This window comes from Fibrella aestuarina BUZ 2 (assembly GCF_000331105.1).
GTDB lineage: Bacteria > Bacteroidota > Bacteroidia > Cytophagales > Spirosomataceae > Fibrella > Fibrella aestuarina.
The window spans coordinates 1505069-1562739 of sequence record NC_020054.1; the positions used below are offsets into that span (position 1 = coordinate 1505069).

Annotated in this window: 52 protein-coding genes (1 of these 52 cut by a window edge); 32 read left to right on the forward strand and 20 right to left on the reverse strand. The window is 55.0% G+C overall.

Annotation, left to right across the window (positions count from 1 at the left end; genetic code table 11):
- Positions 1–74 precede the first annotated feature (74 nt).
- From FAES_RS06070 to gpmI, 3 genes are all read left to right on the forward strand, one after another.
- Positions 75–377 carry a hypothetical protein gene (locus tag FAES_RS06070; RefSeq protein ID WP_041257592.1) on the forward strand — a complete coding sequence of 101 codons (303 nt, stop codon included), beginning with the start codon at positions 75–77 and terminating at the stop codon, positions 375–377.
- 100 nt (positions 378–477) lie between these two features.
- Positions 478–966: a low molecular weight protein-tyrosine-phosphatase gene (locus FAES_RS06075; protein ID WP_015330322.1), complete on the forward strand. Its 489-nt coding sequence runs from the start codon at positions 478–480 to the stop codon at positions 964–966.
- Between the two features lie 99 nt (positions 967–1065).
- Positions 1066–2640 (forward strand): 2,3-bisphosphoglycerate-independent phosphoglycerate mutase, encoded by a 1575-nt coding sequence (gene gpmI / locus FAES_RS06080; protein ID WP_015330323.1) that lies wholly within the window; start codon positions 1066–1068, stop codon positions 2638–2640.
- An 86-nt stretch (positions 2641–2726) separates the two neighbouring features.
- Here gpmI and FAES_RS06085 read toward each other — a convergent pair whose 3' ends face one another.
- Both FAES_RS06085 and FAES_RS06090 read right to left on the reverse strand, forming a co-directional pair.
- Complete coding sequence (locus FAES_RS06085; protein WP_015330324.1) at positions 2727–3152, reverse strand: LytR/AlgR family response regulator transcription factor; 426 nt, start codon at positions 3150–3152, stop codon at positions 2727–2729.
- A 390-nt stretch (positions 3153–3542) separates the two neighbouring features.
- Positions 3543–5996 carry a TonB-dependent receptor gene (locus FAES_RS06090; protein WP_015330325.1) on the reverse strand — a complete coding sequence of 818 codons (2454 nt, stop codon included), beginning with the start codon at positions 5994–5996 and terminating at the stop codon, positions 3543–3545.
- Positions 5997–6301: 305 nt separating this feature from the next.
- On the opposite strand from FAES_RS06090, the gene cysM reads away from it, so the two are divergent.
- Together cysM and FAES_RS06100 are read left to right on the forward strand one after the other, a co-directional pair.
- Positions 6302–7195 (forward strand): cysteine synthase CysM, encoded by an 894-nt coding sequence (gene cysM / locus FAES_RS06095; RefSeq protein WP_041257593.1) that lies wholly within the window; start codon positions 6302–6304, stop codon positions 7193–7195.
- Between the two features lie 123 nt (positions 7196–7318).
- Positions 7319–8362 (forward strand): quinone-dependent dihydroorotate dehydrogenase, encoded by a 1044-nt coding sequence (locus FAES_RS06100; RefSeq protein ID WP_015330327.1) that lies wholly within the window; start codon positions 7319–7321, stop codon positions 8360–8362.
- 88 nt (positions 8363–8450) lie between these two features.
- Here the strand turns inward: FAES_RS06100 and FAES_RS06105 are convergent, their stop codons facing one another.
- Positions 8451–9554: a vWA domain-containing protein gene (locus tag FAES_RS06105; RefSeq protein ID WP_015330328.1), complete on the reverse strand. Its 1104-nt coding sequence runs from the start codon at positions 9552–9554 to the stop codon at positions 8451–8453.
- A 163-nt stretch (positions 9555–9717) separates the two neighbouring features.
- Here FAES_RS06105 and FAES_RS06110 point away from each other — a divergent pair, with 163 nt between their 5' ends.
- The 4 genes from FAES_RS06110 (at position 9718) to rdgB (ending at position 13552) form a co-directional block, all read left to right on the forward strand.
- Positions 9718–10764: a DHH family phosphoesterase gene (locus FAES_RS06110; protein WP_015330329.1), complete on the forward strand. Its 1047-nt coding sequence runs from the start codon at positions 9718–9720 to the stop codon at positions 10762–10764.
- Positions 10765–10823: 59 nt separating this feature from the next.
- The gene (locus FAES_RS06115; RefSeq protein WP_015330330.1) at positions 10824–11756 is read left to right on the forward strand and encodes an FKBP-type peptidyl-prolyl cis-trans isomerase; all 933 of its coding nucleotides are present in this window, start codon (positions 10824–10826) and stop codon (positions 11754–11756) included.
- Positions 11757–11906: 150 nt separating this feature from the next.
- Entirely contained in the window at positions 11907–12875 is a 969-nt protein-coding gene (locus FAES_RS06120) for an FKBP-type peptidyl-prolyl cis-trans isomerase (protein WP_015330331.1), read from the forward strand.
- Between the two features lie 74 nt (positions 12876–12949).
- A complete protein-coding gene (gene rdgB / locus FAES_RS06125; protein WP_015330332.1) occupies positions 12950–13552 on the forward strand; it encodes an RdgB/HAM1 family non-canonical purine NTP pyrophosphatase in 603 nt (200 codons plus the stop codon).
- 18 nt (positions 13553–13570) lie between these two features.
- Here the strand turns inward: rdgB and FAES_RS06130 are convergent, their stop codons facing one another.
- The 4 genes from FAES_RS06130 to purU form a co-directional block, all read right to left on the reverse strand.
- Positions 13571–13969, reverse strand: a complete 399-nt coding sequence (locus tag FAES_RS06130; RefSeq protein ID WP_015330333.1) for a nuclear transport factor 2 family protein — start codon at positions 13967–13969, stop codon at positions 13571–13573.
- Between the two features lie 9 nt (positions 13970–13978).
- Entirely contained in the window at positions 13979–16264 is a 2286-nt protein-coding gene (locus FAES_RS06135) for a GH92 family glycosyl hydrolase (protein ID WP_015330334.1), read from the reverse strand.
- A 63-nt stretch (positions 16265–16327) separates the two neighbouring features.
- Positions 16328–16684, reverse strand: a complete 357-nt coding sequence (locus FAES_RS06140) for a YraN family protein (protein WP_015330335.1) — start codon at positions 16682–16684, stop codon at positions 16328–16330.
- A 41-nt stretch (positions 16685–16725) separates the two neighbouring features.
- The gene (gene purU, locus FAES_RS06145) at positions 16726–17586 is read right to left on the reverse strand and encodes a formyltetrahydrofolate deformylase (RefSeq protein ID WP_015330336.1); all 861 of its coding nucleotides are present in this window, start codon (positions 17584–17586) and stop codon (positions 16726–16728) included.
- 211 nt (positions 17587–17797) lie between these two features.
- On the opposite strand from purU, the gene FAES_RS06150 reads away from it, so the two are divergent.
- Complete coding sequence (locus tag FAES_RS06150) at positions 17798–19612, forward strand: glycosyltransferase (RefSeq protein ID WP_015330337.1); 1815 nt, start codon at positions 17798–17800, stop codon at positions 19610–19612.
- A 102-nt stretch (positions 19613–19714) separates the two neighbouring features.
- Entirely contained in the window at positions 19715–21031 is a 1317-nt protein-coding gene (locus tag FAES_RS06155; RefSeq protein WP_015330338.1) for a DUF2851 family protein, read from the forward strand.
- Positions 21032–21033: 2 nt separating this feature from the next.
- On the opposite strand, the gene FAES_RS06160 is transcribed toward FAES_RS06155, so the two are convergent.
- The 4 genes from FAES_RS06160 to mutY all read right to left on the reverse strand — a co-directional run bounded on the left by FAES_RS06160 (position 21034) and on the right by mutY (position 25494).
- The gene (locus FAES_RS06160) at positions 21034–22308 is read right to left on the reverse strand and encodes a glycosyltransferase family 4 protein (protein ID WP_015330339.1); all 1275 of its coding nucleotides are present in this window, start codon (positions 22306–22308) and stop codon (positions 21034–21036) included.
- 50 nt (positions 22309–22358) lie between these two features.
- Positions 22359–23696, reverse strand: coding sequence for a gliding motility-associated protein GldE (gene gldE / locus FAES_RS06165; RefSeq protein WP_015330340.1), 1338 nt, complete (start codon positions 23694–23696; stop codon positions 22359–22361).
- Between the two features lie 65 nt (positions 23697–23761).
- A complete protein-coding gene (locus FAES_RS06170) occupies positions 23762–24295 on the reverse strand; it encodes a single-stranded DNA-binding protein (RefSeq protein ID WP_015330341.1) in 534 nt (177 codons plus the stop codon).
- A gap of 83 nt (positions 24296–24378) precedes the next feature.
- Positions 24379–25494 carry an A/G-specific adenine glycosylase gene (gene mutY / locus FAES_RS06175; protein ID WP_041257595.1) on the reverse strand — a complete coding sequence of 372 codons (1116 nt, stop codon included), beginning with the start codon at positions 25492–25494 and terminating at the stop codon, positions 24379–24381.
- 138 nt (positions 25495–25632) lie between these two features.
- Here mutY and FAES_RS06180 point away from each other — a divergent pair, with 138 nt between their 5' ends.
- The 3 genes from FAES_RS06180 (at position 25633) to FAES_RS06190 (ending at position 28831) form a co-directional block, all read left to right on the forward strand.
- On the forward strand, positions 25633–25935 hold the full coding sequence (locus tag FAES_RS06180) for an HU family DNA-binding protein (RefSeq protein WP_015330343.1): 303 nt from the start codon (positions 25633–25635) through the stop codon (positions 25933–25935).
- A 70-nt stretch (positions 25936–26005) separates the two neighbouring features.
- The gene (locus FAES_RS06185) at positions 26006–26872 is read left to right on the forward strand and encodes a tetratricopeptide repeat protein (protein WP_015330344.1); all 867 of its coding nucleotides are present in this window, start codon (positions 26006–26008) and stop codon (positions 26870–26872) included.
- 354 nt (positions 26873–27226) lie between these two features.
- Positions 27227–28831: an Rne/Rng family ribonuclease gene (locus tag FAES_RS06190; RefSeq protein ID WP_015330345.1), complete on the forward strand. Its 1605-nt coding sequence runs from the start codon at positions 27227–27229 to the stop codon at positions 28829–28831.
- A 208-nt stretch (positions 28832–29039) separates the two neighbouring features.
- Here FAES_RS06190 and FAES_RS06195 read toward each other — a convergent pair whose 3' ends face one another.
- Positions 29040–29435 carry a response regulator gene (locus FAES_RS06195; RefSeq protein WP_041257596.1) on the reverse strand — a complete coding sequence of 132 codons (396 nt, stop codon included), beginning with the start codon at positions 29433–29435 and terminating at the stop codon, positions 29040–29042.
- Between the two features lie 140 nt (positions 29436–29575).
- Here FAES_RS06195 and FAES_RS06200 point away from each other — a divergent pair, with 140 nt between their 5' ends.
- The 7 genes from FAES_RS06200 (at position 29576) to FAES_RS06230 (ending at position 38383) form a co-directional block, all read left to right on the forward strand.
- Positions 29576–32926, forward strand: a complete 3351-nt coding sequence (locus tag FAES_RS06200; RefSeq protein ID WP_015330346.1) for an ATP-binding response regulator — start codon at positions 29576–29578, stop codon at positions 32924–32926.
- A 276-nt stretch (positions 32927–33202) separates the two neighbouring features.
- Positions 33203–33526, forward strand: a complete 324-nt coding sequence (locus FAES_RS06205) for a DUF3467 domain-containing protein (RefSeq protein ID WP_015330347.1) — start codon at positions 33203–33205, stop codon at positions 33524–33526.
- A 157-nt stretch (positions 33527–33683) separates the two neighbouring features.
- Entirely contained in the window at positions 33684–34106 is a 423-nt protein-coding gene (gene rpsL, locus FAES_RS06210; protein WP_015330348.1) for a 30S ribosomal protein S12, read from the forward strand.
- A gap of 135 nt (positions 34107–34241) precedes the next feature.
- Positions 34242–34709 (forward strand): 30S ribosomal protein S7, encoded by a 468-nt coding sequence (gene rpsG / locus FAES_RS06215; RefSeq protein ID WP_015330349.1) that lies wholly within the window; start codon positions 34242–34244, stop codon positions 34707–34709.
- 252 nt (positions 34710–34961) lie between these two features.
- On the forward strand, positions 34962–36272 hold the full coding sequence (gene glyA / locus FAES_RS06220) for a serine hydroxymethyltransferase (RefSeq protein ID WP_015330350.1): 1311 nt from the start codon (positions 34962–34964) through the stop codon (positions 36270–36272).
- A 107-nt stretch (positions 36273–36379) separates the two neighbouring features.
- Positions 36380–37276, forward strand: coding sequence for a twin-arginine translocase subunit TatC (gene tatC / locus FAES_RS06225; protein ID WP_015330351.1), 897 nt, complete (start codon positions 36380–36382; stop codon positions 37274–37276).
- Positions 37277–37402: 126 nt separating this feature from the next.
- On the forward strand, positions 37403–38383 hold the full coding sequence (locus FAES_RS06230) for a M48 family metalloprotease (protein WP_015330352.1): 981 nt from the start codon (positions 37403–37405) through the stop codon (positions 38381–38383).
- Between the two features lie 112 nt (positions 38384–38495).
- On the opposite strand, the gene FAES_RS06235 is transcribed toward FAES_RS06230, so the two are convergent.
- The 4 genes from FAES_RS06235 to FAES_RS30720 all read right to left on the reverse strand — a co-directional run bounded on the left by FAES_RS06235 (position 38496) and on the right by FAES_RS30720 (position 40524).
- Positions 38496–39503: a lanthionine synthetase LanC family protein gene (locus FAES_RS06235; RefSeq protein WP_041257597.1), complete on the reverse strand. Its 1008-nt coding sequence runs from the start codon at positions 39501–39503 to the stop codon at positions 38496–38498.
- 322 nt (positions 39504–39825) lie between these two features.
- Positions 39826–39948 (reverse strand): hypothetical protein, encoded by a 123-nt coding sequence (locus FAES_RS30710; RefSeq protein ID WP_262493764.1) that lies wholly within the window; start codon positions 39946–39948, stop codon positions 39826–39828.
- A gap of 122 nt (positions 39949–40070) precedes the next feature.
- A complete protein-coding gene (locus FAES_RS30715; RefSeq protein ID WP_262493765.1) occupies positions 40071–40193 on the reverse strand; it encodes a hypothetical protein in 123 nt (40 codons plus the stop codon).
- Positions 40194–40401: 208 nt separating this feature from the next.
- Complete coding sequence (locus tag FAES_RS30720) at positions 40402–40524, reverse strand: hypothetical protein (RefSeq protein WP_262493765.1); 123 nt, start codon at positions 40522–40524, stop codon at positions 40402–40404.
- 288 nt (positions 40525–40812) lie between these two features.
- Between FAES_RS30720 and FAES_RS06240 the strand changes: the two genes are divergently transcribed.
- The 3 genes from FAES_RS06240 to FAES_RS06250 all read left to right on the forward strand — a co-directional run bounded on the left by FAES_RS06240 (position 40813) and on the right by FAES_RS06250 (position 45891).
- Positions 40813–41913, forward strand: coding sequence for a sensor histidine kinase (locus FAES_RS06240; RefSeq protein ID WP_041257598.1), 1101 nt, complete (start codon positions 40813–40815; stop codon positions 41911–41913).
- 108 nt (positions 41914–42021) lie between these two features.
- Entirely contained in the window at positions 42022–42756 is a 735-nt protein-coding gene (locus FAES_RS06245; RefSeq protein WP_015330355.1) for a LytR/AlgR family response regulator transcription factor, read from the forward strand.
- 69 nt (positions 42757–42825) lie between these two features.
- Complete coding sequence (locus FAES_RS06250; RefSeq protein ID WP_015330356.1) at positions 42826–45891, forward strand: lantibiotic dehydratase; 3066 nt, start codon at positions 42826–42828, stop codon at positions 45889–45891.
- Here the strand turns inward: FAES_RS06250 and rocD are convergent.
- Positions 45888–47138 carry an ornithine--oxo-acid transaminase gene (rocD, locus tag FAES_RS06255; protein WP_015330357.1) on the reverse strand — a complete coding sequence of 417 codons (1251 nt, stop codon included), beginning with the start codon at positions 47136–47138 and terminating at the stop codon, positions 45888–45890. The two genes, FAES_RS06250 and rocD, sit on opposite strands and share 4 nt — an antisense overlap.
- Positions 47139–47245: 107 nt before the next feature.
- Between rocD and FAES_RS06260 the strand changes: the two genes are divergently transcribed.
- Both FAES_RS06260 and rpmB read left to right on the forward strand, forming a co-directional pair.
- On the forward strand, positions 47246–47416 hold the full coding sequence (locus FAES_RS06260) for a C1orf53 family protein (RefSeq protein ID WP_158408817.1): 171 nt from the start codon (positions 47246–47248) through the stop codon (positions 47414–47416).
- Between the two features lie 60 nt (positions 47417–47476).
- Positions 47477–47716 carry a 50S ribosomal protein L28 gene (gene rpmB, locus FAES_RS06265; protein ID WP_015330358.1) on the forward strand — a complete coding sequence of 80 codons (240 nt, stop codon included), beginning with the start codon at positions 47477–47479 and terminating at the stop codon, positions 47714–47716.
- A gap of 86 nt (positions 47717–47802) precedes the next feature.
- On the opposite strand, the gene FAES_RS06270 is transcribed toward rpmB, so the two are convergent.
- Positions 47803–49062, reverse strand: coding sequence for an aspartyl protease family protein (locus FAES_RS06270; RefSeq protein WP_015330359.1), 1260 nt, complete (start codon positions 49060–49062; stop codon positions 47803–47805).
- 211 nt (positions 49063–49273) lie between these two features.
- On the opposite strand from FAES_RS06270, the gene tpiA reads away from it, so the two are divergent.
- Both tpiA and FAES_RS06280 read left to right on the forward strand, forming a co-directional pair.
- On the forward strand, positions 49274–50035 hold the full coding sequence (tpiA, locus tag FAES_RS06275) for a triose-phosphate isomerase (protein WP_015330360.1): 762 nt from the start codon (positions 49274–49276) through the stop codon (positions 50033–50035).
- 79 nt (positions 50036–50114) lie between these two features.
- A complete protein-coding gene (locus tag FAES_RS06280) occupies positions 50115–50621 on the forward strand; it encodes a cupin domain-containing protein (RefSeq protein WP_015330361.1) in 507 nt (168 codons plus the stop codon).
- 107 nt (positions 50622–50728) lie between these two features.
- Here FAES_RS06280 and FAES_RS06285 read toward each other — a convergent pair whose 3' ends face one another.
- Entirely contained in the window at positions 50729–51502 is a 774-nt protein-coding gene (locus FAES_RS06285; protein WP_015330362.1) for a 3-keto-disaccharide hydrolase, read from the reverse strand.
- Positions 51503–51583: 81 nt separating this feature from the next.
- Here FAES_RS06285 and FAES_RS06290 point away from each other — a divergent pair, with 81 nt between their 5' ends.
- From FAES_RS06290 to FAES_RS29965, 3 genes are read left to right on the forward strand one after another with little or no spacing between them, the layout of a single operon-like run.
- Complete coding sequence (locus tag FAES_RS06290; RefSeq protein WP_041257600.1) at positions 51584–52762, forward strand: hypothetical protein; 1179 nt, start codon at positions 51584–51586, stop codon at positions 52760–52762.
- A complete protein-coding gene (locus FAES_RS06295; protein WP_041257601.1) occupies positions 52755–53324 on the forward strand; it encodes an RNA polymerase sigma factor in 570 nt (189 codons plus the stop codon). Before FAES_RS06290 ends, FAES_RS06295 begins: the two co-directional genes overlap by 8 nt.
- Positions 53305–54504 (forward strand): hypothetical protein, encoded by a 1200-nt coding sequence (locus tag FAES_RS29965; protein ID WP_148289300.1) that lies wholly within the window; start codon positions 53305–53307, stop codon positions 54502–54504. The genes FAES_RS06295 and FAES_RS29965 overlap by 20 nt, the downstream gene beginning before the upstream one ends.
- Positions 54505–54558: 54 nt before the next feature.
- Here FAES_RS29965 and FAES_RS06310 read toward each other — a convergent pair whose 3' ends face one another.
- A complete protein-coding gene (locus FAES_RS06310) occupies positions 54559–56100 on the reverse strand; it encodes an MFS transporter (protein ID WP_041257604.1) in 1542 nt (513 codons plus the stop codon).
- A gap of 220 nt (positions 56101–56320) precedes the next feature.
- On the opposite strand from FAES_RS06310, the gene FAES_RS06315 reads away from it, so the two are divergent.
- Positions 56321–57671, forward strand: the 5' portion of a protein-coding gene (locus FAES_RS06315; RefSeq protein ID WP_015330367.1) for a BamA/TamA family outer membrane protein. It continues 95 nt past the right edge of the window; the window shows 1351 of its 1446 coding nt (coding positions 1–1351); its start codon is at positions 56321–56323; the stop codon falls past the right edge of the window.

Consider the following 57671-nt stretch of genomic DNA (forward strand, 5'->3'; position numbering starts at 1 on the left):
TGCACAATGACTGCGTTGGCTTGGCTTCAACCTCATCGTACATTGTGCATTGTACATCGTCCATTCCCTACTCCATGAACCTCCCTCGTCGCCACCGCTTTTATTGGTTCACGGGCCTCGGCTTTGTGGCCTGGATGCTGTTTTTTGATGCCAACGACCTGCGCTCGCAGTTGCGTAACTGGTGGAAACTGCGCGAGCTGGAAGGCGAAAAGACCTTTTATCAGGAACAGATCGAAGCCGTGAAAGCCGAGCGGCATGAAGTGCTGGGCAGTCAGCGGTTGCGCATCAAGTATGCCCGCGAGAAATACCTGATGAAGAAGCGCACCGAAGACGTCTACGTGCTGGTCGACGAGGCGGGGAAACCCATTGAGAAATGAATAATGTACACTGAATGATGCACAATGCACAATGGCCGTGTTGGTCTATTGAGTCGTGTCGCTCCATTGTACATTGTGCATTATTCAGTGTACATTCAGTATGATCTCCATTCTCTTCGTCTGTTTGGGCAATATTTGTCGGTCGCCGGTGGCGGAAGGCGTCTTCCGGCAGCAGGTCGATGAGGCGGGTTTGACCGGTGTCATTGAGTGCGATTCAGCAGGTACGTCGTCGTACCATATCGGGCAGCTGCCCGACATACGTACCCGGCAAAACGCCCTGACCCACGACCTGACGCTCACGCACCGCGCCCGCCGCATGATCGGCGAAGACCTCGCCCGCTTCACCTACATCATCACGATGGACGAGGCCAATTACGAGGCCGTCATGAAACTGACGCAGCGCAGCATTGGCCTCACCCACGACGATACCATCTTTTTGCTGCGGGAGTTCGACCCCGCCGTCAGTGACCAACCCAACGTACCTGATCCGTATTACGAAGGCCCCGAGGTCTTCGAGGAAGTTTACCAAATCACGCATCGCTGCTGCGGCGAACTGCTAACGTACCTGCGGAAGCGACACAACTTGTAGAAAGATAATGGATAATGCACGATGGACAATGTACAATGGGCTTGATCGTCTGATCATTATACATTGTCCATCGTACACTATCCATTACCGCCACTCTTTATGAATAAAAAAGTCATCCTCGTCATTATGGACGGGTGGGGCATGACCACCCAGAACGACCGGTCGGCGCTGGCGGCGGCAAAGACGCCGTTTGTTACCGAGGCCTGGAGTCGCTATACGCACAGCACGCTGGAGGCATCGGGCCTGAAAGTAGGGCTGCCGGTGGGGCAGATGGGCAACTCGGAAGTGGGGCACATGAACCTCGGTGCAGGGCGCATCGTCTACCAGGACCTGGTGAAAATCAACCTTGCCGTTGAAGAGCGCACGCTCGCTCACGAACCCGTGCTGGCCGAAGCCTTTGCCAGGGCTAAAGCGACGGGCAAAAACGTGCACCTGATTGGGCTGGTATCGGATGGCGGCGTTCATGCCCATATCGACCACCTCAAGGGTCTGTTGAGCATCGCGCATGAGCAGGGCCTGATCAACGTATTCGTCCACGCGTTCACCGACGGGCGCGACACCGACCCAAAAAGTGGGCTCGGTTACCTGACGGACCTGAAGGCGCACATGAACGGCACGACTGGCCAACTGGCCACAGTGATTGGCCGGTTCTACGCCATGGACCGCGACAACCGCTGGGAACGCGTAAAAGTAGCCTATGATGCCATGGTCAACGCCGTGGGGGACCGGGCGCAGGGCGATGGCGTATTCCAAGCCATTCGCGACTCCTACGACGCCGGCACGACGGATGAATTCATCACACCCATTGTGCTCGAAAACGCCGATCATACGCCCGTTGCTCAGATCAAAGACGGCGATATTGTCATCTGTTTTAACTTCCGCACCGACCGGGGCCGCGAAATCACGATTGCGCTGACGCAAAAAGATTTCCCCGAACAGCAGATGCACAAGCTCGACCTCGATTACATCACGATGACCAACTACGACTCGGATTTTAAGGGCGTGAAGGTCATTTACGAGAAAGACAACCTGGAAAAAACGCTGGGTGAAGTAGTCGCGGCAGCGGGCCGGAAACAGATTCGGATTGCCGAAACGGAGAAGTACCCGCACGTGACGTTCTTCTTCTCAGGTGGCCGCGAAGAGCCCTTCATTGGTGAAACCCGCCTCCTGATTCCATCGCCGAAAGAGACGACCATCGTCAACGAGGAAGGGCAGACCGTCACGATTCCGGTGAAAACCTACGATCAGAAACCGGAGATGTCGGCTCATGGTATCCGCGACGCCATCGTGGCTGAACTGAAAAAAGGCGAGGTCGATTTTGTGTGCCTCAACTTTGCCAATACCGACATGGTGGGCCATACGGGCGTGTTTGACGCCGTGGTGAAAGCCGCCGAAACCGTCGACGCCACTACCCGCGACGTGGTAACGACGGGCCTCGAACACGGCTACACCTCGATCATCATCGCCGACCACGGTAACGCCGATTATATGATCAACGACGACGGCACGCCCAACACGGCTCACACTACCAGCCTGGTGCCGTGTATTCTGGTGGATAATGAGTTCCAGCCCGCGCTCAAAGACGGTAAGCTGGGTGATATCGCCCCCACCGTGCTGGCACTGATGGGCATCCCCCAGCCTACCGAAATGACGGGTGAAAGTCTGCTGGCCTAGTCAGCAGCTGCGTCTGATTGATAAAAGGCCGCCGCCGTTAAGAGTCAGACTTTTAACGGCGGCGGCCTTTTATAGCTCATTGAGCGCTAATTTGCCAGTTCCTGCACTTTCTGCTGGAAGCCTTCGACCTGCCGGAAAAAATGGCTCGCTTTGCGGCGCGATACCTCGATCTTGTCGCCGTTGGCCAGTTGCACCGTGTGCTGATGGCGGTTGAGGCTCTGCTCTTCGAGATACAGCAGGTTCACGATGTTCTTTTTGTGCGGGCGGGCAAACAGGCCCGGCGAGAGACGACTTTCCATTTTCTTGAGCGTCAATGACACCATCAGGCGCGTGCCGTCGGAAAAATGGAACATGGTGTAATTGCCTTCGCCTTCGAGGCGCACAATCTTGTGCATGGGCATGGCTTTACGGTAACCCCAGAAAGGCAATGTCAGGTCAGATAGGTTAAAAAGACGGATAAGGTCCTCCGGGGCAAGGCCCGAGCAGGCAGACGCAAAGGCGTAGGGTTTCATGGTACATGGTTATTAATTGTGGATAGATAACAGAGTCGTGCAAGTTGACGTAAAACACGCTGGTTGTCAATACCCAAATTAGGGGATTGTGCGAACGGTAACTAATCGTATACTTCTGGCGGCTTCAAGAAAAATGAGAGAGGGTAACGTTGGCCTTTGCCGCCCATCGCTATAGATGAGTACCACAAGTAAATACCCAAAAACCCTATTATGTAACGGGTATGCCATAGCCATAACTCGTAGGAGTGTTGGCCGGATGCCATACAAATGAGTGCTGCCACCTGAAGCCTCAACAAGCTTAGGTGGCAGCACTCGTTCGTTGCGGTTGACGCTGCTGGACAAAGGGCCTATCGCTCCCACGCGCTGAGGGTTGGCCGAGCGGCAACGTACCTAGCGCCCGCCGCCTTTGCTGTCGTCGTTCTGAATCTTCTTGCTTTGCTTGCCGCCGCTGCTCATCTGCCCGAAGCGGTAGGCAAACGTCAGGCGCACGCTCCGGCTCACCCAGAACGACCGCATGTCGGTGGTGAAAGTGGACGCACTCTGGCTGCCCGTCTGGTATACGCCCTGGTTGAAGGGGTTATTCAGCGCGAGCGTCAGGTCAGCTTTTTTCTTCATCAGCTCTTTTTTGGCGGCCAGCGAATACCAGTAGTAGCCGCCGTAATTCCCCTGCAACGACACCCAGCCGGAGCCAAAATTGCCGTTGACCTGCAGCGTTACGTCCTTCGGCAGTTTGTACGAAGCGTTGGCGTTGGTCGACCAGACCCAACCGGCGTTGCTTTGCCGCAGGGCCACACTGACCAGGTCCAGGTACGTTAGGTCGGCGCCCACGCTAACGTTTAACTCTTTGGTTGGCTGGAGCGTCAGGTTCGTGTTTAGCCCGTAACTGGCGTTGCGGCCGATGTTTTCGGGGCGGGTAAGGGCTACGCCATCGGCCCCCACGGTCTGTAGCCATTCGATGCTGTTGTTGGTTTGCCGCCAGTAGGCCGTTGCGTTGAACGACATGCCTTTGTCGTTGTAGGTACTGTAGGCTAGCTCAGTCGCGTGGGTCAGCTCGGGGGCCAGAAAGGGGTTGCCCGTTTGCAGGTTTTTCGAGTCGCTGGCGTTCACGAACGGGTTCAGATACCAGACCAGCGGGCGCGAAATGCGCTGGGTGTAGCTGGCTTTGTAGGTGTGCTTACCCCACGATTTCGACACCGTCAGGCTCGGTACAATGTTGCCGTATTGGCTCGTAAACTGCGTTTTCGTCGTAATGAAATCGCCGTTGATGCCCGTGTATTCGTAGCGCAGGCCGCCCGTAGCGGTCCATTTTTTCTTCGATTCCAGCCGCATCGACACGTACCCGGCCGCGACCCGCTGCGTGTAGGCAAAATCGTTGGTACGGCTGGGGTCGAGCTGGTAATCGGTTGGCAAGCCGCTAAGCGACTGATCGACGGAAAATTCGCTGCCGATGCGGCGCATAATGCCTTTGGCACCCATTTCCAGCTTGTAGGTCAGCGTGTCTTTTCTGCCTTTATGCTCGAAGGGGCGCGAGTAGTCGGTCTGGACGGTGTACTCGTTGTTGCGGCTAAGGTTGGTGCTGCGTTCCAGGTACGTTGGCGCTTCGCTGCCCCGGTTCCGCTGCGTAATGTCGTAGTAGTAATTGTCGGGCATCCGGCTGTATTGGGTCAGGATCGAAAATTCCGCCGGTGCGGCGCTTGAGCCCGGTTTTTTGATGGTTTTTGTCCAGCCCAGGTTGAACTCACCATTGCCATAGGGGTTACGGAAGCGCACGTCGCGCACAAAATCCTGCGTGATGGCGCTGCCGACCGTCAGGCGGTTCTGCAAGGTGCTGTTCATGGGGAAATTACCGCCCCATACGTTGGCGGCAAAGTTGATGCGGTTGAGGGTGTCGGGGTCGTAATCGAGGCTCATCTCGCCGTACCCACCTACGCCACTATTGTCGCGGTCGCTGCGGGTAAACAGCACGCTCAGGGGCTGGCGCGTTTCCGGGTCGAGCGCCGTGCGGGTGGCTTCGTTCCAGCCGATGTTGCGATACGTGTACGTATTTGCCGATACCGACAGCCCCAGTTTTTCGCCTTTCACCCCCCACTTGATACCAACCGCCGAATTGAAATTACCCGCCGTCGCGTTCACTGAGCCGTTGGATCCTTTCAGGGCTTTTTTGGTGATGATGTTGATGACTCCCGCCGACCCTTCCGCGTCGTATTTGGCACCGGGGCTGGTGATAACCTCTACCGATTTGATCGTATTGGCAGGCATCTGTTTCAGCGCCTCGGCGAGGTTGCGGGCCATAATGCTCGACGGCTTTCCGTTGACGAGCACCTTAATGTTACTGCTGCCCCGCATTTTCAGGTTGCCGTCGAGATCGACGGTCAGCATCGGTACTTTGCGCATCACATCGACGGCCGTGCCGCCCACGTTGGCAATATCCTGCTCGGCGTTGTACACCAGCCGGTCGCCTTTGTCCTCCACCATCGGCTTCACGGCGGTCACCGTCACTTCGGCCAGGGCGTTGGTGCTCGTGCTGATCGACACGTTGCCCAGCTCCACCGTGGGCTTGTCGGCCGACAGCGTAATGGCGTCGATGCGTTTGGTTCGATAGCCCACAAACGAGACGACGAGTTTGTACGTACCGAAGCCGACTTTATCGAGCGTGAACGTACCTGAGTCGGAGGTGGCCACGCCCGTAATCACGTTGTCGGTGGGCCCCATCAGCGCCACGGTGGCATACGGAACGGGTTTGTGGGTGGTCGAATCGGTCAGGGTGCCGGTAATGCGGCCCGTCTGCCCGAAGGCGATCGTTGTGGTGAGGACGAAGAGGAAAGCGCCGTAGAGAAGATTCATAACGAGTGTATAGGTAATTGTGTGCCAACTCCGAAAAAGGCCCGTTGCTGCCTGCAAGCCCGGGTTTGCCCTGGTATTGCGTCCGTTTCTGGACAAGTCTTGTCCGGTTATGGGGCAGATGCACAAAGGTGATGGGCCGTTGCGTACACTCGTTGTTAAAAGTGGTTAAGGCTTGTTAAGGTGTGTTAAAGGGAATTAATGTACAATGAACGATGTACGATGTACAATGGGGCGAACGGCGTAGCGCTTGCCTGCTAATGCACCGCGCCTCATCGTACATCGTTCCTTATCCATTGTACATTCTTATGGCAACTCTGCTTGATCTCGTTGGCAACACGCCGCTGGTTGAATTGAACCGGCTCAATACCAATCCGGCTTATAAGCTTTACGGCAAACTCGAAGGCAACAATCCTGGTGGGAGCGTGAAAGACCGCGCCGCCTACAGCATGATTCGCGGCTACATCGACCGGGGCGAATGGCAACCCGGCATGAAACTGATCGAGGCAACAAGCGGCAACACGGGCATTGCGCTGGCGATGATTGCCCGCCTCTTCAACATCGATATCGAGCTGGCGCTGCCCGCCAATTCGACCAAGGAACGGGTGCAGACGATGGAAGCGTTTGGGGCCAAAGTCACCCTGACGGAGACCATCGAAGCGGGACGCGATTACGTCGAGGCCAAAGCCGCTACGGGTGAATACCTGCTGGTGGATCAGTTTGCCAACCCCGACAATTACCTGGCGCATTACCGCACTACCGGCCCCGAAATCTGGCGCGATACGGCGGGGCAGATCACGCATTTTGTCTCGTCGATGGGCACGACGGGCACCATCATGGGTACGTCGCGTTACCTGAAAGAGCAAAACCCCAATGTGCAGATTGTAGGTTGCCAGCCCACCGACGGCTCGTCGATCCCCGGTATCCGCAAATGGCCGGTAGAATACCTACCCAAGATTTTCGATCCCAGCCGTGTCGATCAGATTATCGACGTGTCGCAGGACGATGCCACGCAGATGACGCGCCAACTGGCGCGGGTTGAAGGCGTTTTTGCCGGAATGAGCAGTGGAGGCGGTGTTCACGCGGCCCTGCGCCTCATCGAGCAATTACAGGAGCAGGGCATCGAACAGGCCACCATCGTCTGTATTCTCTGCGATCGCGGGGATCGGTATCTGTCGTCGGGGCTGTTTGAAAACCTGTAGAGACCGCGGCGACGGACCGTGCCACCCTTTGCGTCTCAGAAGTCAATGAAATCCCCCTGGATTATTGCCGACGCCAGATGAGACGCAAAGGATGGCGTCTCTACGGATTGTACCTTTGTGCCCATGTACAAACGCTTGCTGTTGCCGCTCCTGTTTCGGTTCGATGCGGAGAAGGTCCACTATTTCGCCACGTCGACGCTTCAGGTTGCGCATAAGATTCCCGGTGTAGCGGCGCTGCTGCGCTGGCTGTTTACCTACCGGCATCCCAGCCTCGAACGCACGGTATTTGGCCTGACGTTTCCTAACCCGGTGGGGCTGGCGGCGGGCTTCGACAAAAACGGCGAGTGGGTCGAAGAACTGAGCAATCTGGGCTTTGGCTTTATTGAGATTGGCACCGTAACGCCCCGTCCGCAACCCGGCAACGATAAGCCGCGGCTGTTTCGCCTCAAGGCCGACAGTGGGTTGATCAACCGGATGGGCTTCAACAACAAAGGCGCTGGCCCGGCGGCGGGTCGGTTGCAGTTTCATCGGCAACGTACCCAGAACCCACGCGTGCTGATCGGCGGTAACATCGGCAAGAACAAAGACACGCCTAACGAAGAAGCGCTCACCGACTACCTGCTGTGTTTCCGTGACCTGTTCGATGCCGTCGATTATTTCGTCGTCAACGTATCGTCGCCCAACACGCCGGGTTTGCGGGCGTTGCAGGAAAAAGAACCGCTGAAAGCAATTCTGGGTCGGTTGCAGGGCGAGAACAGCCTGAAAAACAAGCCGAAACCAATCTTGCTCAAAATTGCCCCCGACCTGGCGGATAGTCAGCTCGACGACATCATCGAGATTGTTCGGGAAACGGGGATTGCGGGCGTGATCGCGACCAACACGACCATCAGCCGCGACGGGCTACGTACCCCGGCCGATGCCGTAACGAAGATGGGGGCGGGCGGCGTCAGTGGTAAACCCGTTCAGGTACGTTCCACCGAGGTGATTCGCTACCTGCACACTCAGTCAAACGGGGCATTCCCGATTATCGGGGTAGGGGGCATTCAGACCGCCGCCGATGCCAAAGAAAAACTCGACGCCGGGGCCACGCTCGTGCAGGTCTACACCGGCTTCATCTACGAAGGCCCCGCCCTGGCCAGCAAGATCTGCCGGGGGTTAGTACAATGAATAATGGACAATGCACGATGTATAATGGGCTGTAAAGCGTTTACTCTAGCGCCCGCCCATTATACATCGTGCATTATCCATTATTCATTCACTTGATATTCTTCCGCCGGTTGCGCTGGAAATCCTCGAACATCATGTTGCCGAGGCCCTGCAAGCCACTGTAATAGGCGCGGCCGTTGTTGACCTTCGTAAATTCCTGCACAAACTGCTTCAGATACGGGTCAGTGGCGATCATGAACGTCGTGACGGGGATGTCGAGGCGGCGGCACTGAGCGGCCAGCGTAAGGGTTTTGCTCACCACTTTCCGGTCGAGGCCAAACGAGTTTTTATAGTACCGGATGCCTTCCTTCAGACAGGTCGGTTTACCATCGGTAATCATAAAAATCTGCTTGTTTTTGTTCTTGCGGCGGCGCAGCAAATCCATCGCCAGTTCGAGGCCAGCTACCGTGTTGGTGTGGTACGGGCCCACTTCCAGATAGGGTAGGTCTTTAGCCTGAATCTGCCAGGCATCGTTGCCAAACACCACAATGTCGAGCGTGTCTTTGGGGTACTTCTGTTTGATCAGCTCCACCAGCGCCAGCGCTACTTTTTTAGCGGGCGTAATCCGGTCTTCGCCATACAGAATCATCGAGTGGCTGATGTCGATCATCAGCACCGTGCTCGTCTGGGTTTTCTGCTCTTTTTCAGTTACTTCCAGGTCTCGCTCCATCAGCGTGAATTCCTCCACGCCGCTGTTGATCTGCGCATTTTTGATCGACTCGGTCATCGAAATCTGTTCGAGCGTGTCGCCAAACTGGTAGGTACGCAGGTCGCTGCTCAGCTCATCGCCCGAGCCGGTGTAGGGCGTGTTGTGGTTGCCGCCTGATTTTGAGCGTTTCAGCTTGCCGAAAATCTCGTCGAGGGCCGAGCGCCGGATCGTCTGTTCGGTTTTTGGCGTAATCGAAATTTTACCTTCCTGATTCTCTTCCGTCAGATATCCTTTTTCTTTTAGCTCATCGAAAAAGTTGCCCATCCCATACTGATCGTCGGTGAGGCTATACTGCCGGTCGAGCTGATTCATCCAGGCCATTGCCTGCTCCACATCGCCCGACGTAATGAGCAGCAACTGCTGAAAAATGTTGAGCAGCTGATCAAATTTGCTGCCTCCCTTCTGTTCGGGAGGCACAAACTGAGAAAAGTTAAAGCCTTTCATGAGATGCCTTTGGTGTTTACTAGCTGGGGTTTGACGTTGTGCTACAGACAAACACGTAACAACAACCCGAGGGAAAACGTCAAACTGCAAACGTTAAACCTCAAACTAAATTTGTAAATTCGCCATTCGATTGCGCCATCCAGGCAAATTGCCTCGCAAACCGATGCAGTTTGCTCGGCTGGTGTTTTTAGTATATATGTTTGATATCGAAGCCATTGGCGAATTACTGCGGCATCCTCACCGCATCCTGATAACCACCCACCAAAACCCGGATGCCGACGCCATGGGGTCATCGCTGGGGCTGGCGGGCTATCTGCGGCAGAAGGGCCATTCGGTACTGGTCATTACCCCGACCGACTACCCGCAGAATCTGGCCTGGATGCCCGGCAACGACGAAGTGCTGGCGTTCGACGAAAAGCAACGTACCCAGGTCGAAGCCCTCATCGCCGAAGCTGATACGATTTTCTGTCTCGATTTCTCGGCCCTCGACCGCATCCGCGACTTAGGGCCGATGGTGCGGCAGGCGCGCGCCCGCAAGGTGATGATCGATCACCACCTGGAACCCGAAAATTTTGCCGATCTGGCCTATTGGGATACCAAAGCCGCCGCCACCGCCCAGCTGATTTTTAAGCTGATCGAGCAACTGGGCGATGGCGCCCTGATCGACGCCGACGTGGCTGCCTGCCTGTATGCCGGCCTGATGACCGACACCGGCTCGTTCCGCCACTCCAATACCACGCCCGAAGTCCACCGGATTGCCGCCGCCTTGCTCGAACGGGGCATCGACGTTAGCCAAATACACCGGCTGATCTTCGACGGCGTTTCGCTCGATAAACTCCGGCTGCTTGGCTATATTCTGAATGAAAAGTTGCGCGTCTTGCCGCAATACAAATTCGCGTACATCACGCTCTCGGTCGACGAACTGCGCCGGTTTCGGTCAAGAACGGGCGATACCGAGGGTATCGTCAACTACGCGCTGTCGGTCGAAGGTGTGGTCGCTGCGGCTATCCTGATCGATCGGGGCGAAGAGATTCGGCTGTCGTTCCGGTCGGTGGGCGATTTCTCGGTGCGCGATCTGGTGCATACCCATTTCAACGGTGGCGGCCACAAAAATGCCGCCGGGGGGCGCTCGCGCCTGTCGCTGGCCGATACCGAAGCCAAATTGCTGACCATCTTACCCGAGTACCAAACTGAATTAGCTGGTGTCTAGGCGCATACTTGTTGACGACGTGCTGCCGCGCCAAAACCGATAAACCGATTACAAAGACAATGCAGATTAAAACGCTTGGCAATGCCGCCCTGCTCGCAGCCGTTCTGATGGCCTGTGGCAAAGATCGCCTTCAGACCTCTGAAAGCGGCTTGAAATACCAGCTTCACGAGCAGAACGAAGACGCTCGCAAAGCCAAAATTGGGGATATCCTGACGCTCCATCTGGCGCTGAAAAACAGCAAGGATTCGGTGCTGCGCGATACGCATAAAGAAGGGGCGCCCCTCCAGCTCATGTTGCAGGTGCCGCCGTTCAAAGGGGCGTTTGAAGAAGGGCTGGCTATGCTGGCCAAAGGCGACAGCGCCACATTCTACGTAAAGGCCGACTCACTCTTTGCGCGCGCCAACCAGCCGTTTCCTCCGGGCATCACCAAGGGGTCTGACATCGTCTTCAACGTAAAACTGCTCGACGTACAAAACGAACAGGAGTTCCAGAAAGCACAGACGCAGGCGCGCGATAAGCAGAAAGGCATCGACGATAAAGCGATCGGTGATTTCCTGGCTAAGAACGGACAGGCGGGCAAGGCACAGAAAACGGCCAACGGCGTGTATTACGTTGTAACGCAACCCGGTGCCGGTGCGAAACCCAACCGTGGCGATAACGTGAAGGTGCACTACACGGGCAAGCTGATGAACGGTAAGGTGTTTGATAGCTCAATCGGCAACCAACAGACGGGTGGCCAGCCGCTTCAGTTCCAGGTTGGGACGGGCATGGTGATTCCGGGTTGGGATGAAGGTATCCTGCAACTGACCAAGGGCAGCAAAGCCACGCTCTATATCCCCTCGGGTATGGCGTACGGCGCTCAGGGTGCACCGCCGACGATTCCGGCCAACTCACCGCTGGTATTCGACGTTGAACTGGTTGACATCAGCAAAGGACAGGCGCCTGCCATGCCGGGTATGCCGCAGGGCGGCCCAGCAGCGGGCGGCCGTTAAAAATTAAGTTCAACCGTTCAACGTTTAAGGTGTAAAGTGGCTCCTGTAGAAAAGGAACCACTTGCCAGTAGACATTGAACCGCAGCGCACCGCCTGATCCGGTTGGGTCAGGCGGTGTATCGCTTTACACTTTGGACTTAAACTAATAAGATGCGCTTACAACTTAGTCTCTTTGGAATTGGCCTGCTGGCTGTAATTGGTGTCTGGCTAACCAGCTGTAGCCCCACCGGCGAGGCCCTGGCTGACCGAAAACAGCGCGAAAACGCAGAGGAAATTCAGCAGTACATCACGGCCAATAACCTGCAAGCCGAGCAATTGGGGTCGACGGGCGTGTATTACGTCAAAACGGCGTCGGCACCGGGCAACCAATCGGCTGTGACGGGCGATGAAGTGCGCTTCTTCGTGGTGTCGAGACGCTTCGACGGAACCGTTATCGACAGTACCGACGGCATTAACCCGGCTGTGTACACGTTTGGCACCAATGCCCCCCGGGCCCGGGCCATCACGAACGGCTCGTATCTGTACAACAACATCACCGACGGGATGCTTGCGGGGATCATCGTTGGCCGTGAAGGCGAAAAACTAACCTTGCTGGTGCCGTCGTATTACGACAACGGCCGGTATGGTACGCTAACCCTGCCGCAGTATTCGCCGATTCGCTACGACATGCGCATTGTATCGGTTCGGACCGAAGACGAACAGATTCGGGAATATATTGCTGCGAACAAAATCACCGTAACAGACACGGCGGCGGGTGGCATTCGGATTGCCAAGACGCTGGCCCGCCCCGATTCGGCCTTGATCAAAGCAGGCGAAACCGCGACGATTCGGTATACAGGCCGGTTGCTCAACGGTACTCAGTTCGACTCGAACGTACCCACGGCAGCGGCTATCGCCAGTGACCCGTCAAGCGCCACGGCTGGCTATGATGTAACGGTTGGGCAAACGGCTGTTGTGGCTGGTTGGACAACAGGGTTGCAACAGGTACGTCGGGGTGAGAAATTTTTGCTGATCTTTCCGTCGTCGCAGGGCTATGGCTCTTCAGGGGCACCCAACTCAACGGTAATTGGTCCGTTCAAGCCACTTTTGTTCGAAATGGAAATTCTGCGGGTGAGGTAAGCTCAACCGTGATCACGTAAGTTTGCAAAGCCGTTTGGGTACGTACCTGAACGGCTTTTTTTCGCCCAACAGCTATGGAACGAATGCTTTGCTTTGCGACGAATAACGCGTACAAACTGGAAGAAGTACAGGCTGCTCTGTCGGGCTCAGGTACGTTCGTGCTGCGCACACTCCGCGAGATTGGCTGCACCGACGAACTGCCCGAAACGACCGGCACCATTCCCGGCAATTCCCGCCAGAAAGCCAGGTACGTGTTTGACCACTTCAACGTGGCCTGCTTTGCCGACGATACGGGGCTGGAAGTGGAGGCGCTGGACGGTGAGCCCGGCGTCGACTCGGCCTACTACGCCGGTGAACCCCGCGACAATACGCGCAACCGGGCGTTGCTGCTCGCGAATCTGGCCGAGCACACCAACCGCCGGGCACAGTTCCGATCGGTGTTTACGCTGGTGGAACCCGGACCGAACGGCGAACCGATCGAGCATCAGTTCGAAGGGATCGTGATGGGCGTGATTATCGACGTGGAGCGCGGCGACGGTGGGTTTGGCTACGACCCGCTGTTTGTGCCCGACGGCTACGAGCAAACCTTTGCCGAGATGCCGCTCGCCGAGAAAAACAAAATCAGCCACCGGGCGCGCGCACTGGCGAAGCTGGTTGCATATCTGGGACAGGAATAGCCCCTAGACCTGTCACCCTTAAAACATCGTATTGTTGTTGGCCGACGTGGCGGGGACGAGTTGGAGTACATCCCAATGCTCCACGATTTTGCCGTTGTCGTCGAACCGAAAAATATCCATACCCGCCCACTCTTCGGTGCCGTTGCCATCGGCGGTGGGCCAGGTCTGGCGGCAATGTAGCACGACCAGATTCCCTTCGGCTATGGCCCGCTGCACGGCTACCTGCTTGCCAGGATAGTCGCGCGCCATCCGCTCAAAATAAGCGATGAAGGCGGCCTTACCATCGCCTACCTGTGGATTATGCTGGATGTATTCGTCGCCAACGTACCGGTCGACCGCTTCGGCGGGCCGACACTGGTTAAACATCAGGTCGTAGAAGGCGATGGCGTTGGCTTTGTGCTGGTCTGGTTGCGTCATGTAATACGTTTATTTTTTGGTGGGTTTGGCGCTCATGTAAAACGTGAGTGTACCGCCTTTCAGAATGTCAGCATGGTTCAGCATGGGCTGGGAGAGGGGCATGCCGTTGAGCAGCACCTTCGACACATACACGTTTTTGTCGCTCTGATTCACGGTTTCGATGGTAAATGTTTTGCCGTTTTCCAACGTCAATTTGGCGTTCTTGACGAGCGGGCTACCCAGCGAATACTCGGCTGAGCCGGGCGCAACGGGATAAAAACCCATCGATGAGAACATATACCACGCGCTCATCTGGCCGCAATCATCGTTACCGCCGAGGCCGTCGGGCGTGGGTTTGTACTGCATCCGCAGAATCTGCCGAATGCGTTCCTGCGTGCGCCAGGGCTGCCCAGCCCAGTTGTAGAGATAGGCAATGTGGTGGGCGGGCTCGTTGCCGTGAATGTAACCGCCAATGATGCCTTCGCGGGTGATGTCTTCCGTTTCGGCAAAAAACTTGTCGGGCAGGTGCATGCTGAACAGCGTATCGAGGCGGGCGGCGAATTTTTTGGCGCCGCCCATCGTCTCAACCAGCGCCGTTGGGTTCTGCGGTACGAAAAAGCTGAAGTTCCAGGAGTTGCCTTCGATGAAACCCTGCCCGTCGGTGGCATATACGTCGAAGGGTTTTTTGAACGTACCGTCGGCGAGGCGCGGGCGCATGAAGCCAATGGAGTTATCCCAGACATTGCGCCAGTTTTCGGCGCGTTTCAGGTACGTGTTATACACATCGGCGCGGTTCAGTTTTTTGGCCAGTTGGGCAATGCACCAGTCGTCGTAGGCATATTCGAGCGTATTGGACACCGACGTGCCGTTGGCTGTTGCCGGAATGTAGCCCCGGTCGATGTACTCGCCGATGCCTTCGTAAGAGCGGTGGTTCGAGGTGGCGATGCAGGCGTCCAGCACGGCCTGCGGGTCGCCGGTGTATGTGCCTTTGATAACGGCGTCGGCCAGCACCGACACGCTATGGTAGCCGCTCATGCACCAATTGTCGTTGGCGTAGTGCGACCAGACTGGCAGCATCTTCAACGGACTCTGGTTGTAATGCGCCATCATGGAGGCTACCATGTCGTTGTTGCGGCCGGGCTGCATGAGGTTGAAAAACGGGTGCAGGGCCCGGTACGTATCCCAGAGCGAAAAGGTGGTGTAGTTGGTGCCCTTTGCCTGATGCACGTCCTGATCCAGCCCTTTGTACTGCTCGTTTACGTCCATGTACACCGTCGGGTTGATGAAGGCGTGGTACATGGCCGTGTAGAAATTAACCTTGTCGGGCTCGGCAGCGTCGATCTGGATTTTGTTCAACTCGGTGTTCCAGGCGGCCTGCGCACGGGTTTTGGCCTGCTCAAAATTCCAGTGAGGGAGTTCGGCCCGCATGTTGGCCAGTGCGTTCTCCTGACTCACCGGCGACAGCGCCATTTTCACCTCAATGGCTTCGCCTTCGCTGGTGTCGAAATCGAAATACATCCGGATCTTCTTGCCCGCGATTTCGGGGAAGTTGTGCGCCTGATCGAATTTTCGCCAGAAGCCCCGGTACACCTGCGGCTTATCGAAATTCTTCTGGCCGTATGACTTAAACGGCTTGGAAAACGACAGCGCAAAATAGACCGTCCGGGTACGTGCCCAGCCGTTGGTTTGGCGGTAGCCCGTCACTAGGGTATCGTTCACGACGCGCACGTACGTCCAGACCACTTTATCGTCGTAATTATAGATGCCCGCCATCAGGTCGAGCAGGATGTGCGATTGGTCGGATTTGGGGAAGGTGTATCGGTGCAGGCCCACGCGCTGGGTGGCGGTCAGTTCGGCGGTGATGTTGTGGTCGTCGAGTTTGACTTTGTAATACCCCGCTTCGGCCACTTCGTTCGCATGTGAAAACGCCGACCGATAACCACTCTTCGGATCGCTCGCCGTACCCGGATTAAGTTGCAAGGTACCCTGCGTGGGCATGATGAGGAAATCGCCGAGGTCGGAGTGGCCGGTGCCGCTGAAGTGCGTGTGACTGAACCCGACAATCGTTTTGTCTTCGTATTTGTAGCCCGCGCAGTACCGATAGACGTCGCCGTTGTACTTCCCGTTGAATTCGTAGGAAAGGGTATCCGTGTCGGGGCTGAGTTGTACCGATCCAAACGGGACGGTGGCACCTGGGTACGTATGCCCCATCTTTTCAGTGCCAATCAGCGGATGAACGTAGGGGACAAGATTCTGTTGAGCAAAAGAGAGGGAAAGAACGCCTTGCAGCAAAAGGGTAACGCCAATCGTTTTCATGGATCAAGATTAACCCATTTAGCCGAAAAATTCTATGGTACACCGGGCATAGCCCGGTGTCAATCAACAAAAGGCGTCTTCGATATGCTTGATCTTGACCTCGCCGCGGGGCGTGATGGTTACGGCCACTACGTCGAAACGAATGTCATGTTGCCAGTCGCGGGCGTAGATGTAGTGCTCGGCGGCGCGCATCACGAGTTGGGCTTTGGCATAGGAGACAAAGGTTTCGGGTTCGCCAAAGCTCAGGTTAGAGCGTGTTTTCACCTCCACGAAAATCAGCAGCTTACCCCGCTGCACAATCAGGTCGATTTCGGCGTGCTGATGGCGGTAATTCGTTTCCAGCAGCTGATAGCCTTTATCCTGCAAATACTGCAGGGCGGCCGCTTCGCCTTGCTTGCCCGTATCGTTGTGCTGCGCCATTAGGAAAGGGAAGTTCACCGTAAACTCCAAACTGAAGATTGTTAAAGGATAATCGTTCGGTTCTGGTGGATGAAGACACGGTCGTTGAAGACCAGTTTTAAGGCCTGCGAGAGCACGATTTTCTCCACGTCGCGGCCCATCGTGGCCATGTCGGTGGCGGTGTGGCGATGGTCTACTTCCTGCACGTTCTGGGCGATAATCGGGCCTTCGTCGAGGTTGTTGTTCACGAAGTGCGCCGTTGCGCCAATGATCTTGACGCCTCGTTCATAGGCCTGCCGGTAGGGGCTAGCCCCGATAAAGGCGGGCAGGAACGAATGGTGAATATTGACGATCCGGTTGTTGTAATAGCCCACAAAATCGGGCGTAAGCACGCGCATGTATTTGGCCAGCACGAGGTAATCGGGCTGATAGATGGCTAACGTGCGCAGAATAGCGGCTTCGTGCTCCTCGCGGCTGCGGTTCTCGTGCGAGACGTAATGAAACGGAATACCAAACCGACTGACGAGCGGTTGCAGGGTATTGTAGTTGCTGACAACCGCCAGAATATCGGCATCCAATTCGTCGAAGCTGTAGCGGATGAGCAGCTCGCCCAGGCAATGGTGCTCTTTCGTTACGAAAACGACGATGTTCTTCTTGGCTTTCGGGTTGAGCCGCAGCTTGACGCCCTCCGGCAGCGTTTCGCGCAGCTCATTCAGTATTTGCTGTGGGTTCAGGTCGTCCGCTTCGGCACCCGCTGGTGCTGAACCCACTTCAAACTCCGTTCGCATGAAAAACTGCCCGTCGGGGCTTACGTATTCGTCGTTTCGGATGATGTTGAGGTTATGGCGAAACAACACGCCCGTTACGTGGTAAATCAGGCCAGGCATGTCGGGCCCGTCCATTAGCAGAATATGTTTAGTCATCACTGGCGGCAATAAGATGGCGGGCAAGATAGGCGGATTGCAGTAAATCTTATGCTAAAGACCATTTTGATACGAACGAATCTACTTACTTAGCGGTCATATCTGCCATTCGTTACTGGTTAGCTTCCTGAGCGGCTTTGCCAACACGACAGCTTGCTCCACACCAACCGACCGATGGCACTTGACCCTTGACTAATTCATTATATCCATCGTGGAAGCACTCTTCTCGACATCGAAGCGAAAACTCCTGCTCGAAGTAGCCTGGGAGGTTTGTAATCAGGTTGGCGGCATTTACACCGTTATTCGCTCGAAAGTACCCGCTATGGTTGAGAAGTGGGACGACAACTACGTGTTGCTGGGGCCTTACTTTCCGCAAAAAGCCGCTGCCGAGTATGAACCCATTACTGAACCCGACGAAACGGAAATTGGGCAGACTGTCCGCAAAATGCGCCAGCTTGGCTACGAAGTCGAGTATGGCTACTGGCTCGTAACGGGCCGCCCGCGGGTGGTGTTGTTCAACCTGCAAAGCATGACCAGCCAGCTCGACGCGCTCAAAGCTGGCCTTTGGGAACGCCATAAGCTGCCTACGCTGGGCGTAGAAGACCTCGTTAATCAGACGCTGGCCTTCGGCGAAATGGTGCGGGTATTTATCAAACTCCTGGCCGACGACCACGCTCGCCGCGTGGACATGGCGGCCCATTTTCACGAGTGGATGGCGGCATCGGGCCTACCCGAGCTGCGCCGCGAAAACGTGAAAGTCGCCACCGTATTTACCACGCACGCAACCATGCTGGGCCGCTACCTGGCACAGAACGAAACCAATTTTTACGGCCGGCTGGATTCGTTCGACTGGCAGAAAGAAGCCCGCCATTACGGGATTGAAGCGCAGGCTACCATCGAACGGCTGGCGGCTTTGCAGAGCCACGTGTTTACCACCGTCAGCGATGTTACAGCCCGCGAATGTGAAGTTTTCCTGGGACGGAATCCTGATCTGATTCTGCCCAACGGCTTGAACGTGACGCGCTTTGCCGCTGCCCATGAGTTCCAGAACCTGCACGTTCGGTACAAAGAGCGCATTCACGAATTTGTGATGGGCCACTTTTTCCAGAACTACTCGTTCGACCTCGACAAGACGCTGTACTTCTTCACGTCGGGGCGGTTTGAGTTCAGCAACAAAGGGTATGACCTGACGCTCGAAGCGCTGGCCCGGCTCAACTGGCGAATGCGCGAAGCCAACATGGATATCACGGTGGTGATGTTCATGGTGACGAAGCAGCCCTACCGCTCGATTAACCCCGAGGTGCTGCACACCCGCGCCCTGCTCGACGAAATCCGCGAGACCAGTCAGGCGATTGAGAAACAGGTGGGCGAGCGCCTTTTCCTGGCGTCGGCGTCGGGCAGCGAAACCAGCCTGCCCGATCTCAACAAATTTGTGGATGAATACTGGCGGCTGCGCCTGCGGCGGACGGTGCAAAGCTGGAAGACCAAGCAGTTACCCCGCTTTGTCACGCACGACCTGTTGCAGGAAGACGACATGACCCGCTTCATCCGGCAGGCCAACCTCGTCAACAATGAGTATGACCGGGTGAAAATCGTCTATCACCCCGATTTCATCGCGTCGACCAATCCGCTCTTTGGGCTCGATTACAGTCAGTTTGTGCGGGGGTGCCACCTCGGCATTTTTCCCAGCTATTACGAACCCTGGGGCTATACGCCGCTTGAATGTGTGGTACGCGGCATTCCGACCGTCACGAGCGACCAATCGGGCTTTGGCGATTTCATCATGCAGATCATGCGCGACTACGAAAACCGGGGCATCTACGTGGTGAATCGCAAGACGCAGAATTTCGACGAAGCTGCCAACCAGCTCGCCGACATTCTGTACCGATTTGTCAGAATGAGCATGCGCGACCGGATTCAGCAACGAAACCGGGTTGAGAGCATTTCCGACGTTTTTGACTGGACCAACCTCCGTTCGTACTACGATACGGCGCACGATCTGGCTCTAAAGCGGCGGAAACCGTAAAATCGTCGGGCAGATTGACCGGATTGGCAGGATAAGTAGGATTTATTTAGAATGTTGTGCACATTCAGGTAACCTATTCATCCTGCCATTCTGTTTATCGTTATGTCCGAAGAGATGCTGTACTTTCTTTGGCAGTTTCAGTACTTAGCCGCTCAACCCCTGATCACCACCGATGGCGACCGGGTTGAGGTGATCCACCCGGGGTACCGCAACGGCAACGCCGGCCCGGATTTCCTGAATGCCCGCTTACGGGTTGGCGGCGTCGAATGGGTCGGCACCGTGGAAGCACACGTAAAAACCTCGGATTGGCTGGCCCACCGGCATCAAAACGACCGGGCCTATGATAATGTGATTCTGCACATTGTCTGGCAACACGATCGCCCAGCGGACAGCCCCGTTCCGCGCCCTGATGGCACCGCATTGCCCACGCTCGAACTGGCCCCACTGGTGCTGGACGGTTCGCCACCTAATCTATTGCTGACCAACTACCAACGACTGATCGACAACCGTGATCCGATTCCCTGTGCCGGGCAGTTTCGGATGGTGAAACCGCTGCGCCAGACCGCCATGCTGGACAAATCCTTGCTCCAACGCCTTGAACACAAAGCAACGGCTGTCCGCGAGTTGTACGAGGCCACAGGCCACGATTGGGAAGAAACGGCTTATCGGCTGCTGGCAACGTACCTGGGCAGTAAGGTCAACGTGGAGCCGATGGAACAGCTCACGCGGGCGGTGCCGCTACGTGTCTTGCAAAAACACCGCAACAGCCTGTTACAAGTCGAAGCCCTGTTGCTGGGTACGTCGGGGCTGATCCCAACCCCAGATGACGAAAACGATGACTTTACGGTCGTGCTACGGCGCGAATATCAGTTTCTGGCTGCCAAATACAACCTGGCCGATCGACAACTGCCTGCTCATATCTGGAAATGGGGAAAACTACGCCCGGCCGGTTTCCCTACGATGCGGCTGGCTCAACTGGCGGCATTGGTGCAGCAGCATGCCAGCCTCTTCTCGGTGCTGGTCGATACGGCGGGCGATGTACCGGCGTTACTGAAAGCGCTTCAGGTACGTCCATCGGCCTATTGGCAAACGCATTTTCAGTTTGGGAAGGTGGGCAAAAAAAACTCCGCCGCCTTGGGGACGTCGACCGCGCAGGGCCTACTCATCAATACGGCGGCCCCCTTGCTGGCTGCATATGCACAGCACAGAGAGCAGCCCGATTTGCTCGACCGAGCCGTATCCCTGCTTGAACAGCTGCCCCCCGAAGACAACCGCATCACGCGCCTGTGGGATGAGCTTGGTCTGCACATTCGGTCGGCGTTCGATTCGCAGGCGGCGTTAGAACTGTACAACGGGTTTTGTCTGCCCAAACGCTGCCTCAACTGCCAAATCGGCATTGCCTTGGTACGAGCTTCGTAAGGCTAGGCGTGCACCATCGACTGACCAACGCCAACGCGCAAGAGGGCGTTTTCAAGCCGGTCGATAGCCGAAGTGGTGTCCCATTTGTCGGCGACCATCGCACGCCCCTGCTCCGACAGCCGTTGGTGCAGAGCCGAATCATGCAGCAGCCGATGAACACCCGCTGCCAGCTGGGCGGGATCACGCGGGAAGAGCAGGCCGTTCTGGCCATCGATTACCGTTTCGCGGATACCCCCTTCGGCTACGGCTACAACCGGCAAGCCACAGGCGTTAGCTTCCAGCGGCGCAAAACCGAAGGGCTCCAGTTCCGAGGTGTACAGCAGACAAGTCGCCGTATTGAGCAAGTGGGTCAGTTCATCCTGCGTCACGCGTTCGCGCGGCTGGAAATCGACCCCCAATTGCTGGCTGAGTTGAATCACTTCGTTCACATACAGGCTGTTGCCCATGTTACCAACCCAGATCAGGGGCGGGCGGCGTTCGGCCGGGAGTTGAGCCAGCGCGCGGATGGCTGTGTCGGGGCGTTTATGAGGGAAAAAGGCGCCGAGGCCTAGCACGAAAGGCTGGCGGGGCAGGTCCTGGAAGGGGAATAGGTGCGTATCAATGCCCAGATAACAGACCTCGCAACGTTGTGTACCGCCCTGATGATCGGCACCATAGGCCCGCACGACGCTTTCGTTGGTGAAATAGGAATTGACCAGCACCTTATCGAACGACTCGTAATTCAGCAACTCTTCGCGTACCCGCACTCGCGCCTGCCGTTGCTCAAACAGGTCGCGCCAAAACGCCTGCCGGTACGTGGCATCCTGCCAGCGACCACTAGCTGGCGGTAGTGCCGACCAGCGTTGGGTGGGGAACGCCTCGAACAGCGACCGATTCGGCTCACCCAGATAAAGTACTTTCGGTAGCTTCACAAAGCGCCCGATGTAAGGCATCATGAACGTCTGGCAGGAGTTGGCAAACAGGACATCATGCCCTCCCGCTTCAATCTGCGCGGCTGACTGTCGGCAGGCGTCCAGCATGCGTTCAACCTGCGTGTCGGGCAGATACGCAATAGACCGTAGGCGATCGCGGTACTGGTGCCGGATGCGGATGGTCATATCGAGTGGAACCACCTTGGGCGCACCCGCGTATTGATTCACATCGAGGTAATCGCTGTCGGCCATCGAGGTCGTATACACCGTCAACTGGTGACCGCGCTCGGCTAGCCCTTTAATGTGTTGGTGTAGTGCACGGCTGGCTCCGCCACTGGGTAGGTTATGCCAAATGGCAATATTCATGCGCTGTAAAGCTCTTGGTTCCGAATCCGACGCAAAGCTACGCCGTGATGCTACTTCTCCGTTAAGTTTTGCTGGGTAACACGCACTTCCCGAATGCGTTTGTCGTCGGCCAGCAAGACATGGAACGTGAAATCGTCGAAGGTAATCTCATCCCCCGCTTGGGGCAAACGGCTGAACAATTCGAGCAGCAAGCCACCCAGCGACTCACTATCGCCCCGAACAGCATCGAAAGCGGTTGGGTCCACGTCGAGCACGCGACATACGTCGGTCAGCGGGGTACGTCCTTCAAAAATCACCGTCTGCTCATCCACCCGGCGGTAACCCGTAGGCGTTTCGTCGTCGAACTCGTCGTTGATATCGCCGAAAATTTCTTCGATAATGTCTTCCAGCGTTACCAGGCCGCGCGTGCCGCCATATTCATCGATCACGACGGCCATGTGCACGCGTTTTCGTTGAAAATCCTGCATCAGGTCGTCGACCATTTTTGTCTCAGGAATGTAGAAGGCGGGCCGCAACAGCGGCTTCCAGTCGAACGACGCGTCGGCCTGAAGGTGCGGCAACAGGTCTTTGAGGTACAGAATGCCTTCGATCTGATCGATGGTTTCGTGGTAAATCGGTACCCGCGAATAGCCGGCGTCGTTGAGTTGAGCCAGTAATTGTGGAAAGGGCAGATCGTCGGGAAAGGCCGTGATATCCATGCGGGCGCGCATGACCTGCCGGGCCGTGAGGTTGCTGAAGTTAACAATGCCTTTCAGCAACTCCCGTTCCTCTTCGCTGGCATCGGAGCCGGTCAGTTCAACCGCATCGCTGAGCTCTTCGGCCGATAGTTTATAGCCTTTGCGCTGAATGCGCTTGTCGATCTGATTACTAAGGCTGACCAGCAGTTTGGCTACCGGCGCAAACACGAATAAGGCTATACGCGCGAGCCAGTAGGTACGTCCGGCCGTAGCTGGCGCATACTGGGCGGCGTAGATTTTGGGCACCATTTCGCCAAATACCACAATGCCGATGGTGGTCGTAACGGTCACAGCCGCCAGGACCCAGCCCGAGGTATGCGACAGCGCCGTGGCCACCCAGGTCATGTACGTGACGATGAGGACAATGGCAATATTGAGGAGGTTATTGAGAATGACCAGCGAGGCCAGCAGCCGCTTGGGCCGGTCGAGCAGGGTGGCGATGCGGCGTTGGGTAGGCTCGTTGCTTTCCCGGTAGCGCGCCCGATCCTGTGGGGTAAGCGCAAAAAAAGACGCTTCTGCGGCAGAGGCCATCGCGGCACCCAGCAGCAAAAGCAACACAACGGCGAAGTAGGGGCCGTAAAAACGAAGATAGGTGCTCCAATCGCTACCGACGGGAAGCACCTGTGTGGAAGAAGGGTCTCCTGGATCCATAGGGAAACGGGTTTAACGGATGTAGCAGCCCGTAGCTACTGGCTGCTACATCCGTTAAACTAAGTTTAGAACGGTAAATCGTCGTCGCCGCTGTTATCGAAAGCGGCTGGTGCCGGGGCTGGTTTAGGCTGACGAGCGGGGGCAGGGGCGGGTGCCGGTTGCGGAGCCGCCTGCTGACGCGGGGCTGGCGCCGGAGCCGGTTGGGGGGCGGCCTGCTGCTGCTGACGCGGCGCGGGCGCTGATTCGTACTGGCCACCACCATCGTCGTTGCGGCTACCCAGCAATTGCATGGTCGTAGCCCGTACGCGCAGCGAGAAGCGCTCTTTCCCTTCTTTATCGACCCAGGTTTCGGTGCGGAGGCGTCCTTCGATGTATACGGGGTTGCCTTTGCGCAGGTATTGCTCGGCTACCTTGGCCTGTTCATTCCAAAGCTCAACGCGGAACCATTCGGTTTGCTCGACACGCTCGCCATTCCGGTTGGTAAACTTCTCCGTCGTGGCCACATTGAACTGCGCCACCACGCCACCACCATCCAAATAACGAACTTCGGGGTCGGCCCCCAGATTCCCAATCAACGTTACTTTGTTTAAGCTTGCCATGTGTTAACTGTGTTTAAAAATCGGTCTTTACGGCGGTTTAGGCGTCCGGCGCAGAAGAATTAAAGTTACTGAAATCTACCGACTTATCCAAACTGTTTCTCAAAATAAGCGGTGATCAGAACGGGCTTCGGCAACTGCTCTACATCGGCTCTGGTAAACCAGCGGAGGCCCTCAGGCAGCGCCGTTTTGTCAGCCTCAGGCAGCGCAATTTCGTAGAAAAAAGCCTTCACCCGCTGGTGCGACAAAAGCTGCTGCTCGGCGATGGCCGGGCCAACCAAAACGCCCGCTTCGACCAAATTGTTCGCCTCGCCAGGTACGTCGACCGAGCGCCAGTTGGGGGCGGGTTCGTCGGTTTCGGTGCCATAAAATTCATACAGATTCTGCCAGATGTCGCGCTGGGTACGTTCCCGCAGGGCAAACTGGGCTGCCTCGCCCTCGCCCCGCCGAAAGACGAAGTAGGTGAAGAACCGCTCGCGCACGGGCGCTTTCTTTTTCTTGACGGGTAGTTTGTGCTGCCGCCCGGTCAGGTAGGCCCGGCACTGCTGCTGAACGGGGCAGAGCAGGCAGTCAGGCGCTACGGGCGTACACTGGATAGCCCCAAACTCCATAATAGCCTGGTTATACGTGGCCGGGTCGACGGCGTGGGCCATCAGGCGGGTGGCGAGCGCGGCAAACGTTTTCTTGGCCTGCGTGGTCGTGATGTCTTCTTCGATTCCAAACACGCGCGCCAGCACACGGTACACGTTGCCATCTACCACCGGCACCCGTTCGCCAAATGCGAAGGAGGCAACGGCGGCGGCGGTGTACGTACCGATTCCCTTGAGCGTCAATAATTCGTGGTACGTATCCGGAAATTGCCCCTGCTTGGTGTCGGCAATAAGCTTGGCTGTTTGGTGAAGATTGCGAGCCCGTGAGTAGTAGCCCAGCCCCTGCCAGAGGCGCAGTAATTCGCGTTCGTCGGCCCGGGCCAGATCAACCAGTGTGGGATAAGCCTCGATAAACCGAAGGTAATAGGGAAGTCCCTGTGCCACACGTGTTTGCTGAAGAATCACCTCCGACAGCCAAATGCGGTAAGGATCGGTTGTATGTCGCCAGGGTAAGTCGCGCCGGTGGCGTTCATACCACCGTTCGAGGGTAGGGCCAAAGTGGGTAACTTCGGGCGCTTCCTCAGCCGCGTTACCCGCTGATTGCCAGTTCAAAATAATCGTAAGATTTTCGCCGTTGACTGGTAATAAAGGAGCAAGGGGTTTCATTATCAACCGAAAAGACCTACCTTTGTACTCCTTTTTCAGTACCTTAAAATCAACAACCAAGTAATCGCTAAAGTTTAGTAAGTCGTGACGAAAGCAGACGTAATCGCTGAGATCTCGGATAAGACCGGAATCGATAAAGCAGATGTGACCGTTACCTTAGAGAAGTTCTTTTCGGTCGTTAAAGATTCATTGGCCGAAGGAGAAAACATCTATGTAAGAGGGTTCGGTAGCTTCATTAATAAGAAACGCGCCAAGAAAGTGGCTCGTAATATCTCGAAGAACACGGCTATGGTGATCGATGAGCATTTCATCCCCAGCTTTAAGCCGGCTAAGGTCTTCGTTGAGCAAGTTAAAACCAGCGACAAAGCCAAAGTTTCGGCTGAGTAAGCCTCAGTAATCAGCCTTGCGTCTCGCCTTCGGGTCATACGCAAGGCTGTTTGCTACGTCCCGGTTCTGTATGAAAGTATCGACCATACTTGTTGTTGTTGCCACAGCTGCCTTGAGTGCGGGACTGTACAGCCTGCCCAGAGTGGTGGTGCAGAACCAGACGAAGCAGTTGGGTAATGCACCCGGTGGGCGTTCGACCAACACGCCGGTAGCTGATTCGTTGAATGTTGTGGCCAATACCGGCGCCAAGTCGGAAGCAGACGTTCAGCACAATCAGCCCCTTACGCCCGATCAGCAGAAGCAGGTAGAAGGGTTGCAGAAGGCCTACGCCGTGGCTGCGCCTGATGCCCGCAAGTCAGCTGCTGAAAAGTTGATCACCTTTTTCCGCTCGGCAAACCGGTTCGATAGTGCCGCCCATTACACCGGTGAAATCGCCAAGATCGATCCGACCGTACAGGCTAACCTACGCGCTGGCGATCAGTACTTCGAAGCATATGGGTTTGCCGTAGCAGAACAGAAAGCAGCCTATTTGGGCGAGCAGGCCCGGGTTTTCTATCAGAAAGCCCTCGCGCAAAACCCAAATCTGCTGGCCGCCAAAGCCAATATGGCTATGACGTACGTGAGTACGCAAACACCGATGCAGGGAATTATGCTTTTGCGGGAGGTGTTGGAGCAAGACCCTACCAACGAGTTAGCCCTGTTTAACCTCGGGATGCTATCGATGCGGTCGGGACAGTACAACAAAGCCATTGGTCGTTTCCAGCAGATCCTGACCAACGACCCGGCTAACCGCAAGGCAAAGTTCTATCTGGCGGTTTGTCTGGTTGAGACGAATCAGAAAGCGGAGGCCAGCAAATTGCTGACAGACTTGAAAGCGAACGAAACAGATCCGCAGATCCAGGCGGCGATTCGGGAGTTGGAAGAGCGAGTAAAGTAGAGACGCACGATTTCGCATCTCTGCAAAAAATAGGGCCTGCCAGGTGGCGGGCCGACATTTGTAACACACATAAAACCTTACGCACTATGCCTTGCGGTAAAAAACGGAAGCGGCACAAGATCGCCACTCACAAGCGGAAAAAACGGCTCAGAAAGAATCGGCACAAGAAGAAATAGTGATGAGTGATGAACGGTGGACGGTGAGTTTGCTTACGCTAGCGTAACCGCAGCAGCCCGCACACTTACCGATCAGCACTCATCACTCACCGTTATTTTGAAAGAAGCCTCGCCGTTTTCCGCGTGCGTGGCTTCTTTGTTTATATCCTACACGCCATTTTAACCGTGCTAATCGCTTGTGAGCAACGAAATTGTAATCAGTTCCACTCAGAAAGGGGATCGGATTGCACTCCTGCAGGATAAACGCCTGCTGGAGTACCACCTCGATGAGTCGGAAAGCAGCTTTACGGTTGGCGATTTGTATTTAGGTACCGTTAAGAAGTTGTCGTCGGGCCTCAACGCGGCATTCGTCGATGTTGGGCACGAAAAAGACGGATTCCTGCATTATCAGGACCTCGGCCAGCACATCAACTCCCTAAACAAGTTAACTAAAGAGGTAATCGCCAAGCGTGTCAACACGGGTCGGTTGTCTGATTTCGAGATGGAGCCGGCCATCGAGAAAATCGGTAAAATCGACAAAGTGCTGACCAAAGGGCAGTCTATTCTGGTGCAGGTGGTGAAAGAACCCATCTCAACCAAAGGACCGCGCCTTTCCTGTGACATTTCCATTGCGGGCCGCTATCTCGTGCTCGTACCTTTCTCCAACGGGGTTAATCTGTCGAAGAAAATCACGGATCGGACCGAACGCAATCGGCTGATCAAATTGATGTCGGCTATTAAACCCAAAAACTTTGGGGTCATCGTTCGGACGGTGGCGCAGGGTAAAGAGGTCGAAGAACTCGACCGCGATCTGCAAAATTCCATTGACAAATGGGACCGCGCCCTGCAAAACCTACGCGATGCTAAACCCCGCGACCGTGTCCTGAGCGAAATGAACCGCGCCTCGTCTATTCTGCGCGATATGCTTAACGAGTCGTTTGACAGCATTACGGTCGATACCAAAGAAGGCTTTGACCAAATACGGGAGTTCATCCATACGATTGCCCCGGAGAAAGAGAAGATTGTAAAACTGTACAGCGGCAAGGCCAAGTTGTTTGAGTCGCTGGGATTAGAAAAGCAAATCAAGTCGCTGTTTGGGCGGTCGGTGAGCTTGCCGGGTGGTGGGTATCTCATCATCGAGCATACCGAAGCCCTGCACGTCATCGACGTAAACAGCGGGAATAAGTCGAACTCAGAGGAAGATCAGGAAGCTACGGCCATCAGCGTCAACCGCGAAGCGGCCCGCGAGATAGCCCGGCAACTGCGGCTGCGGGATATGGGCGGCATCATCGTTGTCGATTTTATCGACATGAAGAAGGCCGACAACAAGAAGCTGATCTTCGACATCATGCGCGACGAGATGAAGGGCGACCGGTCGAAGTTCACGATCCTGCCCCTCACCAAGTTTGGCCTGATGCAGATCACGCGGCAGCGGGTACGTCCTGAGTTGAACATCGTAACGCGGGAGGTATGCCCTACTTGTGGCGGTACGGGCACCATTCAGGCGAGCGTGCTGATCACGGACATTATCGAAGGCAACGTCGATTATATCCTGACCAAGCAGAACGAACGCGGCATTCAGATCGTGCTGCACCCCTTCCTGTATGCTTACTTCACAAAGGGCTTCCCGTCGCCACAACACAAGTGGTTTTTGAAGTACAAAACGTGGGTGAAGCTGACCAAAGACAGTTCGCTGGGTATCACTGATTTCCGGTTCCTCAACAAACATGGCGAGGAAATTGAACTAGCCACCAACCCGACGCCCAATAACCCGTCGGAGAAAGTGGTGGTGGTTGAAGCCTAGACAGACCAATGCATGTGAAAAAGCCGCCCGGAGCATTAGCTCCTGGCGGCTTTTTTTGCTAGCTCGATGCGGTGACGGCGGCTCGAAACGAACTGATCTACGACAAGATAATAACCAAAATAGACACGTACCTGCGGGTATAGATATTTACGAAATCTTGAAATAATTAATAAATTTATGCCGTACTAAAAATAGGATAAACAACGTGTTAGTTTGAGACTTTATCCAGAATCTGGGCTAGCATTTCACGAAGTAGCGTATGTGAGGCTGGTTTTGTCAGAAACTGCTCCGCGCCGTTGGCAAGGCAAAAGGCAGCGTCTTCGGGAGAGGACGACGTAGAGAGGACAAATATTCGGCGTGATGGTGCGGTAAGCGTATGTTTCAGCGCAAGCAGCACGTCTCGACCGTGCATGCGGGGCATATTCAAATCCAGAAAGATCAGGTCGGGCTGGGTAGGCGTTTCAGCTAAATAGTCGATTACTTCATCGCCGTCTGTGAGTGTGCTTAGACGGATCGGAAAAGAGTGGTCCCGAAGTGCTATCTCGAATAAGGCTATGTCATCCTCGTCATCGTCGATTAAAAGAATATGGATGGGTGAAGTCATAGCGTAACGGGCAATAAATCAATCTAATACCAAGTCAGGCGGCTCTGTAAGTACGTGTCTTTCGGATACCTTTGTTCTGGTTGGTGCAAAACTACTCAACGGTGATAACTAAGACTAATTTCCTGGCAGGCGGCGGGGAAATGGCTACCCTAATTGCAGACTTCGACTGGTCGTTAACGCCATTGGGTCCGATTGAGCAATGGCCACAAAGCCTGAAGACAGCCGTGACCCTGATGCTCAATGCCCGGCAACCCATGTGGATCGGTTGGGGCGATGCCATGACGTTCCTGTACAATGATGCCTACATTCCGGTGTTGAGCTTGGCAAAGCACCCTCAGGCGTTAGGGCAACCCGCGGCGGTGGTCTGGCAGGAAATCTGGGATTTCTGCGGGCCATTGGCCGATAAGGTATTCCAGCAGGGGGAATCGTCGTTTGTGGATGACGTGCAGTTATTCATGGACCGGGGCGGAATGCTGGAGGAAACGTTTTACTCATTCTCCTACAGCCCTATTCGGGGCGAATGTGGGCGGGTAGATGGGCTCTTCTGTCCTAATGTTGAAGTAACCGCTCAGAACCTCAACACGCGCCGGCTGGCCACCTTGTCGGCCCTGACGGCCAATGCCCTTGGCGAACGTACCGCGCAGGCCGCTTGCGAATCCATTGCCCAGACACTGGCCCAGAACACCGCCGATATACCGTTTGCTTTGTTGTACCTGACTCAGGCCGACAATCGATCGCTACGGCTTGAACAGGCCGTTCATGTCACACCCGCGGCGGATTGGCAACAGGTAACTCTGGACGGTTTATGGACCGCCCCGCTTGGGCTCCCCCTGGCGCAGGTACTGGAAGAAAACAAAGCGCTAACTGGGCACTGGGCTCCGACGCCGGAATTGCCGATGGGCCCGGCTGGTCAGGCGATCAGGCAGGCGATTGTATTGCCACTGGTAGCACCAGGTCAACACCATCCGCTGGGGGTGCTGGTCGCGGCTATTAACCCAACCCGGCAGCTGGACACCGACTACCGGACGTTTTACGAACTGATGGCCAATCAGGCCGCCGCAGCGATCCAGAACGCCCGGGCTGCCGAAGAAGAACGCCAGCACCTCGAACAACTGGCCGAGCTAAACCGCGCCAAGACCTTATTTTTTAGCAACATCAGCCACGAATTTCGCACGCCGCTGACGCTGATGCTCGGGCCCCTGGAAGAACTGTTGCGCGGAACGGATGGGGCACTAAGTAGAGCTCACCAAACGCACGTTCAGGCGGCTCACCGCAATGCCCGGCGGCTGTTGCGGCTGGTCAATACGCTGCTCGATTTTAGCCGCCTGGAAGCCGGACGGTTGCAGGCCAACTTCGCCCTGACCGATCTGGCAACGTTGACGGTTGATCTGGCCAGCAACTTTCGTTCTGCGGTGGAAAAAGCCGGGTTACAGCTAATCGTGGACGTCGGTACGCTGACTGGTCCGGTGGCCGTTGACCCCACGATGTGGGAAAAAATTGTGCTGAACCTCATTTCCAATGCATTCAAGTTTACGTTGGCCGGCAGCATCACCGTCCGATTGCGTCAACTGGATGATGCCGTCGAGCTGTCGGTGCAGGACACGGGCGTAGGTATTCCAGAAGCGGATTTGCCCCGCCTTTTCGAGCGATTCCACCGGGTCGAAGGGTCGCGGGGGCGTTCCTTTGAGGGGACAGGCATTGGCCTGGCCCTTGTGCACGAATTAATCGATCTGCACGCTGGCACCATTGACGTGCAGAGCGAAGTAAATGTAGGCAGTACGTTCACCGTGCGCTTACCCATGAAACAGGCCACCCTGGCAACTACGGCCAATGGGCCTTTGGGCAGCGCCAACTTATTTGTCGCTGATGCTGAATCGACAGAGAGTACAGCGACGGAGCCAAGCTCGAAAACAGCCACAAGTCAGGCTATTACGAAGCGCATTCTGCTCGCCGACGACAACGCCGATATGCGGGCCTATATTCATCGGTTGCTAAGCCCCCATTACGCCGTCGACGTGGTGACTGACGGGCAACAAGCCCTGGAGGCGATTCGGCGGCATCAGCCCGATCTGGTTTTGTCGGACATCATGATGCCCCACCTCGACGGCACTCAGTTGCTTAGCATCATCAAATCGGACCCCCAAACAGCGCAAATGCCGGTTATGTTATTGTCGGCGCGGGCGGGTGAAGAAGCTACGCTGGATGGCTATACGGCGGGGGCCGACGATTACCTGACCAAGCCGTTTTCGGCCAACGAGCTCCTGACTCGGGTACGTGCTCAGATCAACCTGGCCCAGAATCGGCAGGAGCAACAGCTCAAGCTACGCCACTTGTTTCAGCAGGCGCCCGTGGCGATTTCCACCGTCGAAGGGCCGCAGCATGTCTTTACGTTTGCTAATGATTTTTACATTCAGTTGGTCGACCGTTCACGCGATCAACTCATAGGTCGCCCCTTTCTCGACGCTTTCCCGGAACTGGTTGAGCAGGGATTTGGCCCGCAGTTAGACCAAATTCTTCAAACGGGCAAACCGTTCGTCATTACCGAAGGCAGCGTGACCGTGAAACGACATGGTCAGTTGGCAGAGGGGTACTTCAATTACTCCTTTCATCCCTTCACCGACATAAACGGGAATACGATGGGGGTCATTATGGCTGCTCAGGAAGTAACCGATTCGGTCTTGGCCCGGCAGCAGATTGAAGAAAGCGAACAACGGCTGGAGCGGTTAGTGGCAGAGCGCACGATGGCGCTCAATCAGCTAAACGCCGATCTGGAGCGGTCGAACCTGGACCTGATGCAGTTTGCGTCTGTGGCAAGCCATGACCTGAAGGAGCCCCTGCGGAAAGTAGAGGCGTTCAGTAACCTGCTGGCCATGTCGCTGGCCGGCAAGCTGGAAAAGGAAGAAGCGCAGCATTTTGAGCGCATCATCCGTGCCGTAGCCCGGATGCAGTCGCTGGTGGACGACGTGCTGCGGTTCTCAAAGCTCTCTAAGCAAGATGCCCAATTTGAACCGGTCGACCTGACGATTGTACTTAGTCGAATTCTGGAAGATCTCGACATTCGCATACAGGAGCGTAATGCGCAGGTACGTGTCGATACGCTGCCGGTCATCCAGGCCATACCGGGCCAAATGCATCAGCTATTCCAGAATCTGATTAGTAATGCCTTAAAATTTGCGGGCGATCGACCACCCCTCATCGCCATTCAGAACTGCCCGGTTACCGGTACGGTGCGGGAAACGTTCGGCCTTGCCGATTCGGTATCCTACGTCATGCTCAAGGTAACAGACAACGGGATTGGCTTCAGTATGAAATATGCCGACAAAATTTTCGGCATGTTCCAACGGCTCAATAACAAGGGCGACTACCCCGGGACGGGCATTGGCCTGGCGATTTGCCGACGGATTGTTGAGAATCACCATGGGTTTATAGTCGCTGACAGTCAGCCGAATCAGGGCGCATCCTTTACTATTCTTCTGCCTGTTGAGCAATGAGCAACGTACCTGGCTCGCTGCAGCATGCTCTGCAATAGGTTACCGGATGGACACAGCCGTTAGCTCAACGGTCCGTACGGGGTTTTGTCATTCTTTACCGTTTTTTTATTTTTGTAAACACGTCAATCAACCGGGCGTGTATGAGTTAAGCAAACGAGGACCCGGTTTAGACTGGGCTTGTTTATAGCTTCAACCTTTCCACTTGTAGAGGAAGACCTCGGTACCTTCGGTGCCGGGGTTTTTTATTGTCAGTGTCAAACCCGTATTTTTGACTATATGGAACAGCAGAATTTCAATAACGACGGATCGATCGATGTCGAACTGAGCGAGGAAGTGGCAGAGGGGGTTTACGCGAATTTGGCGATGATTGCCCACTCGAACAGCGAGTTTATTGTCGATTTTATCCGGCTGATGCCCGGTATTCCGAAAGCCAAAGTAAAATCACGGATTATCCTGACGCCCGAACACGCCAAGCGGTTGCTGGTTGCGCTGAAAGAGAACATCCGCAAGTTTGAAGATAATTTCGGGGCCATTAATCAACCCGACGATACCTTCCGTTTCCCCACCGGTGGCTTCGGCGGCCCCGTAGGCGAAGCCTAATGCGTGTTTGAGGGCCAAGATTTACCGCTGCCCGATCGGCGCAGCAACTTTAGGTTTAGACCTTGAACTTTGAACTCATTTTCATACCTTTGCACTCCGAATTTCGGGGAGACGTGCTTAGACGTCTCAGATTGCATAGCAAACAACCAATTAATTAATGCCTACCATACAACAATTAGTCCGCAAGGGCCGCGAAAAGCTGGAGTTTAAGTCGAAGTCTCCGGCTTTGGACGCTTGCCCGCAGCGTCGTGGTGTATGTACTCGTGTATATACGACCACCCCGAAGAAGCCAAACTCGGCTCTTCGTAAAGTTGCCCGTGTTCGTTTGTCGAACGGGAAAGAAGTCAACGCCTACATTCCGGGCGAAGGCCACAACCTGCAAGAGCACTCAATCGTGCTGATTCGCGGTGGCCGGGTGAAAGACCTGCCGGGTGTACGTTACCACATCGTGCGCGGTGCGCTCGATACGGCTGGTGTAAGCGGCCGTCTGCAAAGCCGGTCGAAATACGGTGCGAAACGTCCGAAACCAGGTCAGGCTCCGGCAGCTGGTAAAGGTGCGCCCGCTAAGAAGAAAAAATAATTAATGTATACCAAAGAGTGCCTACTGTACAATGAGCCGTTCTGGAACTCATTCTACATCAACCATTCTGTAGTATACATGCCCAACACTGCCCGTTGAAAGACTACGGCAGAGTAAGAGAAATCTGAAGACACAATGAGAAAGTCGAAACCCCCCAAGCGGTATGTGTTGCCCGACCCCAAATACAAAGAGGTACTGGTAACCAAGTTTGTGAACAATTTGATGTACGAAGGCAAAAAGTCGTTGTCGTACTCCATCTTCTATGATGCCCTCGATATCGTGGCTAAGCGCACGAGCGAAAGCGGCCTTGATGTATGGCGGAAAGCATTGAACAACGTAATGCCATCGGTTGAAGTAAAAAGCCGCCGCGTCGGTGGGGCTACCTTCCAGGTGCCGACCGAAGTACGCGCAGACCGGAAGGTCTCGGTAGGCATGAAATGGCTGATCCGGTATGCTCGTTCACGCGGCGAGAAAACGATGGTAGATCGGTTAGCCGCCGAAATCATCGCAGCATCAAAAGGCGAAGGCGCCGCCGTTAAAAAGAAAGACGATACGCACCGTATGGCCGAAGCCAACAAGGCGTTCTCTCACTTCCGGTTCTAACACAGACCGCTTATAAACCGACAAGGTTTTCAAAACCTTATAGGTTTAACAAGGAAAGCCCCCCGCCCAAAGCAGGGGGCTTTTTTAATGCACGGTCAATCGCATCTGCCTGAAACGCCGTACCTTTGAGGGGTATAAAAAGCGGTTTGCCGTTTGGCCTTTTTGGGCAAGCGTTGTTTCCCGGAAAGTTAGCTGACTGGTTCAGGCAGTAACGCCCACCGAGAAACGCCAAACGACAAACTTACCTTCAACATGACCGCTGCAACGACAACCACCCGCACACGTGACGCGCAGATTTTCGATCTGATTGCCAAAGAACAACACCGTCAGGAGTCAGGCATTGAACTGATTGCTTCTGAGAATTTCGTATCGCCGCAGGTGATGGAAGCCGCCGGTAGCGTTTTGACCAACAAATATGCCGAGGGCCTGCCCGGCAAACGGTATTATGGTGGTTGCGAAGTGGTTGATCAGGTGGAGCAGATTGCCATCGACCGGGCCAAAGAATTGTTTGGCGCGACCTGGGCCAACGTACAGCCGCACTCCGGTGCCCAGGCCAACACGGCTGTGTTCCTGGCCACGCTCAAACCCGGCGATACTATCCTCGGTTTTGACTTAAGCCATGGCGGCCACCTCACCCACGGTTCGCCGGTTAATATTTCCGGTAAATATTTCCGCCCGACGTTCTACGGCGTTGAGCAGGAAACGGGCGTAATTAATTACGATGTCGTTGAAGAAACAGCGCAACGCGAGAAGCCCAAAATGCTCATCTGTGGTGCCTCGGCCTACAGCCGCGACTGGGACTACGCCCGCCTGCGCGCCATTGCCGATTCGGTAGGGGCACTGATGCTGGCCGACGTGTCGCACCCCGCCGGGCTCATTGCCAAAGGGCTGCTGAATGATCCCCTCGAACATGCCCACATCGTCACGACCACCACGCACAAGACCTTGCGCGGTACGCGGGGCGGGATGATCATGATGCGGAACGATTTCGAGAATCCGTTTGGGCTGAAAACGCCGAAGGGCGACCTGCGCATGATGTCGTCGCTGCTCGACTCGGGCGTGTTTCCGGGCACGCAGGGTGGGCCGCTTGAGCATATCATTGCGGCAAAAGCCGTTGCGTTTGGGGAGGCCCTCACCGACGATTTCTACGATTACGCCGTTCAGGTACGTGCCAATGCGCTCGCTATGGCGAAAGCCTTTACCGAAAAAGGCTACCGGATTATCTCGGGCGGTACGGATAACCACTTGATGTTGATCGATTTGCGCACCAAAGGGGGCGCCGCTACCAGCCTGACGGGCAAGCTGGCCGAAAACACCCTGATTAAGGCTGATATTACCATTAACAAAAACATGGTTCCGTTCGATGACAAGTCGCCGATGGTAACGTCGGGGATGCGGGTTGGTACGGCGGCCATGACAACGCGCGGTCTGAAAGAAGCGGATATGGAGTTGATTGTGGATTACATCGATGAAGTGTTGATGAACCACGACAACGACGTTAAAATCAGCGCCGTTCGGGAGAAAATTAACGCCTGGATGAAGGCGTTTCCGTTATACGCATAACTAATTGCGACTGCGTGAATGAATGACTAGTTGCCAGCCTATCGGCAACGACTCGGGCGTTAGTTGCTAGTCGTACATTCACGCATTCACTCGTTCACTTCTTAGAGATGGCTTTAGATCAGTCGTTTGACGACAAATTTTACAATTACGACGAAGACAGCGAGAGCGCACTGCCTGATCCTGACAGTGATGGCACCGAAATGAGCTTCCTCGAACACCTGGAAGAACTTCGGTGGCATTTGCTGCGGGCCTTTGCGTCGATCTTTGTGTTCGCCGTCATTGCCTTTATCTTCATCAAAGACATCTTTGCGGTTGTAGTGTTGGGTCCGGCGAAAGCGGATTTCTGGACGTACAAGCAGATGTGTAAGTTGTCTGACTACACGGGCTATGCCGATCTCTGCGTAAAGAAACTTGACTTCGAATTGCAGGCGCTGGGCGTGTCGGATCAGTTCACGATGTCGCTGACGTCGTCATTTATCATCGGCCTGTGCTTTGCGTTCCCGTATGCGTTCTGGGAGATTTGGCGGTTTATCAAACCGGGGCTGCGTACTTCGGAAACGAAAGCGGCCCGTGGGGCCGTATTCTACGTGTCGTCATTGTTTCTGATGGGGCTGCTGTTTGGCTACTTCATTGTGTCACCGCTGGCGATCAACTTTCTGGCCAATTACCAACTCACGCCGGAGATTAAGAACCAATTTGACATTACCTCATACATGGGGGTGATTGCCACCTTGTCGTTGGGTTGCGCCCTGATGTTTCAGATGCCAATTGTGGCGTTTGTACTCTCGAAAGTGGGCATCTTGACGCCTGGTTTCATGCGCGAATACCGGAAACACGCCTGGATTGTTATTCTGGTGATCGCCGGGGTCATTACACCATCGCCTGACATATACAGCCAGGTACTGGTTGCGCTGCCACTGGCTTTGCTCTATGAAGTAAGTATTCTGGTTTCACGCTCTATTCAGCGCGCCCGCCTGAAAGACGCTCAGGAGCTGGCTAACTAATTCCTGATTTACTCAACCCCAAAAAGCCGCTGGAAGCAATTCGGGCGGCTTTTTTCGTGCAGCAGGTGGCGATAAAATGAATGGGCTTACTTTATCGTTTTAGTGGGTGTGTTAACCCACTTACCCATGAAGATCACCGCGCCGCTGCTCGTTGTAGCCACGTTAGGCGTTGGCTCGGCACTGGCCCAATCGCAGACTGCCGAGGCTTTCGTTTGTAATTACTCGGGCAATGCTGCCCCTACTGTTCGCTGTACCGACCGGGCCAGCGGGTCGAACCGTCACGCTGAAAAAGTGGTCGACCGGATTCTTCGGCCCATCGGGCTGATGCGCAATTTCAAGATTATGGAGTGCCCCGAGACACGTAACTGTTTTGCGGCGGTGATGAACGGGCAGCGGTTCATCCTGTATGATGGCGTGTTTATGCAACAGCTGGAAGATGAAACCGAAACCGACTGGTCGGCAGTCAGCATCATGGCGCATGAAATTGGCCATCACCTGCAAGGACATACCCTGAATTCGGGGGGAAGCTCGCATCAGAAAGAGTTGGAAGCTGATCGGTTTTCGGGCTTTGTGTTGCATCAGCTCGGCGCCACGTTGAGTGAGGCTACCGTAGCGATTCGTACGATTGGCAGCTATAGTGCGTCGACCTCGCACCCCGGCCGCTCGTCTCGCCTAGAGGCAATCACCAAAGGCTGGACTGAGGCCGACGCGATTTATCCCCGCACGAAATCGGTAGCACCCAGTCGGCCAGCTTCGCCGGTGGTAGCTAGTGCCCCGAAACCAACCTCCGAAGCTGCACCAGCGCCGGCGGGAGTGACCCCTACGCTGGTTACCCAAACGTACCCAGGTGGTAAACTGAAATACAAAGGAGGCGTGCTGATGGGGCTACGTACAGGATACGGTGTCTACTACTATCCCAATGGCGACCGGTATGCAGGTCAGTTTGCTTATGATCAGCCCCACGGAAAAGGCACCTACTACTTTTCGGACGGTGACCGCTTCGTAGGTACGTTCCGAAACGGGAAGCGGAGCGGTCCAGGTACGTTGTACGATGCAGAAGGGGGCGTTGAAGAGGAAGGTACCTACGCCAATGACGTACTACGCTGACACCTGTACAACGAAGACGGCCCCAACTCTAGAGCCGGGGCCGTCTTCGCTATCATTCGATAGGTATAAGGTCGATGTTCGTAATTCCTTCGCTTCGGGATCAAGATCAGCGTTACAGCAACAGGCTACGAAGCGGCAAGTCGCTGCCGTCGTATCTGGTCTGCATGGCACCGTAGAGGCCCAGTAAGCCGTCAAATAAGGAGTAATCGGGTGCTGTTGCTCCTTCCAAAGTCGGTAACAGCGTATGCAGTTGTTGGCGCCAGAGTTGGGCTTCGAGTTCGATGGTTGGCTCGCCAGTGAGTTCGTATACCCGCTGATAGAGCCGCATCATGCCAGCCATACCATATCGAATGCCCGGAGTGTCAATCTGCATTTGCCCGATCTTCCGACGGTGGATCGTATACGCCGCCACGCGGATGGCCCATTTGAGCAAATCGGGCTGGTTGAGCCAGCGGCCGCACTGAGCCAGCAACATGGCCTGCCCCAGATCACCTTCGGCCCAGCCCCCGTGTTCGGGCTCTTCCCAAAGGTTATCGGTTTTCGAAATCAGGTTCGGGAATTGGACGAATTGCTCCAGGCTGGCATCAATCGGTAGCCGGCTTTGTTGCAACAGTCGTATATATTGGCGCAGTAACCGGTCAATTTCGGGCATGACCGGGTGCGAAAAATTGTCGAAGAGTTCGTTGTCATACACACTACCCACGCTAAGCAATTTGCCCGTCAGGCCTGTCGCCAATGACAGATCAATGGTAGCCGCGTCCAAAGCCGTGCTGAGATACGCAAGCGCGCCTTCGATCAGCGGTTTTTCGTAGGTGTCGTATTGGAGGTGTCCCCGGGTACGTCGGCTGGCGAAATGGCCAATCAGCGGCGCAGTGCCATCGGCAACAGCCCATTGGTTATTCGCAATCGGGCCTTGTACCGTGCTGAACAGGTAGGCATCGAGCGCCTGTTGCTCGGGAGTAAAGCGGGATGTGCTGGTGATTTCTTCACCCAACAGCAGCAAAAGCCGGTTGGTTGGATCTTGCCCCAAATCATCGGTTATCGCCTGCTTGCGTACTTGATACCAAGCCGCATAACTTCCCTGCCATGCCTGCATCAGTGCTGCTTCAAGCAGAGGCATCGTAGAAATAGGATACTTGGGGGAACCAACAGTTGGAACCATAAGTGCAAAACAACAAAAAGTTTAACCAATTACAGTAGCAATAGCAGGCCAAGTTGACGACCGACCACTGTTAATGCGTTGACAGACGTTGAGGCTAACCACTTGACGTTTGCTGAAAGATAAACGGGCAAAGGCGGTCAACGTTGTCATCCTATTCAGTTGTTTTAACTTTTATGGGTTACTTGGGGGAATGCCTTCGGTGTCACAGTAATCGTACCAAGTATTCTGGTAGATGAATAAACTGTTAACCAATCAATGGATAAAGCTTTTAAGCGGTAACTTAACCAATGACAGTGGCGACGGTAGGCCAGGTCGATGAGCGACCATTGGCGCGCTGACGGACGTTGAGGGTCGCTACCTGACGCTTGTTAAACTGAAGACGGGGTGCATTGATCGTTGCCATATTGGTCAATTGATGGAAATTTATTATCGGGTTACTTAAGGCTGGTGAAATTTTTGTTGTCGCAGACAATTAGTTTTATATCCGTAAGTTGGCTGCTGACGCGGATAAAGCCGATGGCTGAACTAGCCGATAACGGTAGCGACGGTAGGCCAAGTCGATGAGCGGCCGTTGGCGCGCTGACGGACGTTGAGGGTCGCTACTTGGCGTTTGTTGAACTGGAGACGGGGTGATGCAGACGTTGTCATGAGGTGTACTAATGCTAGAGTGATGGACTGAATATGAATGAATTAACCGATAACCGTGGCGACAGTGGGCCAAGTCGATGAGCGGCCGTTGGCACGCTGACGAGTGTTGAGGGTAGCGACTTGACGCTTGTTAAACTGAAGCCGGGGTGTGTTGATCGTTGTCATGATGATTGCTGTCTTTGGGGTGAACGTGTCAGTGTGTGGAAAATTAGCCGATAACGGTAGCAACGGTAGGCCAGGTCGATGAGCGGCCATTGGCGCGCTGACGGACGTTGAGGGTCGCTACTTGGCGTTTGTTGAACTGGAGACGGGGTGATGCAGACGTTGTCATGAGGTGTACTAATGCTAGAGTGATGGACTGAATATGAATGAATTAACCGATAACCGTGGCGACAGTGGGCCAAGTCGATGAGCGGCCGTTGGCACGCTGACGAGTGTTAAGGGTAGCGACTTGACGCTTGTTAAACTGAAGCCGGGGTGTGTTGATCGTTGTCATGATGATTGCTTGTTTATGGGTGTCGTTAAACTTGACAATGCAAAGTTGAGCGTGAAAATCAGAGCTGTGAAATCAATTATACCAGGGTCAGATTGGCCTATACGAATCCCGCACTTGCCCCGTATGTTGGCTTGGTTCCAGCGTTACGGGCGGACGATTCTACTGCATTTATTAGCCTGGTTTCTGCATTTCACGGTTAATAATCTGCTGCTCTTTATCGGTGATTATCATCAAATCACCCCTCAGCGAACTCTATTTACTTATTCGTTAGCAGCCCTGCTTTTTTATGCAAATACTTATCTGGTCGTTCAGCCACAAGTAGCTCGTAAGCAGTATATCAGGCTTTTACTATACACCGTGGTCCTGTTGGCCGTATTTATCGGGCTACGGTATCTGTTGTTTTACTATTACTTCCCGGCGGTGGGGTACGTGAACGAATACAGCAGTTTCAGTACCATGTTCTCCAAATTTTTGCCTGACTCAATCTGGATTGCGCTACAATATTTGCTGTTCAGTTACGGCTACTGGTTCGCGCTCGATACCATCCGTCTTGAACGGCAGAAACAGCGGATGCAGCACGACATGCTTCAACTCGAACAGGCCAAAGTTCAGTCAGAATTAGCCTTTCTTCGGGTACAGCTAAATCCACATTTTATATTCAATACGTTGAATTTTTTTTACTCCGAAGCGCTGAACACTTCCACGCGGCTAGCCGACGCTATTTTTGAATTGGCCACGATGATGCGTACGGTAATGCAGTTAAGTAGCAAGTCGTTAGTAACGGTTGAGCACGAGTTGAATTACATACGGCATTACATCAACCTGCAACGACTACGCTTTGGCGATCAGATGAACCTTGAACTGACGGTCGAAGGTGATGAACTGGAGGCACACTTGTCGATTCTGCCGTTAATCCTGATTTCGCTTATTGAAAATATATTTAAATACGGTGACCTCTCCGACGTGAACAACCCGGCCACCGTTCGCATTGTGCTGGACGACAACTCGTTATCGTATTATGGGAATAATGCTAAAAAAGAGTTTCCAACCTATTCGCAGGGAGGCGTTGGCATGAAGAACATCGAAAAGCAGTTAACAATTTTTTACGATGATATGTATGACCTTAAGGTGCAGGAAACGAAGAATTTCTACGCTGTTGAGATTCATATAAATTTTACAGAAGTAGATAAAAAAGTAGCCAAACACCAAGTCGTGCATGAGTGATATTATGCAAAAAGAGCGATAATTGTAGTCAATTCGCCAGCTCATCGTCTAAACGCCTCTATACGCATCACCTGCGTAGTCAATTTTCACGTTACCTACTCGTTGGTTATGATCAATTGCCTGATTCTGGATGACGAACACGCTGCAATCAACATCCTCAAGCGTTATGTGAACGATACCCCTTATCTTAAACTGGTTGGGGCAACGACCAACGTATTTGAGGCGGCTGATATGCTGGAATGGGGCGGTATTGATCTGTTATTCCTTGATATTCAGATGCCGCGGCTGACAGGCCTGCAATTTCTGGATCTATATAGTGGTAATTACCGGGTAATTATGACTACTGCCTACAGTGAGTATGCACTGGAAGGATTTGAAAGAAACGTAGTTGATTATCTGCTTAAACCAATTCCATACCAGCGGTTCCTGAAGGCCACTGAAAAGGTATTTAATCAGATTGCCCGCCCGGTCCCTGCTTCCGTAGCGGCGGAAAAAGACGAAGAGCCCGATTTCATTCTGGTCAAAACTGAACATAAGGGGAAATACCGTAAAATCGATTTAGCCGAAATCGTGTACGTTGAGGGTTTGAAAAATTACGTGTCGATTTATACGGACAAGAAAGAGCGTATAGTCACGTACATTGGCATTTCGGATCTGGAAGAGCGATTACCCGACCGGCTCTTTACCCGCGTTCACCGGTCCTATATCGTAGCTACCCGCATGATCACGGCTATCGACGGGAACGAGATCCTGATGAAAGGAGCGCCGCGGATTCCCACGTCTGGCAAGTATAAGGAAGACTTGCTGCTGAAGTTTAGTAAACAGCTTATCCAGACTAAATAGCCCTTGCCGATCAGGGGTTTACCCGATTGATGGCTGCCGCTTCTGGCAATACGTCAGCCGATTGTTTCCATGCAACTGCATCCGTTCTATGTGCTGCGTCGGCCACTGTTGCCTGTTGAGACCTATTTTCAGGTCCAACACCGACTACGGCAAGGACACGCACTGATTGATGTGCTGAAAGCCTATTATCAACACCCATACGCTCAACAAGCCCTTTTTTTTGCGTCCAGTGATGTGTACCAACAATGCCAGCAATGGTTAGCAGGTACGTTATCGCCGTCGGATAAGGTGCAAAAGACCCTGTACCGCTACCTGATTCGGATGTCGACCCGCGCCACGCCCTTTGGCTTGTGTTCAGGGATTTCGCTGGGAAAATGGGGGACCGTATCGGGCGTTACGTTTGATGAAGCTGCACCAGTACGAACGTACCTGCGACTCGATGCAATGGCTATGCAGCAACTGTTGCACTACGTCAGTCAACTACCCGCTATCTGGCCGACGGTGCGCTACCGATCCAACACCACGACCTATGCCATTGGCGCCGATCTGCGCTACGTAGAGGCCAATCAGCAGGGGGGATTGCCCGGAAGTTACGCGTTGAGTGTCACCGACAATACGGAGTATCTGCAACAAATTCTGGAAAGAGCCCGCCACGGCGCTACGCTTCCTGACCTGATTACCCTGTTGATGCAAGACGGGATCGAGGCGGAAGACGCCCAAGGTTTTCTTGACAATCTGATTGATAATCAGCTAATCCAGTCTGAATTCGATCCGAGTCTGACGGCCCAGGATGAATTGGGACGCCTATTAGAGCGACTACGTCCATTTGCTGAGCAGCAGCCCGCCATCGACTTACTGACTGATGTCCACGAGACGCTACGCCGCGCCAGCCCAGCCAGCAACGTACCTGACTGCCAGCGGTTAGATGAATTGCTGGCCCCCATTCTCGCTATCGAAAACCGGCTGCTGGTGCAGTGCGACACGTACTTCCCCGCCAGTCAGAACACGATTGGGGAAGCCGTGCGTGAGCAGTTGAGCCAGACACTACAGCAGATTCTGCGCCTTAGCCCAGCCGAGCAAACGTACCTGCCCACCTTCCGGGAGCGTTTCTACGAACGCTACGAAGAGCAGGAAGTGCCGCTGCTATTGGCACTTGACCCGGATATCGGCGTTGGTTACGGGGGGAGTTCGCTCACAGCCGCCTTGTTGGACGGTATCGACTGGCCCGAAATGGCCGCGGGTGACGTTCCGTTCACGGTGGCGCAACAGACGATGCTCCGGCTTTTTACCGAAGCAATGCGCCTTGACGAACCCCGGCTGGACCTGTTGGATGCTGATCTGGCCACCCTGACCGACGGGCAACCTGAGCCTGCTTTACCGGCCAGTGGTTACTGGATGGGCCACTTGCTGGCCAGCTCAGCCGAGGCGCTCGACGCGGGCGACTGGCAGTTTCATCTGGTAGCGGGCGGGGGGCCGTCGGCGGCCAACCTGCTGGGCCGTATGGCTCACCTGGACGATGAACTGAAAGCCCAACTGCAAGCAAGCCTGCAACAGGAAGAGGCCTCGGAAGCCGACGCCATTTGGGCCGAAATCGTCCATCTGCCCGAAGCCAAACTCGCCAACGTGCTGACCCGCCCGGCGCTGCGTTCTTACGAAATTCCGATTCTATCCGTTAGTGGCGTACCTGACGCCTATCAAATCCCGCTCGATGATCTGCTGATTTCGGCCCCGCGTGGACAACGTATTGTGCTGCGATCGAGGCGGCTGAATAAGCGGGTTATCCCCCGGCTATCGACGGCGCACAATTTCTCGATGGGGCTGGCCCACTACCGGTTTCTCTGTGATCTGCAAAAGCAGGAGGGCACCCTGCGCGTTGGCTGGGATTGGGGACCCTTGTCCTCACAGCCGTATTTGCCGCAGGTTCGTTACCGCAACGTCATCCTGAGCCGAGCGGCCTGGCAACTGACGAAAGGCGTGGCGCCAACCAGCCAAGCCGATTGGCTGGCTAGTTGGCGGAGTCGTTACCACGTGCCCCGGTATGTCGTTATGATGAATGCCGACAACGAACTACCGCTTGACCTGGAAAACGGCCTGAATGTTGAGTTGTTGGTTGACGAGTTGACTAAGCACGGCACCGTCAAACTGAAAGAGTGGCTGTTGAACGAACAGACGTGCTGGGTGGGTGGCCCAACGCAGCATTGGGTCGGTGAATTGATTCTTCCCGCCAGTTTCACCTCCAAGCGATCCGCGACAAACACGTACGCCCGAGCAACCAGCGACGTGCAACGCATTTTTGCGCCGGGTAGCGAGTGGGTTTATCTGAAGATTGTAACGGGCGAACAGGCGAGTGAGCGGTTGCTCCTCACCGAACTACCCATCCTGACTGAAGACCTGCGCGAAGCCGGCAGCCTGAGCCAATGGTTTTACGTTCGGTACAATCATCCCGAACCGCAGCTACGGGTACGTTTTCAGAGCTTTCCCGGTCAGGATGGGCAATTGCTGGGTCAGGTGCTGGCCTGGGTGCAACGCCTGACGGCCGACTACGGCACGCTGTATCGGGTGCAACTTGATACGTATCAGCGGGAAGTGGAGCGGTATGGAGCCGCCCGCATAGCGCTTTGCGAAGCCTGGTTCTGCACAGAAAGCGAGATGCTGCTGCCCGTGTTGCAGCTCGTCAGTCAGGAAGGCGAAACGAGTCGGCTCTTCTATGCCTGCGCACTGGTCGATCGCCTCTTCGAAGCCTGGCAACTGCCCCTCGACCAGCGAGATGGCCTCATCACCCGACTGCGGGATGCATTCAGCCGGGAGTTTCGGGCCGATACGGCGCTGCTCGTGCAACTGGACAAGAGTTATCGGCTATACCGCCCGGTCGTCCATGACGCGCTGTCGGCGTTCGACGCCCCGGCTGAACTCGCGTCATTTGCCCCTCAGTTCCGGCAGCTGGCTAGTGAGTTACAGACTACCCTCGCCGATCAGAACGAGCGTGACGACTTGCTAGCCTCGCTGATTCACATGCTCCTGAACCGCATATTCCCGACCGAGAACCGTCGACACGAGTACCTACTGTATCACCTGCTGAAGAAAGAATACACGTCGTTACTGAAGCGGAACCGCCCAGCGCCAAACCGAGCTTAGAAAGCCCGGATGGTTTGCTCGATAATGTCGCAGGCCTCGTTCATCTGGGCTTCGGTAATCACGAGCGGTGGGGCAAAACGGATCTTGTCACCATGGGTGGGTTTGCAAAGCAGCCCGTTGTCGCGGAAGCGGAGGCAAAGCTCCCAGGCCGTTTCTTCCCCAAACTCGGGGCGCTCACTGATGACAATGGCGTTGAGCAACCCTTTGCCACGTACCTGACGGATCAGATCGGTTTCGGCCGCCAGCGCGTTTAGTCGGCTGCGGAAGAGTTGGCCCATCGCCTCGGCATTCTCCGCCAATCGCTCGTCGCGCACCACGTCGAGCGCCGCTACGGCTACCGCACAGCCCAGCGGGTTGCCGCCAAAGGTGCTGCCGTGTTCACCAGGCCGGATCGTCAGCATGATTTCGTCAGACGCCAGCACGGCCGATACGGGCATAACCCCACCCGACAGTGCTTTCCCCAGTACCAGAATATCGGGTTTCACGTCTTCGTGGTCGCAGGCAAGGCGGCGTCCCGTACGGCCGATGCCCGTTTGCACCTCGTCGGCAATGAAAAGGACATTGTATTGGGTGCAAAGGGCCCGTACCCCGCGCAGGTAACCATCGGAGGGTACCAATACGCCCGCTTCGCCCTGAATGGGCTCGACCATGAAACCGGCAATGTTCGGGTCGGCAGCAAACGTAGCTTCCAGCGCAGCGAGGTCATCATAAGGCACCAAGACGTACCCAGGCAACAGGGGGCCGTAGTCGTTGGTGCTGCTGGGATCGGTCGACGACGAAATGGCGGCGAGCGTACGTCCCCAGAAATTGCCGGTTGCGTAAACCGTTTTGGCCTGGTCCTGCGCGATACCTTTCACTTTGTAGGCCCATTTTCGCGTCAGTTTCAGGGCCGTTTCGCCAGCTTCCACGCCTGAGTTCATCATTAGCACCTTATCAAAGCCAAAATACTCGCAGAGGTATTTCTCGGCCTTGCCCAACTGATCGTTATGAAACGCCCGCGACGTGAGCGTCAGCCGCCCGGCCTGTTCAATCAGGGCCTTGATAATACGTGGATGGCAATGGCCCTGACTAACAGCACTGTAGGCCGACAGGAAATCGTAATAACGCCGCCCGTCCACATCCCACACAAACACTCCCTCGCCCCGCGTCAAGACAACGGGTAGCGGATGGTAGTTGTGAGCGCCATACTGGTCTTCAAGTTGAATGGCCTGTTCGGCGAGTGAGGTTATCAGCGTGGTGGTGGTCATAATTTAACTCTGTTTTAATGTCGCTCCGTGTGTATACGTCAAAACCATAAGCGTAAACACGGCGTTTGTTTTTCAAAGCTATTCAAAAAAGTAGCCGCCGTACTAGTATGCAGGGAGAAGGAAGCAAGAAACGAAAAATCGTCGGTTTGGCCGATGAAGACTACTACTTTACCGAGGAAGGCTTCGTTGTTTTCACGGCAGCTTACCACCTGAAGCGGGGCTATTGCTGCAAAAACGGGTGTCGCCATTGCCCTTACGGCTTTAAAAAGGAAAAATAATTTGCACATCCCCAGGCTTTTCACCAATTTTGCACCCTCATACGGAAAACGAGTACGGTCATGGCCAGAGTTTGTCAAATTACAGGAAAGCGGACGCAGGTTGGTAACAATGTATCGCACGCCAACAATAGAACGAAACGTAAATTCTATCCCAACCTTCAGACGAAGCGGTTCTTTGTTGAATCGACGGGCGAGTGGATTACGTTGAAAGTTTCTACGTCGGCCATCAAGACCATCAATAAAAAAGGTCTGGAAGCGACTTTGCTCGATGCCTACAAGAAAGGCACACTGTCGGCGTAACCGACCGGAGCACTCAATCTGTGCCCGTCCGACATAGCCTCTCTCCTGATGGAGGGAGGCTTCTTTTTTGCCGGTAAACCAATGGCTTAGATAATACGCTTGAGGGCAAACTGAGCCACGACAATACTGCCATTTCGGCGCACCACGAGCGTTACTTCTTTGCCTTCGCCCCGTTGCAGCGTTTTATAGATATCACTGATGTTGAGCGTATTCACGCTGTCGTTGTTGACAAAGACGAGTTCGTCGCCTTCCAGCAGCCCCGCCTGATCGGCGGGTGATTCGGCCACAATTTTCTCGATGTAATACGTCCGGAAATTTTGCCCCTTGGCGCGGAGTTCCATACCACTCATGTCGTGCTCAAAACGCTCACGTAGCAATCGTTTCACGGGCTTCAGCACGATATATTGCTCCGGGTAATTGAACGTCACGGTAAATCGGCGGAGCAGTTCGCACCCAATATTGCCCTGCCGGTCGGAGGCGTTGACGAGCTTCATACCAAACGAGGTACTATCGGGAAAAGAGGCTATGATCTGTTGCAACTCGTGCCGCCCCACCTTCAGGCCCTGTATGCGGCCCAAACTACCGTTGATAACGCCGTTGAGCCCGCGCCCCAGCTGCGCCCGGATCACTTTTTCGGGTAGGGGCAGGGCGCAGGTACTGGGTTGCCCGTCGAGCATCAAGGCATGGCCCGCGCCGGTATCGAGTACCACGCGCAGGGGCACGCTGCGTTCGCCGGGCAGCATGGCCACCACGTCCAAGTAAGGCTTAGTGTTCTGAATGACGATCGGATAGCGATCGCCAAAGCGGCGTTTGTAGGTGTATTTCTTCGGCTTGGTAAGGGTCAGTTCGCGGTTGATGAAATCGATCGAGACCACGAAATTGTTGAAGAGGTCGTAGCCGAAGATGCCGTGTACGGGCACACCCACATACTCCGAAAGTTTGAGGATGTCATCGTCGAGCAAAACCAGGTTCTGATGCGAGGCGCGCATGTGTCCCATCGACAGTTCATTATCGATCGCGATTGAAGCCGTCAGTTGGGCGCCCTCGCCCACACCTGATAGTTTCACTTTGCGCGACAGTTGAAGCCGCTGCCGATTTAGTGCCTTAGGGTCGGTAATGATGGTATTACTGACACCGGTGTCCAGAATGAAATTCAGCGTATCGGAATTATTAACCTGCATCTTCACCAGGATGAGGTTGGAGTGCAGTTGAAAAGGCAGACGCGTAAACGACCGGCCGCCGGCCAGATAAAAACCGAAGTGGTCTTTTTCGGGCTTTGGTTTGTCGGTAGCCCACGCCGACCCACTCACGTAGAGGATAGCAATCAATAGGCTCAGCGTTTTCATGATGAGTGTGTAGAATGTACCAGTAAATTATTATAAAAAAACCATATAATCTACAAAAAGTTAGCGATGAAGCGACTGATTGCCAACCGGTTCGGCGGTTTAGGCGAAAGGTTTTAGTTTTGGGCTCCGAAACAGTGATTTGGCCTCCCTGAGACAACGTACCCAGGTGCTACAGACCCGGTTTCTGTTCGGTAGTTCAAACCAAAGATGTATGCGTAAGAAGATTGTTGCAGGCAACTGGAAAATGAATAAGACGGCCGACGAAGGCCTTGCCCTGGTGTCGGAAGTGGTCAACATGGTCAATGCTGAAGTGACCGGCGACGTAACGGTTGTGCTGTGCCCCCCCGCCCTTTACCTAACCACCTACAAGCCGTACCTGACAGGCAATAAGCTGGCCCTGGGTGCGCAGAACTGCCACGAGAAAGCGTCGGGTGCTTATACCGGTGAGATTTCGGCCCCCATGCTCAAATCGATCGGTGTAGACTACGTCATTCTGGGCCATAGCGAGCGGCGCCAGTATTTTGGCGAAACCAATGCGCAACTGGCCGAGAAAGTAAACAGCGCCCTCGAAAACGGCCTGACGCCGATCTTCTGCTGCGGCGAGTCGCTGGAGATGCGCGAGAACGGCGATTACCTCGGCTTCGTAAAAGCCCAGATTACCGAAAGCCTGTTTCACCTGACCGACGAGCAGATTACGAAAGTTGTGATTGCCTACGAACCCATCTGGGCGATCGGGACGGGCCTCACCGCTACGTCGGCACAGGCGCAGGACATGCACTTCGAACTGCGGCAACACCTGGCTGGCCAATACGGCGATGCGGTTGCGCAGGAAATCAGCATTCTGTACGGTGGTAGCGCCAACGCCCAGAACGCCGCTGAACTCTTCGCCCAGCCCGATGTAGACGGTGGCCTGATTGGCGGCGCCTCGCTCAAATCGCGCGATTTCGTTACCGTCGTGAAAGCAAGAGCTTAACGAATTAAGAGTTATGAACCATGAATGACGAAATAATACCAGTGTTGTATTTCATCGTTCATAACTCCTATTTGACACCATGACCGCTGCCGAGTACATACAGGCGTTTGCCATGGCGCCTCATCCCGAAGGTGGCTATTATGCCGAAACCTACCGGGCTGCGGAGCAGGTTGCCCAGGCGGCGTTGCCCGATCGCTTTTCGGGTGATCGGCCTTTTAGTACGGCTATCTATTTTTTGCTGGAAAATCAGCACCGTTCTACCCTGCACCGGATCCAGAGCGACGAGGCCTGGCATTTTTACGCGGGCGGCCCCCTCAACGTCTATGTGATTGAGCCAACGTCAGGTACGTTGTCGGTAATCCGGTTGGGCAATCGGCCCGATCGGGGAGAGGTTTTTCAGGCAGTTGTGCCGGCGGGGTGCTGGTTTGGGTCTAAGCCCGTTGGTGAAGCCGACACGCCTCCGTTTTCTCTGGTCGGTTGCACAGTCGCGCCCGGCTTTGATTTCGCCGACTTCGTCCTCGCCGACCCCGCGGCCATGCTGACCCAATTCCCGCAACACAGCGAAGTAATTGAGTTACTTCGGTGAGGATTGGTACCTTCACAATGTATAATGAACAATGTAGGATGTACAATGAGCTGACGCGTCTGTTCTTGCGTCAGCTCATTGTACATCCTACATTGTTCATTATACATTCAAAAATTAGTATCAGCTTTTTGCAGGTTTAGCGGCTGAATCCAGATGTTGCGGTACATCACGTTATGGCCTTCAGCCTGTAGTTTCAGGCCGCCGGGTGTGTCGGTGATGCCTTTGCCGCCGTCGTTTCCGCCATCGATCCCTGAGTTTGGCCCGCCCCATACCTGATTGATCGGCTGGTTGGTGTGCACCTTCTTCCCGTTGAAATACATAGTCACCATAGCTGGCTGGGTACGTTTCCCATTCTCGAAGCGAGCAGCCCGGAACACGATGTCGTAGGCATTCCACTTACCAAGGCCGTTGTACGCATAATACGGGGAGGGCGATTCGTTGATGACCGCGGCCATGCCGTGGCTGGTGGTATCGCCGTCGAGCACCTGAATCTCGTAGCGGCATTGCAGATAAACGCCGCTGTTGCCCCCCGCTTCCGGGATAAAGAATTCAACGTGGATACGGGCGTCTTTAAACTCATCGTTCGTGACAATATCCGCCGCGCCGTATTTGCCACCCGCCGAAGCTGGGTCGTTGCTGCTCACGGCAGTGCCTTTGCCCGTTGGGTCGGGTACGATCTGCCATTTGATGGGAGGCGTAGCGGCCAGGCGGGGTCCTTTCCAATACGTCCATTTCTGGTCGAGCATCTGGCGGGTACCGTCGAAGTAAACGGTAGCTCCTTTGGGTGCTTTGGTACCCACGCCAACCTGGGCCTGAGCAGTGGTGAGCGCGCCAAGGAATAAAGCCAGCGCGAGGCGATAAGAGGCAGAATACGATTTCATACAGACACGATTAGAACGAGCCCAGCCGGTTGGGCCGACGCTGTCTGAGCAAAAGCAGCCAGCGTCGGCTTTATAACGCTTTTGTACGATCCCGAAAAAAGAGTGACGAACGTACCCAGCGTTTGGGAGCGGCCTCTCGTCTTTGGCAAAAAGCACAAAACAGCGCAGGCCATGCAGCAGGTTAAACGGGTAGTGGTAGGAGGGCAGCGTGTTCTTCTTTTTTGGGTACTGGCAATCCTGACGAGTCACTGTACAGAGCCGTCGGTAGAATCACAGGCGAGTGGATCGTGTCGTATCCGGCAGGAAGATGTCGTCGAAACCGTAAATGGCGGTAGCAACCTCACGCCCACCGAAACGACGGACAGGAAAACGTATGACTACGACACCGATGGGCGGATCACCCACACGGTGTTGCAACGCGAGCAGCGCCAGCAGGGCAAAAGCATCAACACCTATGGCGTCGAGACTAGCTATACCTATGATGCGGCTGGTTTCCTGACGACGATGGGGCAAAAGACGCGCTGGCAAACCGCTATCGACGGTGGCTCGTATGAAGAACGGACCAGTTATAGCTACACCGATGGTCGCTTGGCGGAGTCGGTTCGTCGGTATCAGGGTGATGCCAAAGGCGTGGTCAGCCAACTGACAAGCACCTATACCTATGATGCCACCGGGCAGCTTACCCGGCTGACGGAGTTGACCACGTACCCCGTTTTGCCCGATTCGCTAAAAGGGGAGCTGTTGTACCAGAACGGGTCGCTGGCTACCATCACCTACCAGAATGGGCGGTTGGTCGATTATGTACGTAAGGAGGGAAGTACGGAAACGCGACCCTACACGTTTCAGAATGGATTGGTAAGCAGCGAAACGTTGGGCAATGTACGGTATGCATACGGCTACGACCAGCAAGACCGGGTGACTAAGACTGAGGTCTGGCAAGACGGGCAGCTGAAACGTGAAACGGCCTACACCTATGCCGACGCCAAATCGCCCACCGATACGTGGCCACCATTCAAGGGTTTCCCAACGGTGCTCGCTTTGTCGGGTCGGCCGGGCGTCTGGGCGACTAACACCTATCGGTCGAAGCTGCCAGATGGTGCTTTTTACACGGCTGCTCAGCAGATGCAATATACGCTGACGGGCGCGGGCTTTATCCGGTCGGCTACGGGCACAACAACCCACACCAACTATGATTCGCGCAACTCAGTGTATCAGGTGAAGACGGTGAGTACCTACGCTTACGACGGCCTTTGTGACTAACCCAACCACCGCCAGCCTGATTGACGGTTGCCGCCGTGGAAAGGAGGCAGCCATGAGTGCGTTTTACGAACGCTTCTATGGCTATGCCTTGTCGGTTTGCCTGGCCTACGCTAACGACCGCGAAGATGCCCGTGAACTGTTGAACGACGGGTTCATGAAGGTATTCCGGCGGATTGGGGAGTTGAAAAACGAGGCGGCCTTAAAACCCTGGCTCCGAACGATTATGGTGAACACGGCTATTGATCAGTACCGAAAACGGAAACCGGCCACTCTATCGACCGATCAAGTTGACCAGACGCTGACCGAGCCATACCACAACGACGAGGCCATTCTGGCCCAGCTGTCGGCCGAGCATATTCTGGCGGTGTTGCATACGCTGCCTCCGGCTTGCCGCATGGTATTTAGCCTCTATGTGCTGGAAGGATACCCTCACCGCGACATCGCCGAGCAGTTGCACGTTACGGAAAGCACGTCGCGCGCCTACCTCTCTGAAGCCAATCGGCGGCTGCGCCGGGCGCTGGCTTCACAAACGGACCAAACTTATGAGCGAGATCGACAATAAACCGCTACACGACTGGGTTCGGCAGACGCTACACCAATATGAACCACCCTACGATCCGCAAGACTGGCAAGCTCTGCGCCGTCAACTACGTGAGCGGCGGCGGTGGCGGCTGACCGGTTTGGTTGCGCTCTTCTTGTTGTGCGCTGTCGGTGGGTACGTAGTGTTGCTGAACGTACCCAGCCATCGCAACGTAACGTACCCGGTAAAAAAGGCTAGCGCCAGAGCCGATCGCAAAAAAAAGGTGGAGGTATTCCACCCGCAGGCTACTCAGGCAGAAGCGGCTACAGTCATCAAAACGCCAACGTACCCAAGGCAACGTACCCAGCCCAATGCTGACCTGCCTGTGGCTGATCGTCGGCCTGTATCGTTGCGTTTGTTGGCGCCAGTTCAACTCGTTGGGCAACGTACCCAGCCGTTGCCCGAGATCCGGTATCAACCACCTTCAGTGAAGGAAATTGCGCTGTTACAACATGTATTGACCCCAACAGCCGGTCCCGATTCAACGGTGTTGGAAGTCCTTAGCCGAAACCTACGCTATTGGAATAAGGCAGTTATCGTCTGTGATCTGACAACCAGCATGGACCCCTACGCCGCTCAGCTATATGCCTGGTTTCGGCGGAATACCCGCAACCCAAACGTGTTGGGGACGGTCTTTTTCACCGACTGCGACAGTCTCGGACAGGAAACCCGCCCCGGTGGTCTGCCGGGTGCCTTTTTCGTTACGCGTGAACAGGAACTGAACGCGGCCCTGCCCACCATGTTGGCGGCCGCCCGCAATACCGCCCATAACGATCTTGACCCTGAGAATGTGGTTGAGGCGTTGCAGTATGCCCAACGCACCTTCCCGCAGGCAAACCACCTGGTACTGCTCACCGACAACGGCAGCCGCGTAAAGGATATGGATCGGTTACCGGGCCTCATCAAACCGGTACATGTAGTTGCCTGTGGCGGGGCGGCTACCGAAACCGACGCTTTCCAGCCTGATCAGTACCAGATTGCCCTCCGTACGGGCGGCAGTATCCACACACTTGACGATGACCTTATGCAGCCAGACCCGGCCACTAACCACACGTTCGTGCGCTTGGGCAACAACTATTATCGCTACGTAGCCCACAAAGGACGGTTTATCAAAACCAGACGTAAGCACCGCCCGTTGCGCTTTTTAGGCATAAACTGGTAACCAAAACGCCCGGCCAATCTGGCCGGGCGTTTTGCTGGGTACGTTTCTGGTCGATCAGTGACCGCCGCCACCGCCAACGGCACCCGCGCTAGCCACGGTGCTGCTGTTTTCCTTTACCAGAAAACATGAAGCCGCTGCCAGTACCAGACAGATGCCGCAGAGAATCAGCGCGTTGCGAGGGTCGTTGCCGAGCAGGGTTTTGTAATAAAGCGGAACAGTGAGCATGCCAATGAATTGCGGCACGCAGATGAAACCGTTGAAAATACCCATGTACACGCCCATTTTGGCGGGCGGTACGGCTCCGGCCAGAATCAGATACGGCATCGACATAATAGACCCCCAGGCTAGTCCCATGATCGACATCGCCACCAGGTAGATCATTCTGTCGTTGGACGTGAGCGTCAGGAAGAAGCCGACGGCGCCAATGCACAGGAAGAGGGCGTGGGTCGCGCGGGCACTGCCGATCGCTTTGGCAATACGCGGAATGAAGATGGAAATAACGGCGCAGGAGATACTGAACATGGCGAAGCACAGGCCACCCCATTTGGTCCCTTCCTCAAAACCGGCCGGGTTAGACGTCGTGTCGGGGGCGTTGAAGGCGTATTTGGCTACCGATAGCGAGAGGTATTGCCACATAAGCGGCAAGCCATACCAGGTAAAAAATTTCACCCACCAAAGCTGCCGCATCGCCGTTGGCATCGACGACAGAGAGGCCAGAATTTCTTTGAATACCGGCAGCATCAAGACCAGGTAGCCCCCAGCCAGCACGCCCATGCCCCACTTGAGGCCGTTGATCCACCCACCCGAACCAGCCGCGAAACAAAACGCCAGCACTGCCGCGCCAATGGCCATAGCCAGGTGCCAGAACGAGATCGACTTCTTTTCTTCCTCGGTAAAGACATGGGCGTTTTTATAGCTTTCATCATGCGGCGGATACTCTTTCGTGGTGCGCATGGTCCAGAGCACCGAGAGCACAATGGCCGCTCCACCAATGTAGAATGGATACCGGACCGAGTTGGGAATGCCATTGGCCAGCTGCCCTTCCGACATCACCATCGAAATGCCCAGCATGGGCAGAATGTAGGGCATCAGGTTAGCCAGCGTCTGCCCGAACCCCACCATGAATGATTGCACCGCGAAGCCCGTGGGCCGTTGCTCCTTATTGAGCATATCGCCCACAAAGGCCCGAAAGGGCTCCATCGCCGAGTTGAGGCCCGCGTCGAGCATCCACATCAGCCCCGCCGCCATCCAGACAACCGAGGAGTTGGGCATCAGAATCATGGCGATGCTGCCCAGCAGGGCTCCCACCAAGATAAAGGGCTTGCGGCGCCCCCACGTTGGTGACCAGCTCCGGTCAGATACCGCGCCAATGATGGGTTGCAGCAGCAAACCGGTGAGGGGTCCCGCCAGCCAAAGCCCCGGAATGGACGCTTCGTCGGCGCCCAGATACCGATAAATTGGGCTCATGTTGGCTTGTTGCAAGCCAAATCCGTATTGGATGCCCAGGAAGCCGAAGCTCATGTTCCAGATCTGCCAGAACGTGAGACTGGGCTTATCGGGAGCTACGGTTGGTGAAGGGACTTGTTCCGTTTGCATAGGTTGTTTAAAAAACGTTAAATACCGGACACTATACGTTAACCCTAGATTGGGCGTTTGACTCAGAAAAAGGCTCACACTTACCGGGTTACCTGAATTAGCGAGACCTTTGTCTTTTGGCCTGTTTGAATTGCCCAGCGTCCAATTACAATTATACGCAGCCATTGCATCTTTTAGTGAAGGAGTTGGGTTATTTTCTTACTTTCAACGTTTCATATCTATGCGTCTACAGTCTACTCGTGTGTTGATGGGCTTCTTGTTGACGGCGTCGTTGCTAACCAGCGCAGCGGGGCAGCCGCGACGGTATGAGCCTGATTCAGCCGTAGTGGTTCGCTCGGTAACGTTGAAAGGTAACTTCCGCACCCGCGACCGCATCGTGTTGCGCGAAATGGCCCTGCATGTGGGCGATACAATCCGACGGGGCGAATTGACCCAGAAAACCGCCTGGGATCAGCGGAAAATTTCCAACACCAACCTGTTCGTTACCGTCGACATGGCGGCGGTCGAAGACTCGTCGCAGTCGACGGCGTTTCGCCCCATTGACATTACGGTTTCGATGAAAGAGCGGTGGTACATCTTCGTGGTGCCGATCTTTGAACTGGCCGACCGAAATTTCAACGAGTGGTGGTATGAACGGGGCCGCGACCTGAGCCGGACCAACTACGGCCTGCGCGTCGACTGGAAAAACTTTACAGGCCGCAACGACCGGTTCTCGGCGCTGGCACAATCCGGCTTTACACCCAAATACATTGTTTCCTACGACCGCCCGTACATAGACAAAGCGCAGCGCTTCGGGGCCAATGCCGATTTCTATTACGCCTCAAACCGCGAAATCGCCTATCGCCCGCTTTTCGACAAGTGGGAGTACATCAGCCCGGCGGGGCTGTCTAGGTTACGTACCCGGCTCACAACCAGCCTGTCGGTTACCCGGCGCGACGGCTTTTACCATTTTCACGAACTCGAAGCCCGTTACACGCAAAACAACATCGCCGACACCGTAGCTCAACTCAATCCAGATTACTTTCTGGACGGACGTACCCGGCAACGGTTTATCTCGCTGACCTACAGCTACCGCTATGACCGGCGCGATAACGTGGCCTATGCCCTGCAAGGCAATCTGCTCACCGCCTCGCTGGTGCGCCATGGTTGGCTCGCCGACGCCGACCTGCGCCAAACCGAAGCGGCCATCAGTTACAGCCGTTATTACCCACTCGGCAAACGATTTTTTGCGGCCCACACGCTGCGGCTACGAAACACCTGGGCGCCCAATGAGCGGATTCCCTATTTCGGCGTTCGTGGGCTGGGTGGTGGCGATGACGTGCTGCGGGGCTATGAACTCTACATTGTCGAAGGGCAGCGGCACATTCTGTTTCGCAACAACATTCGCTACCGGCTGTTCGATGTAAAAAAACAGTTGAAATGGATTCCGCTGCGCCAGTTCAACACCGTACCCATCGCCGCGTACCTGTCGCTAATTGGTGATACTGGGTACGTCGACAGCAACATCGCCGAGCGCTACCAGAGCCGGCTGGCCAACCGGTGGCTGTACGGCACCGGCCTGAGCCTCGACG

Coding starts and splice junctions, on each gene's coding strand:
- FAES_RS06070 (WP_041257592.1), top strand. CDS start 75: ATGAACCTCCCTCGTCGCCACCGCTTTTATTGGTTCACGGGCCTCGGC.
- FAES_RS06075 (WP_015330322.1), top strand. CDS start 478: ATGATCTCCATTCTCTTCGTCTGTTTGGGCAATATTTGTCGGTCGCCG.
- gpmI (WP_015330323.1), top strand. CDS start 1,066: ATGAATAAAAAAGTCATCCTCGTCATTATGGACGGGTGGGGCATGACC.
- FAES_RS06085 (WP_015330324.1), bottom strand. CDS start 3,152: ATGAAACCCTACGCCTTTGCGTCTGCCTGCTCGGGCCTTGCCCCGGAG.
- FAES_RS06090 (WP_015330325.1), bottom strand. CDS start 5,996: ATGAATCTTCTCTACGGCGCTTTCCTCTTCGTCCTCACCACAACGATC.
- cysM (WP_041257593.1), top strand. CDS start 6,302: ATGGCAACTCTGCTTGATCTCGTTGGCAACACGCCGCTGGTTGAATTG.
- FAES_RS06100 (WP_015330327.1), top strand. CDS start 7,319: ATGTACAAACGCTTGCTGTTGCCGCTCCTGTTTCGGTTCGATGCGGAG.
- FAES_RS06105 (WP_015330328.1), bottom strand. CDS start 9,554: ATGAAAGGCTTTAACTTTTCTCAGTTTGTGCCTCCCGAACAGAAGGGA.
- FAES_RS06110 (WP_015330329.1), top strand. CDS start 9,718: ATGCAGTTTGCTCGGCTGGTGTTTTTAGTATATATGTTTGATATCGAA.
- FAES_RS06115 (WP_015330330.1), top strand. CDS start 10,824: ATGCAGATTAAAACGCTTGGCAATGCCGCCCTGCTCGCAGCCGTTCTG.
- FAES_RS06120 (WP_015330331.1), top strand. CDS start 11,907: ATGCGCTTACAACTTAGTCTCTTTGGAATTGGCCTGCTGGCTGTAATT.
- rdgB (WP_015330332.1), top strand. CDS start 12,950: ATGGAACGAATGCTTTGCTTTGCGACGAATAACGCGTACAAACTGGAA.
- FAES_RS06130 (WP_015330333.1), bottom strand. CDS start 13,969: ATGACGCAACCAGACCAGCACAAAGCCAACGCCATCGCCTTCTACGAC.
- FAES_RS06135 (WP_015330334.1), bottom strand. CDS start 16,264: ATGAAAACGATTGGCGTTACCCTTTTGCTGCAAGGCGTTCTTTCCCTC.
- FAES_RS06140 (WP_015330335.1), bottom strand. CDS start 16,684: ATGGCGCAGCACAACGATACGGGCAAGCAAGGCGAAGCGGCCGCCCTG.
- purU (WP_015330336.1), bottom strand. CDS start 17,586: ATGACTAAACATATTCTGCTAATGGACGGGCCCGACATGCCTGGCCTG.
- FAES_RS06155 (WP_015330338.1), top strand. CDS start 19,715: ATGTCCGAAGAGATGCTGTACTTTCTTTGGCAGTTTCAGTACTTAGCC.
- FAES_RS06160 (WP_015330339.1), bottom strand. CDS start 22,308: ATGAATATTGCCATTTGGCATAACCTACCCAGTGGCGGAGCCAGCCGT.
- gldE (WP_015330340.1), bottom strand. CDS start 23,696: ATGGATCCAGGAGACCCTTCTTCCACACAGGTGCTTCCCGTCGGTAGC.
- FAES_RS06170 (WP_015330341.1), bottom strand. CDS start 24,295: ATGGCAAGCTTAAACAAAGTAACGTTGATTGGGAATCTGGGGGCCGAC.
- FAES_RS06185 (WP_015330344.1), top strand. CDS start 26,006: ATGAAAGTATCGACCATACTTGTTGTTGTTGCCACAGCTGCCTTGAGT.
- FAES_RS06195 (WP_041257596.1), bottom strand. CDS start 29,435: ATGACTTCACCCATCCATATTCTTTTAATCGACGATGACGAGGATGAC.
- FAES_RS06200 (WP_015330346.1), top strand. CDS start 29,576: ATGGCTACCCTAATTGCAGACTTCGACTGGTCGTTAACGCCATTGGGT.
- FAES_RS06205 (WP_015330347.1), top strand. CDS start 33,203: ATGGAACAGCAGAATTTCAATAACGACGGATCGATCGATGTCGAACTG.
- rpsL (WP_015330348.1), top strand. CDS start 33,684: ATGCCTACCATACAACAATTAGTCCGCAAGGGCCGCGAAAAGCTGGAG.
- rpsG (WP_015330349.1), top strand. CDS start 34,242: ATGAGAAAGTCGAAACCCCCCAAGCGGTATGTGTTGCCCGACCCCAAA.
- glyA (WP_015330350.1), top strand. CDS start 34,962: ATGACCGCTGCAACGACAACCACCCGCACACGTGACGCGCAGATTTTC.
- tatC (WP_015330351.1), top strand. CDS start 36,380: ATGGCTTTAGATCAGTCGTTTGACGACAAATTTTACAATTACGACGAA.
- FAES_RS06230 (WP_015330352.1), top strand. CDS start 37,403: ATGAAGATCACCGCGCCGCTGCTCGTTGTAGCCACGTTAGGCGTTGGC.
- FAES_RS06235 (WP_041257597.1), bottom strand. CDS start 39,503: ATGCCTCTGCTTGAAGCAGCACTGATGCAGGCATGGCAGGGAAGTTAT.
- FAES_RS30710 (WP_262493764.1), bottom strand. CDS start 39,948: ATGGCAACGATCAATGCACCCCGTCTTCAGTTTAACAAGCGTCAGGTA.
- FAES_RS30715 (WP_262493765.1), bottom strand. CDS start 40,193: ATGACAACGTCTGCATCACCCCGTCTCCAGTTCAACAAACGCCAAGTA.
- FAES_RS30720 (WP_262493765.1), bottom strand. CDS start 40,524: ATGACAACGTCTGCATCACCCCGTCTCCAGTTCAACAAACGCCAAGTA.
- FAES_RS06240 (WP_041257598.1), top strand. CDS start 40,813: ATGTTGGCTTGGTTCCAGCGTTACGGGCGGACGATTCTACTGCATTTA.
- FAES_RS06245 (WP_015330355.1), top strand. CDS start 42,022: ATGATCAATTGCCTGATTCTGGATGACGAACACGCTGCAATCAACATC.
- FAES_RS06250 (WP_015330356.1), top strand. CDS start 42,826: ATGCAACTGCATCCGTTCTATGTGCTGCGTCGGCCACTGTTGCCTGTT.
- rocD (WP_015330357.1), bottom strand. CDS start 47,138: ATGACCACCACCACGCTGATAACCTCACTCGCCGAACAGGCCATTCAA.
- FAES_RS06260 (WP_158408817.1), top strand. CDS start 47,246: ATGCAGGGAGAAGGAAGCAAGAAACGAAAAATCGTCGGTTTGGCCGAT.
- rpmB (WP_015330358.1), top strand. CDS start 47,477: ATGGCCAGAGTTTGTCAAATTACAGGAAAGCGGACGCAGGTTGGTAAC.
- FAES_RS06270 (WP_015330359.1), bottom strand. CDS start 49,062: ATGAAAACGCTGAGCCTATTGATTGCTATCCTCTACGTGAGTGGGTCG.
- tpiA (WP_015330360.1), top strand. CDS start 49,274: ATGCGTAAGAAGATTGTTGCAGGCAACTGGAAAATGAATAAGACGGCC.
- FAES_RS06280 (WP_015330361.1), top strand. CDS start 50,115: ATGACCGCTGCCGAGTACATACAGGCGTTTGCCATGGCGCCTCATCCC.
- FAES_RS06285 (WP_015330362.1), bottom strand. CDS start 51,502: ATGAAATCGTATTCTGCCTCTTATCGCCTCGCGCTGGCTTTATTCCTT.
- FAES_RS29965 (WP_148289300.1), top strand. CDS start 53,305: ATGAGCGAGATCGACAATAAACCGCTACACGACTGGGTTCGGCAGACG.
- FAES_RS06310 (WP_041257604.1), bottom strand. CDS start 56,100: ATGCAAACGGAACAAGTCCCTTCACCAACCGTAGCTCCCGATAAGCCC.